We start from the raw sequence: 57,671 nt of genomic DNA, 5'->3' as shown, positions 1-57,671 counted from the left end.
GAGTCCGTACATTTGGCTTACTACCCAGAGGTTGAGCACACGGCTATCGATGAGGATTTGGAAGAGCGCATGGCGCTGGCCCAGACCATTTCGTCGCTGGTGCACTCGCTGCGCAAGAAGCACTTCATCAAAGTGCGTCAGCCGCTGCAGCGTATCCTTATACCTGTGTTGAACGACAAGACCCGTCAACAGATACAGGCTGTAGAAGACCTGATCATGAGTGAGGTGAACATCAAGCATGTAGAGTACATCGACGATACGTCGGGCATATTGGTGAAGAAGATCAAGCCGAACTTCAAGAAGCTGGGTCAGGTATTCGGTCCGAAGATGAAACTGGTGGCCGCAGCCGTGCAGCAAATGAACCAGGAGGATATCGCTACGCTAGAGCGTGAAGGCGGAATCGAGCTGCAGATAAGCGACGAGGAAACCGCCGTGCTGACGCCTGAGGACGTGGAAATCTCTTCGGAGGACATCCCGGGCTGGTTGGTAGCCAGCGAGGGCAAACTGACTGTGGCGCTCGACGTGACCATCACGGAAGAGCTGAAGCAGGAAGGCATTGCCCGCGAACTGGTGAACCGTATCCAGAACCTGCGCAAAGACAGCAACTTGGAGGTGCAGGACAAGATACACATCGTGCTACAGGCCTCGGTGCCTGAGGTAAATGCCGCTGTGGAAAACTTCCGCGACTACATACAGGCCGAGACACAAGCCTTGAGCCTTGAACTGGCTGACCATGTGGTAGATGGCACTATCCTTGAAGTGGACGATTACCAAGTGAACATCCACATCCGCACCGAAGCGGTAGTAGCATAAATTGCAAGCCCCGGCTCTATGAAATGGCCGGGGCTATACCTTATACCTTTATCCTGCAGCGGCGCAACAGAGCTCCTGCAGCCTAATTGACGAAACATGAAATATTGGAAGTACTACCTGGTGGCCCTGATCGTCATCATCATCGACCAAGCTGTGAAGCTTATCGTGCATTACAACATGGAAATGGGTATGCCAGGCGAGATCGTGCTCCTGGGCGACTGGTTGAAGCTGCACTATACCCTCAACCCGGGTATGGCCTTTGGTGTGCAGCTCGGCTCTGATTACGGCAAGCTGATTCTGTCTTTGTTCCGACTAGTGGCGGTGTTCGGTATTGCCTATTACATCTACCATTTGGTAAAAACGAAAGCACCGAAAGGCTTGATCTGGTGCATCGGCCTGATACTGGGCGGCGCTATCGGCAACCTGATCGACAGTACTTTCTACGGTGTGTTGTTCGACAACCATCCTTATGGCTCTCCAACCCCATGGTTCCATGGGCAGGTAATCGATATGTTCTATTTTGATATTTGGGAAGGTATCGTTCCGAATTGGGTGCCTATTTTAGGCGGCAAACCTATGTCCTTATGGCCAATTTTTAATGTAGCAGACTCAGCTATCTTCATTGGTGTACTGATCATCCTCTTTAATCAGAAGCGCTTCTTCGCACATTATGATGAGCCAGCTAAGCAACCAGCGGCTGAGCAACAGGGATTCTAAGGTATAGGTATAAGTAAACAGAGAGGCGGCTGCTCCACATGGAGCAGCCGCCTCTTTTATTGCTACCTTCAGAAGGTCTTATAAGATACCCAAGCGCTCCAACCTCACCCTCAAGTCCTCAGGAGAAGTAAAATGAATCGATTCTATACCTAATTGCTCGGCAGCTTTTATATTGCGCAGGTTGTCATCAATGAAAAGTGCTTCGGCAGGCTGCAGCTTATACCTGTTGAGCAAGGTATGGTAAAAACTGTGATTGGGCTTGCGGTCTTTTTCAGTACCCGAAACAACAATCCCATCGAACCAGCTGAGAAAATCATAACGCTCCAGCGCAATTGGGAAGAGCTCTGCTGACCAGTTGGTGAGAGCATATAACTTATGTTCGCCACGGTTCTTCATCTCCCTGAAGATCTCGACAGTGCCCTCAATCGGGCCACCCAGCATTTCTTCCCAACGACCGTAGTAGGCTTTGATATGCTCTTCGTGCTCGGGATGCTTTGCGATCAGGTATTCATTGGCTTCTTGTATCGTGCGGCCGCCATCCTGTTCCTCGTTCCACTCAAATGTGCAGACATTCTCCAGGAAGTGCAGCATCTGTGCTTCGTCATCAAAGATCTTACGGTAAAGATGATGAGGGTTCCAATCGATCAGTACAGCGCCAAGATCCCAAATGATGGTGCTTTTAGTATTTGTTTTGGTAGAGGTACTGTTGCTTGTCAGCGTGTTTTCAGAAGTGTTTTCCATATGTTTTAGCGTCGATCTTAAATGTACTGCGAAAAACGAAAACAAGAAAGATATCGCAATCATTCAAAAAAGCTTATTTTTACCAGAAGCACCTTATTCCTATACCTTTGTCTATACCTACGCCTATACTGCAGGTCACGGATCTGAAAACTACTTTCACTACACGCCAAGGGATAGTGCATGCGGTGGAGGGAGTTTCTTTTACAGTATATGCAGGAGAGGCAGTGGCGATTGTTGGTGAATCGGGATCAGGAAAGACAGTGACGGCATTGTCGCTGATGCAACTGCTTGACACGAATGCGCAGGTAGGAGGGAAGGCGGTCTTTCAGTCGCAGTGCCTTGGGGAAGTAGACCTGCTACAGCTAAAGGAGAAGCAATTGCAACAGATTCGTGGGCAGGAAATGGGGATGATTTTTCAAGACCCAATGTCCTCGCTCAACCCTGTCTATACCTGTGGACAACAGGTGGCGGAGGTGCTCCTGTGGCACCTGGAAATTTCTAAAAAAGAGGCAAAGGAACGTGTATTGCATCTTTTTGAGCAAGCCAAGCTTCCACGACCGGAGCTAATTTACGACAGTTATCCACACCAGATTTCAGGCGGGCAAAAGCAGCGGGTGATGATTGCGATGGCCATGGCCTGCGAGCCCGCTATCTTGATTGCCGATGAACCCACCACCGCTTTGGACGTGACGGTGCAGGCCCGCATGCTGTCGCTGATCGACGAACTGCGGGTGAAGCAAAACATGGCCGTGCTGTTTATTTCTCACGATTTAGGAGTGGTGGCCGAGGTAGCCGACCGCGTGCTGGTGATGTACAAAGGCCGCATCGTGGAGCAAGGTAAAGTGCTCGATATTTTCACCAATCCGCAGCACCCCTATACCAAAGGCCTGCTGGCCTGCCGCCCCACATTGAGCATTAAGTCGCAAGCCAAACTGCCGACGGTGGCTGATTTCATGGAGGAAGATGCACAAGGCAACGTTCACGAGAAGCGGCCACAGGTATGTGAGCCCTCTTTGGTGGATGTGGTGAATGCCTATGTAGGCACAGTCGCAGGTATAAAACAGCAGCGCGACAACAGCCAGAAACCTCCATTGCTGCAGGTGGAGGACCTACAGGTGCATTTTCCGATAAAGAAAGGAATCTTTTCCCGCACCACAGGTCATGTGAAAGCCGTGGACGGGGTAAGCTTTGATGTGAAGCACGGGGAAACAATTGCGCTGGTAGGAGAGTCGGGAAGTGGCAAGACAACGCTAGGTCGGGCTATACTGCGACTGGTGGAGCCTACGGCAGGGAGCGTACTGTTTGAGGGAGCGGATATCGGCAGCATGGATGCGGCGACCCTGCGCCAAAACCGCCGCTACTTTCAGATGATTTTCCAGGACCCCTATACCTCACTTAACCCCATGCATACCGTAGGCGGAGCTATCCTGGAGCCTATGCGTGTGCATAAACTGCACGGAAGCGACAAGGAACGCCTTTTGAAGATGACGGAACTGCTTGAGAAGGTAGGACTTACGACAGAGCATGCGCAGCGTTATCCACAGGCCTTTTCAGGAGGGCAGCGGCAGCGCATCGCCATTGCACGGGCCCTGGCACTGCAACCCAAGCTGTTGATCTGCGACGAATCAGTGTCGGCACTGGATGTGTCTGTGCAGGCGCAGGTGCTCAATTTGCTCAACGAACTCAAGCGAGATTTCAACATGACCTATATCTTCATCACCCACGACCTGGCTGTGGCCAAGCACATGGCCGACCGCATAATAGTCATGCACGAAGGAAGGATTGTGGAACAGGGTATACCTGCACAACTCTTCCAGAACCCACAGCACGATTATACCCGAGCCTTACTGCGGGCTATCCCCAGTGGTGAGCCCGAGGCCATTATGGCGGCACAGGAGAAGCGAGCAACTCTGCAATCAGGTATAGCGCACTATCAGGCATAGACCCTATTGCCGTCAATTAAAGAGAAATAATATCTTAACTGTCATCTCGACAGGATGGAGAGATCTGGTTGATCTCAAGAACCTGGCTACATTTCAGATTTCTCACTAATAGAGGGCCCTTACCCCCGGTTCGAAATGACAGGCACTTGCTTTAGTGACGGCATTGGCTATAGGCCCCTATCATTATTAATAAACCCATCCACATAGCCCATATATAGACTTTTCTCTATAAATTCACCTGAAATTAAGTTGGCTTTAACCTTAGTCTGCCTTGTGGGCGTATAGAGGCTAAACTATTACAACCAATGATTGCCATGGCCTGAAGTGCTGTATACCTGCACCGGCCAATAGAAAGAAGATACATGAGAAGTAAAAGACCAAGCAAAAGCGGCAGAGATAAAGACAGCCGCAACGAAAAAGGCGGCTCCCGCAGAGGCGAGTCTTCCAGAAGAGAACCATCGGCCAGAAGCAGTTCACGCAGAGGCGACGACCGCAGAGGTGGCGGTAAAGATAAATCGGCCAAAGGCATCGTGCTGGAGATGTTCTCCAACAGCCCCGACACAGTGTTCACGCAGCGCCAGATTACCCGCAAGCTAGGCATCGTCGACAAAAAAGGCCGCGACCAGTTGCAAAGCATATTGGTGAACCTGATACGTGAAAATAAGTTGTTGCTGATAGACGGCGACAAGTACCAACTTAACCTGCGTGTGAACATTATCACAGGCCGTGTGGATCTGGCTAACAGCAAATATGCCTACATCGTGTCGGAAGAGACAGAAGACGATGTACGCGTGTTCCGCGAGCACCTAAAGTATGCCATGGACGGCGACCTAGTGAAAGTGGAAGTATTGCCGACCATGCAGGGAGGCCGTGCCGAAGGCATTGTGGTGGAAGTGCTTGAGCGCTCCCGCACCGAACTGGTGGGCATCATGGAGCTTTCCAAAAACTTCGGTTTCGTAGTGCCTGATTTCAAAAAGCTTTACTTTGACGTATTTGTAGGCGAACGCAACCTGAACGGGGCTGAAGCTGGCGATAAGGTACTCGTGAAGATAGTAGAATGGCCGAAGGAGCCAGGCAAGAACCCAACCGGTGAGGTAATTCGTGTGTTTGGTCCTGCCGGAGAGCACGAGGCTGAGATTCACTCCATTATGGCCGAGTTCGGACTACCGTTTGAGTTTCCGGAAGCTGTGGAAGAAGAAGCCAATCAGATCTCAGACAAGATACCGGCTGGCGAAATAGCCAAGCGTCGCGACATGCGCGACGTCACCACTTTCACGATTGACCCTGCTGACGCCAAAGACTTCGACGATGCCCTCTCGATACAGAAACTCGAGAATGGCAATTGGGAAATAGGCGTACACATTGCCGATGTGACCCATTACGTGCACCCGCGTAGCTTACTCGAGAAGGAAGCATTCCACAGAGCCACTTCGGTATACCTGGTGGATAGGACCATCCCAATGCTGCCTGAGAGGCTCTCAAACGGCCTTTGCTCACTCAGACCAAACGAAGAGAAATTCACGTTTTCAGTAGTGTTTGAGATCGACGACAACGGTAAACTATACGATACCTGGTATGGCCGCACGGTAACTTACTCCGACCGCCGCTTTGCTTACGAAGAGGCGCAGGAACGCATTGAAACAGGCGAGGGAGACTTTGCTGAAGAGATCAATGTCCTGAACAACATTGCCAAGAAACTACAGGCCAAGCGCTTTAAAAACGGCGCCATCAGCTTCGAAACCACGGAGGTGAAGTTCAAACTGGACGAAAATGGCAAGCCGCTTTCCATCTATGTGAAAGAGCGCAAAGACGCGCACAAGCTGATTGAAGAATTCATGCTGTTGGCAAACAAAAAGGTGGCCGAGTTTGTCTACAACAAAGGCAAAGGCAAGAAGCGCCCGACCATGGTATACCGTACGCACGGCTCACCAGACCCCGACAAACTGAATACTTTCTCTGTTTTCGCCCGCAAATTCGGGTATAAGGTGGATCCAGACGGCGACATTTCGGAAGAGCTGAACAACCTGACACACGAAATCGAGGGCAAGCCGGAGCAAAGCGTACTGCAGAACCTTGCGATCCGTACGATGGCCAAGGCCAAGTACAGCACCGAGCCCGAGGGGCACTTCGGTCTGGCGTTTGACCACTACTCACACTTCACGTCGCCGATTCGCCGCTACCCCGACATGATGGCCCATCGCCTATTGCAGCACTACCTGGATGGTGGTCAGTCAGAAGACAAAGAGGCCTACGAGGAGCGTTGCCGCCATTCATCCGAGATGGAGAAACGAGCCGCAGACGCCGAGCGTGCTTCCATTAAGTACAAGCAGGTGGAGTTCATGAAGGACACCATCGGCAACCAATACAAAGGAATTGTGTCTGGTGTAACAGAATGGGGTATATTTGTGGAGATTGAAGAGAACAAGTGCGAAGGTATGGTGCGCCTGTCGAGTCTGAACGACGACTATTACGAGCTGGACGCGAACAACTACCGCATCATTGGTCGTCAGTCGAAGCGCATTATCTCGTTTGGTGACGAAGTAATGGTCGAGATTGTGAGCGCCAACATGGCCGAGCGCACCATCGACATGGAACTGGTAGAAACCCTTAAAACACATTAACACCCCTGTGGATATCACGCAGCTTTCAACCCAGCTTAACCAAACCCTGAATACCCTCCGCTATGGCGAACAGCCTGCGGAATTGTACGAGCCCATCCGCTATATTATGTCCTTGGGCGGAAAGCGAATAAGGCCTTTACTGGTGCTTCTGGCTGCAAAAATGTATGATGATGATGTGGAAAACGTGCTATTGCCCGCTGCGGCCGTAGAGGTTTTCCACAACTTCACGCTCATGCACGACGATATCATGGACAAGGCCCCACTGCGCCGCGGCAACCCCACCGTGCACGAAAAGTGGGATGCCAACACCGCTATCCTGAGTGGTGACGTGATGCTGGTACGCGCCTACGAAATGATGCTAGGTATAGCCCCCGACAAACTGGGCAAGGTGCTGCAGCTCTTCAGCAAGACAGCCGCCGAGGTATGTGAGGGCCAGCAACTCGACATGAACTTTGAGCGCCGCCAGCAGGTGAGCATTGAGGAGTACATCCAGATGATCACGCTCAAGACGGCGGTACTTTTAGGCTTTAGTCTGGAACTGGGAGCCATTCTGCAGGGAGCCCCTGACAGCGACGCCGAGCACCTGAAGCAATTCGGCGACAATGTAGGTATAGCCTTCCAACTACGCGACGACTTGCTCGATGTATATGGCGACAAAGACAAATTTGGTAAGCAGGTAGGCGGTGATATCCTCTCAGACAAAAAGACCTTCCTGATGCTGACTGCACTGGAGCAAGCCAACAACGAGCAACTGCAAACCATCCTCGACTGGCGTGACAAAACCGATGCTGATACGGCCGAGGAAAAGGTACAGGCCATCACCGCCGTGTACGACCAGCTCAACATCCGCAAACAAACCGAACAGCAAATCGATTACTACTTCCAGCAGGCACTGTACCACTTAGAGGCCGTGCAGGTACCAATCGAGCGTAAAGCCACCATACATGGCTTAGCACTACAATTGATGGAGCGGGATAGCTAGAATTGCTGATTGTATTAGCCCTAACAGCATTACAGTATAACGCCGCTACAATTCAGTTACCTAAACTCTTAAAATCACAAACTCCTAAATTCTCAAACTCTATATAAATGAGCGTTACCGTCATCCTGATCATCATTACAGTAGGCATTTCGTGGTATGCCTGGAAAAATCACGAGCTCATGCAGAACTGGATCTTTCATCCTTATTCTGTTGCGCGTGACAATTCCTGGCATCGTTTCCTGACTTCGGGTTTCCTGCACGCCGACTATACCCACCTGTTCTTCAACATGTTCACACTGTTTTTCTTCGGAAATGCTGTTGAAATGACGTTTAGCGCTATTTTCGGGGATGTAACGGGTATCCTGATCTACATGCTGATCTACCTGGGCGGTATTATCGTGTCTGATATACCTACCTTTCTGAAACATCGCGATGATCCTTCTTACCGTGCCCTAGGTGCTTCCGGTGGCGTTGCTTCTGTTGTATTTTCGAGCATTCTCTTTTACCCGACGCAGGATATCTGCCTTTATGCTATTCTTTGTATACCTGGCTTCATCCTGGGCATTCTATACCTGATGTACTCTTACTTCCAAGGTAAGCGCATGGGTGATAACATCAACCACGATGCCCACTTTTATGGTGCAGTGTATGGTATGGTCATAAGCTTAGCTTTAGTACCGAAGGCAGGCCCTTTGTTTATTGAGCAAATCAGCAACTGGCGTTTGCCTTTTTTATAGGGGAAGTATAATTGCACTTTATTGGCCTGATTCTTCTTTCTTAAAATCAGGCTGATAGGTCGTGAATTCCGTATAAATGCAAAAGACAAGCATTTGTACGAATGAAATCGAAACTATATTATATATACCTTGGAGTAGTACTTATTCTAGCCTTTCTTCTGGTTAGTAAGCCAGCCGCTGCCCAGAATATCAGCCTGGAGCGGACCACTATAATGGAGTATGTCATCAACGAGCGGCCCTTGCTGGCCGAGCTACTGACCACTGCTGGTATGGCGCCTGCTCTCTCTGGTAGCTCCTCTTATACCTTATTGATGCCCCCAGAAGCACGTTTGCAAGAACTGAAAGGCCAATCTGTAGAGAAGATACGCTCCATGATGGCCGCGCACCTGGTCAAAGGAGCTCTAACAGGTGCAGACTTTAAAGAAGGGAGCTACCTGCAGACCTATGGAGGAGAAAAACTGTATGTGTGCCGCAAGAGGGAGAACACCCTGCTGAACGGTGTGAAGCTGCGCACGACAGACATTACCTTGCGAAATGGTATGGTGCACGAACTGGAAGGAATGTTACAACCTTAAAAACAGAAGATATCCTGTCCGAATTCTGAATTGCACCATTTTGCCCTTTATCAGCCTATTCATCCTTGAATAGGTATAATGCGTTTGGCAACCAATTGCGTATGCTATACGAGAACCTCCCATGGATAGTAAAACGCACCATAACGACGCAACCACCAGGCAGTATGTAGCACGGAATAAGTGCTACGAGATAGGCTATGACGGAGTCAGGAACAGAATTTACTACAGTATATTGGGCTTTTGGAAGAGCGCAGACAGCGTACCTGATTTCCTGAATGATTGGGACAAGGCATTGCAACTGGTCTCTTCAGGCTTTACTCTTCTCGTCGATATGCGTACCATGATCACCCACCCGCAGCCACTCAATAGTCTGCACGAAGAATCGCAGCGCAGAATGAAAGCAGTCGGAGTGAGCCGGATTGCCAATGTCATGCCTGTTGACAAAATAGCCAATTTGCAGGTAAGCGAAATAGCATCTCGCAGCCATTTACCACTCCATACCTTCGAAACCTGCGAAGCCGCAGAGCAGTGGCTAAACGAATCCATGGTATAACACCGTAGCTCCCCTCTATTTTCTTTTTGTTCAGCTATTTTTTTCCTATCCGCTTATCCCTATCTTTTGTAACCGTTTAGGTATAAATGTAGTTATAGCTACCAATTGTCCCGTTTCGGTCAGGGTAGTATAGCCTATACCTTCTGCCTGGCAGCACATGCGGCCAGTCCTGTTCTTAACTTTTCTAGCATGACGTACGAGATTGGCGTAGTTCTGTCTGTGATAGCGGTAGCTGTAGTGCTTTTCGTCAGCGAGAAGCTCTCTATCGACACGACGGCCATTCTGGTTATGTCTCTTTTCATGGTGCTTGGCATACTCACGCCTGCCGAAGGCCTTGCTGGTTTCAGCAATCCAGCCACCATCACCGTTGCCTGCATGTTCGTTATCAGTACGGCCATCTTTAAATCGGGCGCACTAAGCAGCGTAGGGGTGCTCCTCACGCGGGTAGGTCGTCGTAATTATCTGCTTTGTTTGCTGGCCGTTATGTTGGTGGCAGGTCTGCTTTCCGCATTTATCAACGACACCGCTGTAGTAGCCCTGTTGATGCCCGTAGTGATACAAGTAGCCCGTGACACACGCATCAGCCCGGCCAAATTGCTCATGCCGCTCTCTTTTGGAGCACTGCTGGGGGGCGTATGCACGCTTATCGGTACCTCCACTAACATCCTGGTGAGTGGTATAGCCGAGGCGCAGGGTGAGGCCCCTATCGGTATGTTTGAGCTCACTGCAGCTGGCGTCTGGTTCCTGATTATTGGGGTGCTGTACATGCTGCTGGCGGGTCGTTTTTTACTGCCTAGCCGCAAGTTGGCTGATGACCTGACCGATGATTTTAATATGGGTGACTATCTGACTGAGATTGTTATCCAGCCTGAGTCTCCGTCGGCAGGTATGCCACTCAGCAGCTCCAGCCTGGTGCAGAACCTGGACATAGACGTGCTGCAGATCACCCGCGACAAGTATTTGCTGAATGCCACACCCTACACCATGCTGCGTGTAGGCGATGTGCTGAAGGTGCGCTGCGACGTGGAGAAGCTCAAAAAGATGAAAGAGGAGAAGGGGATCAAGCTGAAATCAGAGCGGAAGCTAAAAGAAGAAGACCTGAACAATACTTCCACAAAGCTTTACGAAGCGATTGTGACGCCTAACTCCTACATGGTAGATAAGTCCTTGAAGCAGCTTGATTTCAGAGCACACAACCATGGCGCCACAGTGGTGGCAATACGACATCGTGACGAAATTCTGCACGAAAAGCTTACCCATACCCGTCTGTCGGCCGGTGACGTACTTTTGATTGCCGCCGACAAAGACCAGGCCCTGAACCTTCGCAACAATGAGGACATTCTGCTAATTTCTGAGACGGAGCGAAGCCAATACGATTACAGTAAGATCATACCGGTACTGCTGATAGGAGCTGGCGTTGTGTTTACAGCCGCTACCGGGCTGGCGCACATTGTGCTGAGCGCCCTGGTGGGTGTGGTGCTATTGGTGCTGACCAAGTGTATACGACTCGACGAACTCTACAAAGCCATTGAGTGGAAGGTGATCTTTATGTTGGCTGGAGTGCTCTCGATGGGTACTGCGCTGGAAAAGACAGGAGCCGCCGGTCTGCTTTCAGGTTTTCTGGTGGACTCTATCGGTAGTTATGGGCCGCATGCTTTGCTATCAGCTTTTTTCTTTATCACGTTCATGTCCACCAACTTCATGTCGAACAATGCTACGGCGGCCTTGCTAGCACCAATCGCTATAGTGGCGGCTAAGGAAATGGGCGTAAGCGTTCGGCCATTTTTAGTGGCGGTTACCTTCGCAGCCTCACTAAGCTTCATGACGCCTATGGGTTACCAGACCAATACCATGATTTACGGGCCGGGCAATTATAAATTTGTAGATTACCTTCGGGTAGGCACGCCCCTGAACATTCTTTTTTGGTTATTGGCTTCGCTTATCATCCCGTTCTTCTTTCCGTTTTAATACTGTTCCACGTGGGACAGAAGAGCAGGCTAATCGTATACATACTGTTTATACCATACCTTCGTAACTATGGGAGAAGACCTGTTCCTGATTTTTCTGGCGATTCTGAGTCTGGCCTGTGTGATACTGGTGTGGCACTTCATGGCGGAAGAAGAATAATCTAACACTTTGCCCATCCTTACGCTCTATATGGCCTCACGCGTTTTATTCCTGGTTATTCTCCTGTTGTCGGTGGGTGCATACGCCATGGCCCAGCCTAGTCAGCGGCAGGTAACCCAGCAGCAGTTGATCTGGTACTCTTATAATAACACACTCTTATTAAATTCCAAATGGTCATTTGGCACAGAATTGCATGAGCGACGGTTCTTCAATCCTGACAGGCATCATCAGTTTTTGGTACGCAACAGCATTCGCCGGAAAGTAGGGGAGGGCTGGGAAGCATCTGCAGGTTTTACGTATTTCCTCCAAAGTCCGAATGAGCCGGATGCCCTGGTGCGTCTTACCATCCCGGAACTCCGGCCACACCTTCAACTTAACTATAACCAACCCCTAAGCAACCTGACCATTGCGCACCGATACAGGGCAGAAAAGCGCTATTTCCGAAATGCCTCTGACGACAGGCTGACAAATGGCTATAATAGCAATTACAGGTTTAGGTATAGGGTAGGGATAGAGTATAAGCTGACAGCGATTCGCGAACAGCCGCTCAAGCTGAAAGTGAACAATGAACTCCTTGTCAACGCAGGGAAGAGGATACTGTATAACAGATTCGATCAAAACCGTGTCTATGCTGGCCTAAACTATGCTATCCTGGATAATCTGGAGTTTGAGGCAGCTTATCAGCATTGGTACCAGCAGCGCAGATCCGGATATCAGTTCTACAGCAGGCACATCATCAATCTGGCCATCTATCACAGAATCGATCTGAGCAAAAACAGTGTTAAAGAAGCGCAGTAGCTATACCTATTGCAGATTGGAAGTAGCTACTCACACGGTTTTCCTATACCTTACAGATAACCCTTTGCTTGCAGTGTGAAGAGTTCTGCGTATTTACCATTCTGCGCCAAGAGTTCTTCATGCGAACCCAGCTCTTTCAGTTGCCCTTGCTCCAAAAACAAAATGCGGTCGGCCATGCGTACCGTCGAGAAACGGTGAGAGATGAGCACGGCGGTTTTGCCGGCAATCAGTTCGGAGAAGCGCAGGAACACCTCGTGTTCGGCACGGGCATCAAGGGCGGAGGTAGGCTCGTCGAGTATGAGCAGCTGTGCGTCGCGCATGTAGGCCCTGGCCAGCGCCACCTTTTGCCATTCTCCGCCCGATAGCTCTACGCCTTTGTTGAAGCGCTTGCCCAACACCTGTTCGTAGCCGTCAGGCAGTCGCTGAATGACAGGGTCGGCCAGGCTTTTCTGTGCGGAGCCCTGTATGCGGTCGCGGTCACTGATGTTGCTGATCTGGCCGATGGCAATGTTGTCAGAGGCGGTCATCTGAAAGCGCACATAATCCTGAAAGATGATGCCCACCTGGTGGCGCAGGTCGTTCAGGTCATACTCGCGCAAGTCTATACCATCGAGCAGGATGCGGCCCTCAGTGGGTTCGTAGAGTCGGGCCAACAGCTTGACCAGGGTGGTTTTGCCTGCTCCATTCTCGCCCACCAATGCCAGTTTCTCGCCGGCCCGCAGGTGAAAGGAGAGGTGCCGCACGGCCCATTTTTCGCTGTTGTGGTACTTAAAACCAACATCCTCAAAGGTGAAACCCTCTTGTATAGGACGAGGTATTTGCAAAGGATTGACAGGCGGCGTAATCTGCGGCTTGAGCTCCAGAAAATCAAAGAGGTCCTGCAGGTATAGCGCACTCTCAGCGATCTGTGAAAAGCGAGTCATGATACCCTGCAACAGGCCGCGCATGTTACTAAACGAACCCGCCAGAAAGGTCAGTGTACCCACTGTAATAGCTCCTGCCACCGTTTGGAATAGGATGAAAATGTAGGCTCCGTAATATGCTAATGTGCCCAAAGAGGAGAGGGCGCTGCCCCATACCGCCCTCCGCACGATCAGGCTTTTGTTCAGGGCATAGTAGCGGTCCGAGAGCTCTTTGAAGCGACTGGCCAGAAACCCTGACAAGTTAAAGGTCTTGATCTCTTTAGCGGTTTCGTCGGAGGCCCCGATGTAGCGCAGGTAGTCAAGTTCGCGGCGCTCGGGTGTCCAGGAGCGGGAGAGGGAGTAGGTGCGCTCGTTAAAGTGCGTTTCGCCCAGAAAAGAAGGTATAACAGCCACCAGCAAGATCAGGATGAGCCATGGATTGAACGCAATCAGACCTACCGCCAGAAAGCCGATCGTCACCATATCCTGCAGCTGCGAGAGCACCTGCGACATCAGTACCACCCGCGTGATGGTCTGCCGCCGGGCCCGTTCAAGTTTGTCATAGAAAGTAGCGTCCTCAAACTGCGCCAGGTCCAGCCGGGCAGCGTGTTCGATGAGTTGCACGGAGGTTCTGTTGGAGAAGAGGTCTCCGAGCAAACTGTCGAGCAGCGTAATGCCCCGGTTAATGATATCCGAAAGCACCGCCAAGCCCAGTTCCGCTGCAACCAGCATCCAGAGAAAGCTCAGGTCGCGCTCGCCTGACACATCGATCAGCCCAATCACCTCGTCAATGATCAGCTTGCCCACATAGAGCATGGCGAGCGGTATAGCCGATTTGACAAGGCGCAGCAGCAGGTTTCCGATGGTCATGCTGCGGCTCGTCTCCCAGATCAGGCGGAAAAATTTGGGCAGGTTCTTCAAGGCGCCTACCTGCTCGCGAAAGCTTTTCTTGTCCTGATTTGCTCTGCTGGAGGCTGCTCTTGCTCCTTTTTGGGGGGTGTTCATGTATTTTATTTCAAATTATATTTTTGGTTACAGTCGCTCATCATATACCTGTGGCATCACTTAATGTTCTGGCTTCCTTCTGCAAAATATATGCGAACGGCTGGTTTTTGCCTGATCATATTTTAAGAAATAGTTCTATATTTAGCTGAATATTCTTTTTGCGTATGGCTCACTTTTACAAACAAACTTTCCGTACACTTTGTCTGTCCGCCATCTTCCTGTTTTGCCAACTGGCGGCTAGTGCGGCTCCTAAAACAATCTCAACGGCTCCTATACCTTCCTGGACGAAGCAAATACCACTACGTTTGCAGACAAACGTTGCTCCCGAAGATGTGAACGATGGGTACCATTACCTGCAACGCTCCATTCAGTGGGAAGTGGCGCGGGAGGAAGCCTATTTTCACAACACCTATAAGATTACGACAGAAGAAGGCGTGCAGAACAGCTCTGAACTGCAACTTTCCTTCGACCCTAACCATGAAAAGCTATACCTGCACAAGGTAACAGTTTGGCGTAATGGAAAGCCCATCGACAAGCTGGACCTAAGCAAAGTGAAGGTCATTCAGCGGGAGCAGGGACTAGAGCAGCGCATTTTTGATGAAAGCCTTACCGCCCTTCTTGTTTTGGAGGATATTCGGGTAGGTGACCTGGTGGAGTATGCCTGGAGCACTAAAGGGCGTAACCCGGTTTTTGAAGGCAAATTCTTTGCCTCCTTTTATCTGCAGTTTTACGACCCGGTAGATGAGCTGCTGGTGCACATTCTGATGCCTGAGCAGCGCAAGTTGCACTACAAACTTCATAAGACGGAACATAAACCAACTGTTGTTACGGCTAACGGTAACACCAGCTATACCTGGCATTTGACAAACCTGCCAGCCACCACCGTAGACAGCGACGTGCCTGGCTGGTATGATCCCTATCCGAGCGCCATGGTCTCAGAATACAATTCCTGGAAAGAAGTAGTGGATTGGGCGCTACCCATGTACGAATTGAACGAGACGCCGTCTAAAGCACTCCAAGCTGTGATTGACAGCATCAGAACGACAGCCAGAACGAAGGAGGAGTGGCTGGTATCTGCTTTGCGCTTTGTGCAGGACGATGTGCGCTATCTGGGTATGGAAGCCGGTATAGGCGGGTATAAACCACGATCTCCCTCCCAGGTATTTGCGCAGCGTTTCGGTGACTGCAAAGACAAGTCGCTGCTGTTGGCCACCATGCTCAAACACCTTGGCATTGAGGCCTACCCGGCTCTGGTAAACTCCAGTTCCAAAGGGCAGGTCAAAAACGGCTTGCCATCGCCCTATGCTTTTAACCATTGCATTGTGCAGGTCAATCTGCGAGGCTCCAGGCTCTGGTACGATCCTACCATCAGCAAGCAGCGCGGCACTTCCCACTCCAACTACATACCCGACTACCAACAGGCGCTTGTGCTCAGCCCTTCCTCAAAGGGCCTGACAGAAGTGATACCGCCGATTGCGAACAATGGCGGTATAAAAGTGCTGGAAACCTTCCTGTTTGATGATGTGGGTGGGGCCGTCACGCTGCAGGTGAAGACAGAATACACTGGGTGGGAAGCGGACATGCAGCGCAGCCGTTTTGCGACTACCAGCCTAAAGGAGATCCAAAAGGCTTATCTGAACTTTTACGCCAACAATTTTCCGGATATCGAAATGACCCAACCCGTAGATTTTATTGACTACGAGCAGGGTAATAAGTTCACGATACTGGAAGAGTACAGCATTGATAATCTTTGGGAGGAACTGGAGGGTATAAATGGGCAGGTACGGGCGACCTTCTTTCCAAAAGTGTTGCGTGATTATATTAACACGCCACGTACCAGCAAGCGCACCATGCCCATGGGCTTGTCCTACCCGGTAAACGTGGAACACGAGATACAGCTGTTCCTGCCGGAGCCCTGGCCGGTGAACCCAGAGGTCAAAGAAGTAAAAGACGATGCCTTTACTTACAAAAGTGTCGTTTCCTATGCCAGCACGGGCAACTTGCTTACACTCCACTATACCTACAGCATACTGCAGGACCATGTATTGCCAGAGAATATGAGTGCTTTCATGCGCAACCAGAAGCTCATGCTGGATGACATGGGCTACAGCCTGAACTATAATACCGGCACGGCAGCCGGAAACGGCACCGGGTTCAGTTGGATCATGCTGGTAGTGGCGCTACTGGCATTGGGAGCGGCAATTTATGGGGGCTATAGGCTATACTATTACGACCCTAATCCGGCACCGGGTTTTAGCTTAGGGGAGGCGGAAACTATTGGCGGCTGGCTGCTCGTGCCGCTTATCGTTCTTTTCGTAACGCCACTGGGAGGTATAATAACAGTACTGCGCAGCAACTATTTCAACCAAACTATGTGGGAGAAACTGGTTCTGCCCTCCTCACAGACGTTCGCTCCCGAGTTGGCCGGCCTTATACTGGTTGAGCTGATTCTGAACATAGGTTTTGTGGTGTTCAGTATCCTGTTGCTAATCCTCTTTCTGAAGAAGCGCAGTAGTGTACCTGAACTGATGAAAGCATTCTATGTTGCGAATGCCTTGTTCGTAATAGGTGAATACGTGGCGCTTGAATCCATGCATTTGCCATTTGAGATGGATAAAACCAGTCCTTCCCAAGCTGTTCGTGCTGTTATACTGGCGGCAATCTGGGTGCCCTACTTCCACTTGTCCCATCGCGTGAAAGACACCTTCGTAAAAATGCTGCAACCACCTTTGGAAGAGGAGTTTGATCAACCAGTGGTAGAAATAGCGAACGAGGTAGAAGTGAGTAATAATAATATGGTTTAGGCTTTTGCAAGGGTGATAGCTTTATAAGCAGCATCCTCTTAATATAAATTTTTACTATATTTTTTTAGTACAGGCATATCCTGCACAAATACAGCACGATGTTTGAGCAGAATAAGGTTAGAACATTAAGTCAAAACCTATGAAAAAAACTGTACTAGTAGCACTGGCCTGGAGCACCTTTTCACTTGTCGGTTGCACATCATCCCTGTATCCTGAAATAGACGAGCGACTAACCACCATTCCAACACAGCCGCACAACAACGAGATAGAAGTATTGTTCAGGGGAGAGTGGCCACAGGAAGAGTACATTAAATTGGCAGCAATTGAGGTGCACGGAGGTGAAAATACGGCCTATATTGATCTGGTTAGGGGGCTGCAGATGAAAGCCAGGCGCTATGGAGCCGATGCGGTAATGGTACAGGAGAATAATCTTACCGGGGATGTGTACTCTAACAGAGTAGGTAATATAGAGACTGCCAGGTGGTCTATATTATCAGCTATAGCCATTAAGTATAGGAAGAACCTGGATACAGGCCTGATGCCCAAACACCAGCAGGTAGAGGTATACGATCCGGCTACAAATACATTCCAGCCGGTGCTTACGCTCGCTTTTACTCCTAATGGAGAAATACAGGAAAAGGAAGAACTGCACGAGAATGCAGCCGCCATGTATAACAACTACATTGGCAAGTACACCATGCAAAACCTGCGTCAGTCCGGGGCTGGCTGGTCGCATCGTATGCAGGAAGGTTATGTGGTAGAGCGGCAACTCCACAGAGATGGTATGCTACAAAAGAGTATGGAGTTCGACTACGATACATTCAGACGCCTGAAGCGAATCCGTATCAAAAGCCTGAAAGACATGTCGGAAGAGATAAACTATGCTTATGACGAAGAAGGCAGGCTAAGCCAGCGTACCATCCTACGAAGCGACAGACCTTACATACAGGAGGAATATATTTATGATACTAGCGGCAAAGCCAATCAGGTACTAATCTACAATATCAACTTGTACGAGAAGCTACCGCTTTTGCGAAGTACCTATACCTATTATACCTTGGAGGAAATCTGAAAGCCGGCTTCTGCAGTATAGTAGCCTATGACGCGCTACTTGCTGCTTTTCCTGACGGGCTTTGCCCATGCACTGCTAATCCTGCTTTACACAGATCTGACAGGAGACGAAGCCCTGTTTTACAGGAAAATGGGGTTAATGGCGGCGGTTCCGTTATTTGCTTTCTCATCGTGGCTCACACTTTTTAGTATGCGACTGGGGGCACTGGTGTCTTTGCCTTCGTTACTGGTGCTTATTTACTGGAACCTCCGTACTGCCGAGCATAGCATGGGCCAGGATACGGTTTTTGATTCAGCGATCGCCATTACGCACTTGGTCGCTGGGCTGCTGGCCATGGTGACCCTGATGACAAGCCTGCGCTACGTTTTCAAGTCTAAGATACCATGGGGGAGAGGCACCTCCTCGCCAGGGCTGGTGCTAAAACTGTTGCTGGCAGCTATACCTGTAACCCTGGGCGCGGCTTATGTGCTGTATGCCTAGTGGTAATGCTATAATTGGGAGCGAATAGAGAGGATGAAAAGGGATTTGAGTCAGAAAGGTACAGGGTTAAAATGAGAAAAGCCCCGTCAAAATGACCGGGGCCTTCTCTCACCTTAAAACAAACTAATCTAAACTTTAACTAACCTTATCTTTATACCTGCCTTGGCAGATTGTATATCATTTTTTCAAAACTATGCTGGACACAGCTAATAAAATTCAAAAAAATCAGAGTGAGATTTGTGATTTTGGAAATTGCTTTACATATTAGCTTTCCGGTTATGTATCTCTCTCAAATCGGGTGCAAAATTATGATTTTGTTTTTCTAAAAAAAAGCAAAACGTATAAATATTTTTGCACTTTATGTATGTGTCTGACTGTCAGACGTATAATTTTTTAATTCTCCTCGATTTTCTTTCCCGTCACCCTTTAGCAGTAGCTCGTTGTAACCTAGGCGTTGGTCTGGGTATGCTCTTTCACTAACCATGAAATGCTTGAAGCAGGCGTAAAATATCTGCTGCGCTTTGCCAAATCCTTTGCATAAAAAAGGCAGGCAAAGATACAGCTGCTGACGCCGCTCTTTTGCCTGCCTTTTACTCTGCCCTGGCTCAACTCTAAATCATAGCGACCGTCTTATTGTCGATCTGGGTGCCGTAGGTGTTTTTGTAGTGCACCTTGCGTTCTATTGCCTCAATAATAGGGGTAGAGAAGTCAACGCCTTCCAGTTCGCTTACATCGGAAAGGCCTCCGGGGCTGAATACATTTATTTCCATCAGTTTATTGCCCACTATATCAAGGCCCACCATGAACATGCCATCCTGAATCAGTTTAGGGCGCACCAGTTCTACGAGGTCCAGCATAGTCTGGTCTACTTTCACCGACTGCGCCGAACCTCCTGCATGCAGGTTGCTTCGTATGTCATCTTTGGCGCCCACACGGCGCAGGGCGCAGTATTTTCCTTTGTGCTGCAATGCCTCGCCGTTTACCACAAACAGGCGCACATCGCCTTCAGTGGCCTGTGGCAGGTACTCCTGCGCAATCACGTAACCGTCGCGACTGATAGCTTCCACAATCTGGTTCAGGTTAGTAGAATCGTTCTTCTTTACCATAAACACACCTGAGCCGCCTGAACCTTGTAGCGGCTTCAGGATGATGTTGTTTTTCTGCTCTTGGAAGAATTGCTTTATTTCCTCTTTGTCGCGGGTGATCAGGGTGCGGGGACGTACAGCCTCCGGGAAATGCTGGAAGTACATCTTATTCACCGCATCGGAGAGCGAGGTGGGGTCGTTGAGCACGATTACACCATGGCGTAGGGCCAACTGCCCGAAAATAATACCCGCATTCTGTGCCCAGGCTCTGCCTTCTCCTTCAGCAGAAGGGTCGTTGCGCAGCATCAGCGCATCCAGGTCTGGAGCTGTGACACGTACCTGAATGGCCTTCTCGCCCTGTATGGCATCCAGGTAAGTGGCAGGTGATTTATACTTATGCTTTGGGTCGGCCTGCACGGCAGTGGCCCCCATGTAGCCATCAGGGTAGTAGGCGAGGTCTCCCACACCCATCAAAAACACAGTATGGCCCAGATTATGCATTCGCTGGGCTAAAAATATGGTGGCATAGCCCGGTCTTTCTGTATGTATATCGTTAACTACGAATCCTATTGTCATGTCTATATATAAGTATTTGTTGGGATTAATTTTCCAGTAAGTTAAATACTGATATCCCTGCTTTTAGTTTTTGCAATTTGGGCTGCGCGGCCGGATCGGTGAGGTAGCGGGGCCGTATGGGAACGGGGCGCAGCACCTGGCGGTAGATCAGTTCCTGCACAATGGGAATATACTCCTGCCGGATCTTGCCGATCAGGAGCGGCTCCAGCTCGTGGCCTTCTTTGAGGTACTGCAAAAGGTGCACGAGCCCGCGCAGGTACACGGCATCTTTGGTGAGCCCTCCGCCCCGATGCACCCGCATGGTTACGTTAAAGGCCGTTTCCTCATCAAAGTTATATTCCTCTTTGAGCCGGCAGAAGTTGTCGGTGAAGCTGCAGCCTTTGGTGAGGTGATGCACGGCCACTACCCGGGCGGCCAGTATTCGAAGCCGGTCCTGGTCGAGGCCGCCCACCAGATACTCACTTAGCACAGCCAGTCCTTCCTGCAGCTCCTCGTAGCCCGGCACGCCCACATAGAGCTGCTGCAGTGGCTGTGCCTTTCCGTTGAAGTAGGTGAGGATGTGCGTACCGACTTCGTGCTGAATCAGCGCCCGCGCCCTGTGCCTGGGGATTTTGGCATCAGTGCCGATGTTGAGCCTCCCTTTGGAAACGATCAACCCCACAATGTCTTTGCGAATGTCCACCCCTGAATCAAGCGCCGGATACTGACCCTTCAGAAAGGCTATCTCCTGCTCAGCCAGTGTGGCAAACTCGTCTACAGGTATAAGCGGCACGTCCTGTTCCCGCATCGGCTCAGGTATAGCGGCCAGTATACCTTCGGCCACTTTGAGCAGCTGCTCGTCCACGCCGCCAAACAACTGCAGACTACTGTACAGGAAGTCAGGGGTATTGCGGTCGGCGAGCATGGTCAGGGTCTTGTCTAACTCGTGGCGCTTGTCGCGAAACAGGAAAGCCAACGTCGGGTCCTCCACCTTCTCGATCGGTATATTGTAGAGTTTGCGCTTGAGCAGGTCGGCATCCATGGGCATAAGGCGGTAATGGAAGTTAGGCGCCTGCTTAAACTTCTTCTGGCGGAACTCCTCCCAGGCCTCATCAGCGTTGACAGGTGTGACGAGCAACAGAAACCGGAACTGATCGCTGATGGAAGTGAGCTGCTTGTCGATGCGCCAGACGGCAGGTACCACCGCTTGTCGGCCCAGTGCCTGAAAATGCTTGGGCTGATGCGTCGTCTGCACCCGCACAAAGTCGAACACGGCCTTTTTGATAGCACTCGACACATGGCCGCGGAGTGTGCGCTGCAGCATGGGGTATACCTGCCCGGAATTAGCCTGGCGATAGATTGGTTTTAGTTCCAGCCCCAGCATTAGGGTACTGTGCTGCTTCAGCTCTTCTTCGCTCATCAGGCTGTTGGAGCCTTCCAGCAAAGCCTGGTTAGAGGCTGTGGCTACTGTAACAGGTAGGCCGCTGATCTTGATGCTGGCCAATTCAGTTTTGAGTGTGCGGATGGTGGCTGGCAGCGCCTGTTCCGGCCCGAGCACTCTGAAAGTCGGGCTGTCAGCGGCACTTATATCCGGTGCGGCAAAGAGTTCGAGCACCATGAAAGCGCCAAACTCATCGGCCATGGCTTTGGCAATAGCCTGCACCAGTTGTCGCAGTTCGGGTGTCTGCTCTTCGCGAGCGATGATGTAGGCGGCTTCGGCCTTCACAAAGTCAGCGGTAGCATGGTCGGGCTGGCCTGCCGGGTGGCGGTAAAGCACCAGAAAGGGCAGTGGTCTGTCGATGTGCAGCAAGCCGCCCTCAGGCAGCCGGCGTCGCACCCGGCTACCCCGCTTCAAAGTCCGAACGATGCCTTTTATGAATATGTCAGAGATCGTGTCGGGCATCTTTATAGGGTTTTGCATACCTGCTCCCGCGCCTGAAGGACAGGTTCAGTCGTACTTTGCAGTGCGCTTTTGATTTCCTGCAATTGTGCCTCGTCAGGCTTGCCGGTCCACTCGTCCATAAAGAACTTCTTGAACTCGATGGAGATGACACAGGCACGGTCCGGGAAGGTATCGTGAATCCAGCGCATGAAGTGTCCTCCCTCAAATTTCACGTTCTCACGCACATCCAGGTGACGACCCTGATAGTCGTATTGCTGCAGGCTTTGGGTGAAGGCATCTACGACTGGAGCCCAGAGCTGGCGGTTCATGTTGCCGGTGCCGAGGTTTACTTCCGGGTTTTCCTGCGGGTCGGCCTCTGGGCCATCGGCTCCTTCGCGGCGGTGGTTGTAGGTATGTAAGTCGTAAACCACAAAGCAGCCATGCCGGTCGGCTATACCTTGCAGCATCTGCTTCACATCGGCATAAAACCGGTCATAGCGGGCCAGCGACTCCTGCGCCAGTTCCTCAGGCAGCTCGTCTTTCCAGACAGTGAGCCCCCAGGCGTCCTCAGGTTTGCGGTAGATGGCTTTGTCGCGGGAGCGGTTCAGGTCCATCTCGAAGCGCGAGTTTAAACCAATAATCTGGTTGTCTGTTATACCTACCCAGCCCTCCGTAAAAGGGTCTTCCTCGCGAAGTCGTTCATCGGAGTTGAGCGAAAAAAGGCTTTGGATATTTTCGCGCACCCGGTGCCCATCGTGTATGGCTGTGGCAATGAGAGGGCTACGCCCGGTAGTGATAGAATAATATGATTGTGCTTGTGTAGGGTCAGGCATAAAATCTTTTTGAAAACTTTTACCCGATATGAATCTCTAAGGTTATTGGATAGACTTATTTGTTTAAACCTTGATATTCAGTCACGAACAAATCATAGTTATCATGTAAAAGCTTAGTGTGATATAGTTGGCAGATTGACTTGAAATGAATAGATTTAAAAGACTATAACAAATTAAGATATTACAAAGTATAGCTATATACCAATTGTTTCACCATAAATCAGAGGTGCCTATGCGTCAGATTTACAAGAATACGCTATTAGCTATTGTGATTTTCTTACTGATCCTGCTGATGCAGAGCCTTAGGAATAGTGGACTATACCTGGCAGAAACACTGCCACTGGGTTTATGGTATGCCATTGGGCTGACCGGCGCTTTGGTGACGGGCAGGGTAATGCTTGCCTATACCCGTTAGCTTTTCCGGCTTGTATAATACGTCTGCTGCCTTATCTTTACAGAAAGAGAATAAGGTTTGCAGATGGAAAACAGCTATGCAGCAGTGGCCTCCGAAAAAGGGGACAGTCAACTGCTGGAAATACTAGGGGAACGTGCAGCGTATGAGCCGGAAGCGATACTGGCTGTAATCGCTGAGATTGAAAGAAGAAGCATAGCGGCTCCAGACCTGGAGCAGATAAAGCAGGAAACTCTGCAAGCACTGGAGTTGCGCGAAAAACAAGTCAATCCAAACCCCGCCGCACCAACTTCCTTCACAGATAAGCTCAAAGACTTCTGGACACTCTTCGTGCCACAGCGGCACTACTTTGTCACGCCCATCCTGATCAATACCAATATCCTTATTTTCGTGCTGCTGGCGCTGGCAGGTATGCACGTGCTCTCACCTGAAGGGGAAGACCTAGTGAATGCAGGAGCCAACTTTGGGCCTTATACCCTGACGGGCGAACCATGGCGCCTGTTTACGTCCATGTTTTTGCACATTGGCATCATACACCTGCTCGTGAACATGTATGCGCTGGCTAGTATAGGTGGTGCGCTGGAGCCGCTGGTGGGCCGCAGGCAGTTTATCATAGCCTATGTGCTTTGTGGGCTGGCGGGCAGTCTGGCAAGCCTTTGGTGGGACCAGCAGCGCATCAGTGCCGGAGCATCCGGAGCCATCTTTGGCATGTTCGGTATGTTCATGACCATGGTACTGCTGGAGCGGCAGATGAGTTGGACTGAGAAGAAAGGCATGGTGCTCAATTTGCTTGGTGTGATTGTAGTGAACCTGCTTTTCGGCCTGAAAGGCGGTATAGACAATGCAGCGCACACAGGCGGATTGGTGCTGGGTACCGCTTACGGTGCTGTGTTAATGCTGCGCTCCGGCAGGTTTTTTACGCAACACTACGATTTGAGGGGTAGTATCGTAACGGTGGCGCTGGTGTTGGGCGGTTTTGTGGGCCTATACCTTCAGGTACCTACAGAGAATGCTAAATATTTGACCATGCTGGACCGCTTTGGTGAGCGGGAAACCGCGGCAATGGCTGTGATGCAGGAAATGGAGCAGAATACCAGTCTGATCAATGGCGGCAAATACCTGGAGGGTCTGGAGCAAGGTATAATTTTGTGGGACGAGAGTATCCAAGAACTGATGGCGCTTCAGGAATTACCTGATCTGGGCGAACAGCAGGCAAAGGAGGTAGAGATACTGCTCAGCTATACGCAACTGCGCAAAACATCCTATACCATGATGCGCGACGACATCCGCGACAACCGCCCCTGGATGCACCAGGAGCAGCAACGGGTGCTATGGGCCATCGGCACGTTTGTGCAGGACCTAAACAACCTGCGCGAAGGTAAACCTGCTACGTCGCACGGAAACCTGAACGAGATGCCACTGCCCGATGCGCTGGAAGAAGCCACAGGTCTTGACCTGGAGACAAAGCCACTCATTGTGCTCGACGGCGAGGTGCTGGAAGGTATAGCTCCTGATGATATAGAAGATCATGTGGACCCTAACGATATTGAGGCGGTGTCGGTGCTGAAAGGAGAGGAGGCCGTAGCCATGTATGGCGAGAAAGCCCAAAACGGGGTAATTTTGATCGTAACAAAGCAACAGTAGCCTGGCTGATAACCCAACAGGCTCATATCAGGTACTTATAAGGGCGCGCTTCCACTTGACCATTAACTCAAAAAGCTACTGTCGTGCCTTACAAAGACATTCCCGAAGACAACATGATCATCTGCCCCCACTGCGGGCAGGAAGTGCCGCATAAAAACCGCTGCCCCAACTGCGGACAGTATCTGCCCAGGCGCGAAAAGAAGAAGTGGAAAATTCCGAAAATGACCCCGACGGAGATTTTCCTGGCCATCCTTGGCTCTATTATGCTGATGGTAGGTTTGGTAGCCTTTTAGCAGGTCATGCGCACGCTTCTGCATCCGGTCTTTCTGGTTTGTGTGCTGCTTTTTGTCGGTAACCAGGTGCTGGAACTGGCTGGCTTTTACTTTCCCCTACTCTTCAGCTACCTCGACGATCTGCTTGCCATGCCCATTGTGCTCACCATCATACTGGCTGCTGAGCGAAGCTACTTTCAGAATGACAAGTTTGTGTTGCCACTTGCCTGGTTGGTGATGGCGGTCGTGGCTTTCAGCATCTTCTTTGAGCTTCTGCTCCCGCCCATCTCCTCAAAACACACTGCCGACTGGGTCGATGTACTGGCCTATACCTTGGGTGCGCTGGTTTTTCAATTTACTATTAACAAACCTTTATCGCGTACCTCTCACAGGTGCTAGCCTATACCTGCTCATGGCCTTTTTTGCAGGACATTATCAAAAAGTATGGTTTTTTTATGGAACTCAAGCAACCTTTTGTAAATCTGTGCATCTATTAGGCAGTGAGGAGCTTCAGGAGAGGTATAGCCTGCTGCTGAACTGACAAACTCTTAACCGGAAATCATCAAACGAAATAAAACTATGAACACCATCAACATCTACAGAACGTTTGCCTCTATTCTTGTAATGGCCTTTATGCTGACAAGCCTGACAGCAGCGGCGCAAAACCGCCGTAACCTGAAGGGCGAAGGCGAACCCGTATCGCAGAACAGAACGGCCTCAGGGTTTAAAGGTATCAACGTGAGCGGCGGATTTGCAGTGGAGCTGACACAGGGTAGCAAGGAAGGCGTGCGCATCGAGGCGCAGGAAAACCTGCTTAACAGTATTCGGACAGAAGTAAAAAATGGTGTGCTCCACATTTATACTTCCGACAACATCAGTACAACCAAAGGTCTGAAAGCTTATGTGTCAATCAAAGAGTTAAACATGATTGATATAAGCGGCGGCGTGAAAGTAATGGGTAACTCTACTTTTAAATCCGATGCATTTAGTATGGACCTGAGCGGCGGCTCCAAAGTAATACTGGCACTCAACACTAAGAAGCTGACAGCCAACATGAGCGGCGCCAGTAAAGTAGAGCTAAGAGGACGTGCCGATGAAATGCGCATGGACATGTCAGGAGCATCCAAGATAGACGCATCTGAGCTGGAGGCGAAGAATGTGCATGTGGAAGCAAGCGGTGCCAGCAATGTGAAAGTGTTTGCACAGAACAAGCTGAACGTGAATGCTTCAGGTGCTACTAAAGTCGCTTACAAAGGCGACCCTAGCGTGTCGTCCAATGTATCGGCCGCAGCCAAAATTTCTAAAATGTAAGAGAATACATCGCATATAAAGCAGAAAAGGGCAGCCCGCTGGGTTGCCCTTTTCTTTTGCGTTATTCTATACCTATTGGCGTACTGGAACCGGCAGCACTGGCAGACTGGTGTGACCCAACTCGTCAGCTGCCTGTACGGCAAAGAAGTAATTGTCTTTCGAATAAGGCAGCGTCACTTTCGTGTCTTTTACAAAAAACTTCTTGTCCCAGGTCTGGCTGCTGGTTTCGCGCATCAGGATATAGTATCCAGCTGGTTTCTTGCCTTTGGCAGGAGCGTCCCATTTCAGGTCTGTCTTGTTGGTGAGGTTGGCGGTGAGCACGCCCACTTTCTCAGGAGCATGCGGTGCCCGGCCCAGATTCGCCATGGTGGCCAGGTTCACGGCCGTGTTCTTGCGCAGGTACTCAAAGTCCATGAACTCTGTCAGGTCGCCGTACTGCTTGCCGTTTTCTTTGCGCACATCCTGGTGCTGGTGGTCAAAGTCCTCGTTCATTTCGCTCATACGCACCGCTGCGTAGCCCTGCTGGTTAAACGGCGTATGGTCACCACCGCGCAGGAAACGGTCCGGGCGGTAGCCGAGCACTACCTCGATCTGGTCTACATACGTCTCGCCGGTCATTTTCATGTAGCGGGCCAGGTTGCGGCTCGGGCCGTCGTTCTCGGAGCCCAGTGTGCGGCGCAGCCTCGCCTGCTCTTCTGTTTCGTTGGAAGGAGTGGCTTCGCTGAACACACGCACGCGGGTGTTGTCGTGGATGCCCATCTCGGCAGAATATGAGTTGCCCACGATGTCGTTGTTGAGCACAGCCACCAGGTTCCAACCCTCTTTCTTTACACGCTCCGCCATGTGGCGGGAGCCGTACAGGCCTTGTTCCTCGCCCTGGAATGCTACAAACACAAGTGTTGCCGGGAACTGGCGCGAAGCCATCACACGGGCCATCTCCATCACAATGGCCACACCGGAGGCGTCATCGTTGGCACCGGGCGCTTTGCTTTTGGCGTCCATCACGTCGGTCGCGCGGGAGTCGAGGTGGCCTGCCACAATGATCACACGGTCATCTTTAGGGTCAGTGCCTTTGAGCGTAGCAACTACGTTAGCCATTTCTACATCCTGCGGAATGCGGCGGCCGTCACCCTTTACGGTATAGCGGTCCATGTCCACGGTCATGCGGCCGTTAGAGGCCTTGGCATATTTCTCGAATTCTGATTTTACCCATTCGCGGGCTGCGCCTATACCTCTTTTTTTGTCGGTGGTGGAGCTCAGGGAGTGGCGTGTTTCAAAGGACACCATTTTCTCCACGAGTGTCCGCAGGTTATCTGCCGAAACTTCGTTTACCATTTTCTGGATTTCTTCGTCGTGCGTAGCGGGTGCTTGTGCTGCCACTGTTTGGCTAAGGTATAGCCCTGCCAGCATGCAAAGCGCCAGTAGTCGGGTGAACTTCGTTTTGTAAGTCATTTGTGTAAGGTGAGATCGGTAAAGTGCTTGTTCGTTTATATTTAGATTCTAAATATAAGCAGCTTCAGGAAAGAATGAAAAGAATAGCCGTGCCAAAGCCTAAGTGAGCACAGGTATAGCAGAAAAGTGAAAGTCTCTCCAGCTAGTCTACAGTGTATAAGCCAGCTGACAACGTTCTCCCTCCAGCTTGTACAGTTCTGCTTCGACAGCGATTCCATGTTTGGCCTCTGCCAACTCTGTCTGGTAGCGCTGCGCCAGTTCGCGGCGCTTGATGGCCTCCAGAAACCGGCGGGCATCCTCGTGGTTTTCCAGTGTGAGGCCGGGTACTTGGGTGGGCTTATCGTCGTCACCTTTGGCCACCATGGTGAAGTATGAGGTGTTGGTATGCTTGACTATACCTGTCTTCACGTTTTCAGCGATTACTTTTATACCTACCATCAGCGAGGTGTTGCCCACATAGTTTACAGAAGCCAGCAACGATACCAGTTCACCTACCTCTACGGGCTGCAGAAAATGCACGCCGTCTACTGTTACGGTTACGCAGTAGTTGCCGGCATGTTTGGCAGAACAGGCATAGGCCACTTTGTCCATGAGGGAGAGCAGAATGCCACCATGAATCTTGCCACCGAAGTTGGCATAGCTCGGGATCATGAGCTCAGTAAGAGTAGTGCGGGAGTAGGAAACAGGTCGGAATGCAGGTATAGCCATAGGTATGCGCAATAGGTTTTGGCAGGTATACGGGGCTATGCCTTAAAAAGGATGTGGAGACTGCACCAAGGGAGGTATAACCAGGAGGTAAGAGGCTTATAAAAACACCACTTCTTTTACCACTTCATCGCCCATGGCGCGATTGAGCAGTTCCACAACCTTGCTTTTCGACATATTGAGCTCGTGCTTGAGTGGGGCAGAGGTGAGGCGCACAAAAAGCTTCTGGTCTTTAAAGTATAGCTCCTTTGTTTTGAGTGCGATTGGTTTCCCCATGATTTCCTCCCAGCGCTGTACCAGGTCCACTTCATTTAGTTTGCCTTGCAGCCGGTAAGCCTTCAGCAACCCTTTGATGCTGTCGCCGATGGTTTGCACGTCAGCCTTTCGCTTCGCAATCTCCTCTTTCTTCTTGTAGTAGCGCACGGGTGGTTGGTTTTTGAATGATTGGTAGAGTGAATGAGTGAATCACAGATGCAAAATTAAGCAATCAACTTCACCGTTCCTTCCTTTACATCAAATCTACAGATACTTTCTGACAGGTTCTCGAGTATTTTGTCAGTACGCTCCAGATGCGTATCAGTCAGGAAGATCTGGCCGAAGGTATGAGCGGCGACCATTTGCATGAGTTTGGTGATGCGCTTCTCGTCGAGACGGTCGAAGATGTCATCGAGGAGAAGGAGGGGCTTGTGATGCTGGCGTTCGTCCATGACCTCGAAGTGCGCTAGCTTGAGGGCGATGACGTAGCTCTTCTGCTGGCCCTGTGAGCCGAAGCTTTTCACCGGGTTACCGTCCATCAGGAACACGAAGTCGTCTTTGTGCGTGCCCACGGTGGTGCGCTGCAGGGCGCGGTCCTTCTGTTCGGCCTGCTCCAGCAGTTGCGCGAAGTTGGCACCGGGTAGCTGACTTTTATAAGTGAGCGTCACGGTTTCGCTGCTGTCAGAGATGTGGCGGTAGTGCTTCTGAAAAACCGGCTCAAAGGTCTCCAGGAAAGCCATACGCTCCTGCGCCAGCTGCTCACCCAACGGCACCAGTTGCTCGTTGAGGATGTGCAGGTAGTCGCGATCGAAGTAACGGCGCTCGGCAAACTGCTTGAGCAAAGAGTTGCGCTGCTTGAGTATGTAGTTGTACTGGATCAACTGCTCCAGATAACTATGGTTGAGCTGCGAGATGAGGCTGTCGAAGTACTTGCGGCGCTCCTCGCTACCCTCTCGGATCAGGTCCGTATCGTAGGGCGAGATGAGCACCACCGGAAAGCGGCCGATATGGTCACTCATCTTCTCATAGGCCACCTTGTTGTGTACCACCGTCTTTTTCTGGCCCTGCTTCAGGCTGCAGGTCACGGTGTGCTTCTCTTTATCGATCTTAAAGCGGCCCTTCACCATAAAATACTCCTCGCCCTGCTTGATATTAAGGGCGTCGGAGCTGTTGAAAGCACTGCGCGTCATGGAGAGGTAATGGATGGCGTCGAGCAGGTTGGTCTTGCCGCTGCCATTGTCGCCGATAAAGCAATTGATGTGCGGCGAGAAACTAATGTTAGCTTCGTCGTAGTTCTTGAAAAACAGCAGACTTAGATTTTCGAGGAGCATTAGTTTCTTCTTTGATTACTTTTTCCTTAATTTCGCATGCTAAAACCCGACAGTAACCTGATTTGCCGCCAATTGAGGCCCGAATCTCGCTAAAAAAGCTGTACGGACAACAATAACGATACACAAATACCCATGGCTGATACGAAAGAAAAGGCAAAAGCGAAGTCGCAGAAAGCAAAGGTACAGGCTGAACCAACATTTTCAAAAGAGACTTACATGTGGTGGTACGAGTCGATGAAACTCATCCGCCGCTTCGAAGAAAAAACAGGCCAGCTCTATGGCCAGCAGAAAATCAAAGGCTTTTGCCACCTTTACATCGGCCAGGAAGCCTGTGTGGCAGGTGCCGTAACAGCCCTGGAGAAAGGCGATAAGTGGATTACTGCTTACCGTGACCACGCACACCCACTGGCCCTCGGCACATCGCCAGGCGCTGTAATGGCTGAAATGTTTGCCAAGTCTACCGGTTGCTCTAAAGGCAAAGGCGGATCGATGCACATGTTCGACAAAGAAGTAAATTTCGTTGGCGGTCACGGTATCGTAGGCGGCCAGGTGCCACTGGGCGCAGGACTTGCCTTCGCTGAGAAGTATAACAAGACCGGCAAGCTGTGCATTTGCTACATGGGTGACGGTGCGGTGCGCCAGGGTGCGTTCCACGAGGCCCTGAACATGGCCATGACCTGGAAGCTACCTGTGATCTTTGTGATTGAGAACAACGGCTACGCGATGGGTACTTCAGTAACGCGTACCTCTAACGTAAACGACCTGTACAAACTGGGTCACGCTTACGAAATGCCATCGGAGCCAGTAGAGGCCATGAGCGTGGAGAACGTGCACAATGCTGTAGCGAAAGCTGCTGAGCGTGCCCGTGCCGGTGAAGGACCTACTTTGCTCGAGTTCAAGACTTACCGCTACAAAGGTCACTCTATGTCGGATCCTGCCAAGTACAGAACCAAAGAAGAACTGGAGGACTACAAAGGCCGTGACTCTATCGAATCTGTGAAAGCGACTATCCTGAAGAACGGCTGGGCGACAGAAGAGGAGCTGGACGAGATCGACGAGAAGCAGAAGCAGATCGTGGCCGAGGCGGTGAAGTTTGCCGAGGAGTCTCCATATCCGGATCCATCTGAGCTATACACCGACATTTATGTGGAGCCGGACTATCCATATATAATGGACTAAATTCTAAATATTTAAGGATTAGGAATTAAAAAACATAAATTTGATGTTCTGATCTTATATGAGATTTGGAACGAATCGCTTTTAATTTCTATTTTTGAGTTCTTATTTCAATAAACTAATGGCAAAAGAGACAGTACAGAAGCACAGCGAGTTTGAGGAGCTGGTAGAAAATCCGGATGCGTTGGCAGAGCGCCTGACAACAGGATCTGAGGATTTCGTGAAGAAAAACAAAACCAAGCTGCTCGGTGTGTTTGCCGCCATTGCCGCTATCATTGTTGCAGGTTTCCTGTATTACAACCACCGCACTACCCAGAACCAGGAAGCGCACGAAGCTATGTTCCAGGCAGTGTATTATTTCGAAGCAGACTCTTTGAACAAAGCACTGAACGGCGATGGTCAGTACGATGGTTTGTTGAGTATTGTAGACGAGTACAGTGGAACTGAAGCAGGTAATCTGGCTAAATTCTATGCTGGTGTTGCTTTGCTGAAGCAGGGTAACTTCGCTGAGGCGCAGTCTCACCTGGAGGACTTCAAGTCTGATGACTACCTGATGCAGGCGCGCGCTTACAGCCTGACAGGCGATGCACTTTCTGAGCAAGGCAAGTATAAGGAAGCGGCTGACCTGTATAACAAAGCCGCTAACCACAACAGCAACCCGTACTTCTCGCCACAGTACCTGATGAAGGCTGCCGTAGCTTACGAAGCTGCCAACGACTTCCAGGCCGCTGCTAACACGTATGACAAGATCATCAAGGATTTTGTAACATCAGCTGAAGTAACAGATGCCAAGAAGTTTAAAGCACGCGCTGAGGCAATGTCTGGCGCAGCTGCCAACTAAGATCTGACAGGCTAATGCCTAGTTATAAAAAGCGCTTTTGTCTCTCCGGCAGAAGCGCTTCTTTTTTTAAGTTCATGGGCTAGTGCAGAGCGCTATAAAGGTGTATGAAACGGTGCTATACCTAATTTATACCTAATAACTTGTGTCTGCAGGCTCAACAATCAACCATTTAACCATCAAAAATAATCATATGGCTACTTCTCTCAAAAACCTGAACGATTACAAGAAAGAGGGCTTCGGCGACATATCTGATAAGAAGTTCGGCATTGTAGTGGCTGACTGGCACAGCGAGATCACGGATGTATTGTGTGCTGGTGCTATCGAAACTCTGCTGCAGCATGGTGCTAAGAAGGAGAACATTTTCCGGAATACAGTGCCTGGCAGTTTCGAGCTAACTTTAGGTGCGCAGTTCCTGGCCTTGCAGGAGGAGATCGATGCTGTGATCTGTATCGGTGTGGTTATCAAAGGCGACACGAAGCACGATGACTATATTAATCATGCCGTGGCCAATGGCCTGACCAATGTTTCGCTTAAGTTTAACAAGCCGGTTTCGTTTGGTCTGGTTACAACCAATAACCTGGAGCAAGCGCTGGACAGAGCCGGCGGCAAGCATGGTAACAAAGGTATAGAGGCAGCAGCAGCAGTTATTCAAATGCTGAGCTTCTAATGGCTCGGGTATAGTTATAAAAAACGGGTCCCTGCTCAGCTGAGCAGGGACCCGTTTTTTATTTGATTGAGTGGGTATAGGTATAGGCAGGCCTAGAAATTATACCCTAAGGTTATACCTGGCCGAACGCTGAAACCTCCTCCCAAAATCATATCGCCGATGATACCTGTGTCGAAGTCCTCTTCGGTGCCAACATTCACCTTCAGGTTGCCCCCGTTGTAGCCGGCGCCCAAAAACACATCAAACGTAAAGCCGCTGTTAAACACCCATTGATTACCGATAGCCACGCCGGCACCTACCGGGTTGTAAGTAGCGCTGTAGTCACGGCCTTCTTCATCCTGCTTCTCTACTGTCAGCTTAAAACTCCTGATACGACCATAGCCCGCCACATAAGGGCCCATAGGTGCCACTTTGTTTTCAGAGAAATAATAGCGCACTTCGGGTGTAAAACCGTAACCTTTGAACTTGATATTTGAAATAGAGACACCTGTAACAGAGGCTCCAAGCTGTGCACTCAGGTTGTCCGTGATGGCATACTCCAGGAACCCAGAACCTGTCAGCGCAAAGGCGCTCAGTGGATTTACCTTAATAACTGCCCTCTTTGGCTGTTGTGCTTGAGCATAAGCTTGTTGCGTAGGTATAAAAAAAAGAGCCGCAGCGGCAAAGGCGAGTATTATTTTGTTTTTCATATATTAAAGTGAGTAATCCAAAACTTAATTAGCCTGGGTGTATTTCAGGCTGCCTGCAAGTTCCATTCCAGTATTGGAGTAAATCAAATAAAAGAGCGGAAAGACAAAATTATAATTAAAATAAAGAAGGCAGGTAGCAAATTATAGATATAACTTCTATTTTTGCACGAAATTTAGCTTAAATAATAACCTGAACATCAGAGTGGTTCGGTTTTTGGGCTTAAAATTTAAGCTTTAAACTTAATCATCCTTGTTGCTGTTGATAAGCACGAGAGCGTTGCTCTTAACAGGAAGAGGTTTTTTAGCTTACCAGACAAGAAACTACAACCTAGTTCTAAGATAGTATAATGAATACAAACGAAGAGAAACAGCGGTATTCCCGTGAGGAATTGGCAGAGTTTGAAGCAATCATTCTTGAGAAGCTAACCAATGCGCGTAAGGAAGTAACGTTTATCAAAGAGACCCTGAGCCGTCGTAACGACTCCGGCACCGATAACACGGCATCTCCAACCAAAGTATTGGAAGATGGTGCAGACACAGCGGAGAAGGAAAGCCTGAACCAGCTGGCCTCACGTCAGATGAAGTTCATCCAGCAGTTGGAGAATGCGCTTATCCGCATCAAAAACGGCACATACGGTGTTTGCATCGTGACAGGCAAGCTGATCCCGAAAGAGAGACTTCGCGCCGTGCCACATACACAGCATACCATCGAAGCCAAGCTTCAGCGTAACGACTAGTACACTTATACCTTGAATATACTGCAAAACCACATTCAGGCACTGGTTTTCTGTGCCCAATCGCCAATAAGCATCGAAGAGATACAGCGCTGCCTTACGGAGTCGCTGCAAATGGAGGTGCTGGTGAGCGACGTGCTGGAAGCCGTTGAGAACATCAATGAGCAGCTGACCGATGCAGGTTTTGCCTTTCAGATATACGCTATCGGGGGCGGGTACCAGTTTCTGACGAAGCCGGAGTACCAGGAAACGGTGAGCACCTACCTGAAACATAAGTCAAAAAAGAAATTGTCAGCGTCTTCTCTGGAGACGCTGGCAATTATTGCCTACAAGCAGCCGATTACCCGCTCGGCCGTAGAGCAGATTCGTGGCGTGGGCTGTGACTACGCCATCCACAAACTATTAGAGAAAGAGCTTATCGAGATCAAGGGTAAAGCCGATACCATAGGGAGACCCGTACTATACGGCACGTCTCAAAAATTCATGGACTACTTCGGTATTAACCACATCAAGGACCTTCCGCAGCTAAAGGATTTCGCCTCAGAAGAAAACATGATTGGCGAAATAGCCGATTAGCGAACCCCCATCATTCATTAGAGTATACTATTCTTACATATACTGCACACACAGGTACAGTAGCGATACTGCATCGATAATAATTATACAATGGCAACAGAAAACGAAAGACCATCCCGCAACGACGGAGAAGGCAGAAGATCGTCTGACAGAAACGAGTCAGGCCGGCCGTACAATGATCGCGGCGAAAAGAAAATCTTTAACAGAAGAGATAAAGGCGAAGGAAGAGATGGCGGTGAGCGTCGCTCTTACGGAAACGATAGAAGAGAAGACCGCGGAGATCGCAAACCATACGGTGACCGCCGTGAAGGCGGCGAGCGCCGCAGCTTTGGAGGCGACAGAGAGCGCCGCGAAGGTGGTGACCGCAAGCCATACGGAGATCGCAGAGAAGGCGGAGAAAGACGCTCTTTCGGCGGTGACCGCGAGCGTAAGCCATACGGCGACAGAAGAGAGGGTGGCGAACGTCGCTCTTTTGGAGGAGACCGGGAGCGCAAGCCATACAGTGACCGCAACGAGGGTGGCGAACGCAAATCATACGGCGATCGTCGTGAAGGTGGAGAAGGCGGAGAACGTCGCTTTGATTCGGAGCGTGGTGAGAGGAAGTCCTTTGGCCGCGACAACAGAGAGGAGAGAGGCGAACGCCGTTCATTTGGTGAGAACCGCGAGGAAAGAGGCGAACGCCGTTCTTATGGCAACGACCGTAGAGAAGGCGGTGAGCGTCGTTCATTCGGAGGTGATCGCGAGCGCAAGCCATACGGTGACCGCAAAGAAGGCGGAGAAAGAGAAGAGCGTGGTGACCGCCGTAGCTTCGGTGACCGCCGCGAAGGGGGTGATCGCAGAGAAGGCGGTGAGCGTCGCAGCTTTGGTGATCGACGTGAAGGCGGCGAACGCAGATCATTCGACCGTAAAGACAAATTCAGTAAAGGGGACGGAGAGCGCCGTGGCCGCAGCTTTGACCGTAACTCGGATTCAGAGCACAACCCGGAGACGCCAAACTACGACCTGCGTCGCTACAAAGACAACCCACGTATCAAGAAAACCAACCGCAAAGGTGAGGATGAAGACGGAAGCATCCGTTTGAACCGCTATATCGCCAATGCCGGGGTGTGTTCTCGTCGCGAGGCAGATGAACTGATCCTGTCAGGTGAAATCAAAGTGAATGGTGAAGTAGTGACGGAAATGGGCTTCAAAGTACAGCCTTCTGATACCGTGATGTACGGCAAGAAAGTGCTGAACCGTGAGAAGATGGTGTACGTGCTGCTCAACAAGCCGAAAGACTTTATCACGACGACTGAAGACCCTGAAGGTCGCAAGACCGTGATGAGCCTGGTGGAGAAAGCATCTAAGGAGCGTATCTTCCCGGTAGGTCGCCTGGACCGTAACACAACCGGTCTGTTGCTGTTCACCAACGACGGAGAGTTGGCCCAGAAGCTGACGCACCCTTCTAACGAGATCAAGAAGATATACCAGGTAGAGTTGGATAAGCCGATCACCAAAGACGACTTCCAGAAAGTAGTGGAAGGTGTGGAGCTGGAAGACGGCAAAGCGATGGTAGACGATGTGGCCATGCTGGGAGACTCCAAGAAGTTCCTGGGGCTGGAAATCCACATCGGCCGTAACCGCATCGTGCGCCGCATATTTGAGCACCTGGGCTACGAAGTGGTAACACTGGACCGCGTGCAGTATGCCGGCTTGACCAAAAAGGACCTGCCACGCAGCGAGTGGCGTTACCTCACCGAAAAAGAAGTGATTCGTCTGAAGTACTTCATGTAATATATGCGCAGCATCGCCATTGATATCGGTAATACGGGAGGCAAATACGGCATTTTTGAAGATGATGCCCTTGTCTCACAAGGGTATTTCAAAGAGCAGGAAGGGCTGCCACAAGAAGTAGTATCCCAGGCCTTTGACCATGCCATTATTGCCTCGGTGAGTGGCGGCGCAGTAGAGCAAATAAAGACAGGGCTGTCAGTGTCCGGAAGCATCGTATTGCTTTCGGCGCAGACAGCCCTGCCTGTTTCTAATGATTACAAAACTCCAGGTACACTTGGGGCAGACCGTATTGCAGCGGCTGTGGCGGCAAATTATTTCTTCCCGGGCCGCAATTGCCTGACTATTGATGCGGGTACGGCGATCACGTACGACTTCATCGATGAGCGCGGCCATTACCAGGGCGGAGGTATAGCGCCCGGCATTCAAATGAAATTCAAGGCACTGCATAATTTTACAGGCCGCCTTCCGTTAGTACAAGGAATCCATGAAAATTTTCCTTTGATCGGACAGACCACGCAGGAGTCACTGGAGAGCGGTGTGTTGGGCGGAACGGTGGCGGAAGTAGAGGGTATAATCAGCGCATATCGCCAAAAATCAGATAAACTGGTGGTTATACTTTGTGGAGGAGACGCAGGATTTTTTGAAAGTACCATAAAACACCCCATCTTTGTAATTCCTGAACTGGTCCTGATTGGGCTTCAAAGAATATTAAGACATAATGTATAAAACGCTCCGTTTACTTATTTGCGCATCCGTGCTGTGCCTGGCGCAGGGCGTGCAGGCGCAAAGCATCGGTAACTCGCCTTATTCCCGTTACGGACTGGGAGAACTCAACACAAACTTAGGTAACTTAAGAACGGCAGGCATGGGCGATGTGGGCGTAAGCACAGGCAACAGCTTCCATTCCAACACCGCCAACCCGGCACTGCTATACTACAACAGCATTACCGTATTCGATGTCGGTGTAACCGGCAGGTATAAAACCCTCAGAAACGCGACCCAGTCACAGCGGGATGGCGATGGCAACTTATCTTACCTGACACTGGGTGTGCCTATTACCAAGCGCTGGAGCTCAGCCGTTAGCCTGAGACCCTACAGCTCAGTTGACTATAACATCAGAAACATGGGCTCGCTGCCTAACCGGCAGGAAGCAGTTGTGATAAACGAGTACAGCGGCGAAGGCGGAATTTCAGAGATCTACTTCGGGCATGGTTTCCGGATCACGAATGGACTGACAATCGGAGCAAGCGCCTCTTACCTGTTTGGTACTGTTTCTCAGGAATCTTCTTCTATCGTAGCCGATACCTCTATTAGCAACACCTCGCTGGAGCGGGTTGCCTATGTAGAGCGTACCCGTTATACTGATTTCCTTTTCAGAGCTGGAGCCAACTACCGTAAGAAAGTCGCCGATAAGGCTTTTCTGAGCGCGGGTGCAGTTTATACCCTGGGCGTAGACATGAATGCGAAGCGGATGTCTGCTTACGAGCGCCGTGACCTGGGAGATGCTCTCAAGGGAAGTCCTATGCTGCCTGACAGTGTAGAAGCCTCCGTGAATGTTCCACCTAGTCTGAACGCTTCCATCAGCTACGACAATGGATCTAACCTGACCATCGGTACGGAGTTTATGATGCAGGACTGGTCCGACTACCGCAACCTGGATGGGGAGCAGAGAATGGGCAACAGCTATAAAATCGGCCTGGGTGCAGAGTATACGCCTAACCCTACCGCCATTGACAGTTACCTGAAGCGCGTAACTTACCGTGCCGGTCTTCGCTATGGCCAAAGCCCGTATGTCATTAACGGAGAAAACATCAAGGACATGGCTGTTACAGGTGGTCTGACGCTCCCGATCGGGCGAGGTAATTATTTCGAACCGCCTTACCAGTTCAACATTATGATGGGCTACGGCAAGAGAGGCACAACAGACAACGGCCTGATCGCTGAGGACTACTTTCAGTTCGGTGCGGGCGTGACAGTTAATACGCGCTGGTTCGTAAAACGCAGGATAGAGTAAACTATTCCGACCTTAAAAGCATTATTAAAACAGGCCGTTCTGACGACGGTCTTTTTTAATTTTTAGTATCTTCACTTTAGATAAGTAAAAAAGCATGCCGAGATCTATTTTTTCAGTGCTGGTCGCTTTGCTAGTCATGTTGACAGCTGCTTGCGGTACAGACCTGAGAGACCCGGACCAGGAAAAGAAATATGATGGCCCGTTTAGGGAGACAGCCAATGTGCTGACGCTCTACAGCGACTCAGCCAAGGTGCTCATCAGGCTGCAGGCACCCATGCAGGCAGACTACGAAAACGGCGATGTGATTTTTCCGGACGGAATTGATGTCGAGTTTCTGGAAAAGGGAGAAAGCGTGACCTCTACGCTGCGGGCCAACTACGGCAAGCAGGAGCGAAACAAAGACTTATACCTGGTGCGGGGCAATGTGATTGTACATAACCTGCAGAAGCAGGAAAAACTCGAGACAGAGGAGCTTTACTGGAACAAAGCCAAAGCCCAGATCTATACAGACAAGTTTGTTAAGATCACGACGCCTGAGGAAATTCTGATGGGTCACGGCCTGGAGGCAAACCAGGACTTTACAAATTATAGAATCAAAAAAGTGACGGGCGTATTTAGCCTGAAGGAATAATGAACCAAAAACTGGTTAATACTATTTTACTATCGTTAGCTTTTGTGGCCATGGTGATTGGCGTGCACAGAAGTATACAAGAGTCTGATATAGCAGGCAATTACTGGATTTACATGATCGGCTTTATGCTGTACATCGTGTACCATTACCGCAAGAAGAAACAGACCGAATAGTCTGTAGCATCTTATGATAGACCCCGACCAGATACTGTTGTTGTTTATTGCGCTGCTGGCCTGTGCTTTTTTCTCAGGTATAGAGATCGCTTTTACGGCTGCCAATAAACTGCAGATAGAGCTTGACGAGAAAAACAACGTGCTCTCCGGCCGTATCCTGACGCACCTGCTCCGGCATCCTGCCAGGCTAATGGGTACTACACTGATCGGCTATGTAATCTCACTGGTGCTTTATGGCTTTGTGATAGCGGGTATACTCTATACCTTGTTTCAGGCCTTTCTGCCAACTGCAATGCAACTGGCACCCCTTATACTGCTGCTACAAGTACTGGTAGCTTCGGTTATCGTGTTGCTTACAGCGGAATTTCTGCCGCGCAGCCTCTTTGCCATTAACCCAAACCGTATGCTGGATGTGCTGGCTATACCTATGCTGGTGCTGCACTATCTGCTATACCCTGTTGTGATTGTACTGGTAGGGTTAAGCAAATGGATTGCCGAGCGGATACTCAAGATAGAGTTTTCAGATGAGCACCCGGTGTTTGGGGTAACGGACCTGAACGCCTACATCAAGAACAGGCTGTACAATCCGGTAGAGGAAGGCGCTCCGGAGGTAAACCAGGAGATATTTCATAATGCGCTCGAGTTTAAGAAAGTGCGTGTGAAGGAATGTATGGTGCCCCGCACGGAGGTGGAAGCGGTCGAGGTAAACGAACCAGTGGAGTTGCTGCGCGATACCTTCATCAAAACGGGACATTCCAAGATACTGGTGTACGAGGACTCTATTGACAATATCATCGGATACTGCCACCAACTGGCCATGTTCCAGCAGCCACGCCAGATCCGTGAGATCCTGTCGCCGGTGAGCCTGGTGCCGGAGAGTATGCTGGCCAGCGAGTTGTTTCTGCGCTTTGGTACAGAGCATCGTACCGTGGCCGTGGTAGTGGACGAGTTTGGCGGCACGTCAGGCATCGTAACCGTGGAAGACGTGATCGAGGAGATAGTAGGCGAGATACAGGACGAGTACGACTACGAAGCCCTGCTTGAGCAGGTTTTCCCGGCGAAGCACCTGTACCTGCTAAGTGCCCGTCACGAGATCGATTACCTCAACGATAAATACGAGCTCAATCTGCCTGAAGGGGATTACGAAACCCTGGGCGGACTTATTTTTTCGGTACTGGGCGAAATACCGAAGCCGGGCGATGTGGTGGAGCTGCGGCCCTTCACGATCACTATCCTGTCGATGGATGATAACCGCATCAATGCAGTGAAGCTCTTCAAAGATCCAGACTTACAGGCAGATGGCGTATTTTAAACAGTTGCACACAAAATTTTGAATTTTTGCACGATTAACCTTATTTTGCACATCCTTTATCATTCGTATAACACATGGCATTAATTAACAAGATTAGAGAAAAGTCGGGTTGGGCTGTTGGCGCTATCGCCATTGGACTTGGCGTATTTGTAGTAGGCGGCGACCTATTAGGGCCAAACTCCAGACTTTTAGGTAATGATACGACTACCGTAGGCGAAATAGCAGGTGAGAAAATCGACTACCAGCGCTTCGATATGGTGTTCCAGCAGATCAAGGCCCAATACGAAGGACAGGTACAGCGTGCTGCCACCGAGAGCGAAATGGCCATGATGCGTGAGCAAGCCTGGAACCAGCTAATCTTCCAGATTGCCTTGCAGAAAGAGTACGATCGCCTGGGCATTCAGGTGTCGGAAGAAGAACTGGCCGATATGGTACAGGGTAACAACATCCACCCATCGGTTCGCCAGGCATTCACTAACCCACAGACAGGTGAGTTTGACCGTGCTCAGGTTGTTCAGTACCTGCAGAACCTGGACCAGACCGGTGGTCGTCCGATGTGGGTTAACTTTGAGCAGAGCATTCTCAACGACCGCATCCAGACGAAGTACAGCAACCTGCTGACCAAGTCAGTATACGTAACATCAGCTGAAGCGAAGAAGCACTTCGAGGCACAGAACACGATCGCCAATATGAAAGTGTTGTATGTTCCTTACTTCTCGATCGCTGACTCTGCTGTGCAGGTAACAGACGCGCAGCTGAAAGACTACTACGAGCGCAACAAAGAGCTTTATAAAGTAGAAGATGGCCGTACGCTGGAGTTTGTGACCATTCCGGTTGCCGCTTCTACCGAAGACATGAACTACTTCCAGGAGGAGCTGAAAGACCTGACGGAGCAGTTCGCCGCTTCGACCAACGACTCTGCTTTCGTAAATACGCACTCAGATCTGCCATACGACGGCACTTACCTGCACACAGCAGAGCTGCCTGAGCAACTGCACGAAATCGCGCCGCTGGAAGAAGGCAAGGTATACGGCCCTTACAATGATGGCGATACCTATGCGCTGTACAAGATTATGGACATCAGAGATGGTAGCGTGAACACTGCCCGTGCCAGCCACATCCTGATCAAGCCAGAGAACGATTCTCCTGAGGCCAAGCAGGCTGCTCTTGCCAAGGCAAAAGACATCCAGACACAGATCAAAAACGGTGCTGACTTTGCGGCTATGGCTGCACAGCACGGATCTGACGGTACAGCTGCAGTTGGTGGTGACCTGGGTTACTTCACTGAAGGCCGCATGGTACCAGCTTTTGAGAAGGCGGTGTTTGGTGCTACTACCGAAGGCTTGCTGCCAGCTCCTGTTGAGACAGAGTATGGCTACCACATCATTAAAATAACGGCTCCTAAGTCGAAGCGTACTTACAAAGTGGCTGCCGTACAGCGCTCACTTGACGCCAGCGACGCTACCCGTGACCAGGCTTATGCCATGGCTGACGAACTGGCTGGCACAAGCGGCTCAACGCAGGAGTTCAGAGAGAACGTGAAGAAAAACGAAGCCCTTTCTGTAGAAGAAGCTGCTAACGTAGGCAAAAACAACGTGCTGGTAGGTAACCTGAGCAACGCCAGAGAATTGGTGCGCTGGGCTTACTCAAAAGACACTTCAGTAGGTGATGTATCGCCTGTGTTCGAGATCAACGACCAGTACGTAATCGCTACTTTGACTGGCAAGCGCGAAAAAGGCTATGCTAAGATTGAGGATGTGAAAGAGGAGCTGACTGCCGCCGTTCGTAACGAGGTAAAAGCACAGCAGATCATGGCGAAGCTGAAAGGCGCGTCGGGTTCACTTGACCAGATTGCTGCTAACTACGGTCCGGATGCGATCATCAGAGAGGCTGAAGAAGTATCGCTTGCTTCTGGCGCTATACCTGGCCTTGGCCTGGAGCCAGTAGCAATCGGTAGAGCGTTTGGCTTGAAGCCAGGCAGCCGTACTGCTCCTATCGAAGGACAAGGTGGTGTAGTAGTAGTTGAGTTGATCAATGTGACTAATGCTCCGGATGCACAGGATCTTTCCGGCGTGAAGACGCAGCTGGTAAATACCCGCACATCGCGTGTAGAAACCAACGCGTTTGAAGCGATCAAAGAGAAAGCTGACATCAAAGATAACCGTGTAAGATTCTTCTAAGACCTGCACGATAGGTATAAGAAAAGGGCTGTTCCGACTGGAGCGGCCCTTTTCTGTTTATGGCCAAACGAAAATTATTGGCTATCTTCATTTTCAGGAGACAAGTCCATATCAAAAAGCCTGTACACACGTTGTAATAGATGATGCTTATACCTGTTCATACCTATTTGTCGCGCCTGCTGTTTGTGCTCCTGTTCATGGTGCTGGCAGTGCCCTTTTCTATGGCGCAGAACCAGGAGCTGGCACTGGCACGCGAGTACCTCAGCAAAGGGGAGTACCAGAAAGCCGAGACCATCTACAGCAAGCTGATCAACGACGAACGCCTGTTCCACACGGTATACCCCGACTACCTGAAAACCCTGCTGGCGCAGAACAACCACAAAGAAGCTGAGAAACTGGTGAAACGCACCATCAAGCGCTACCCGGGGCAGGTGAACTACAACATCGACTTAGGCATCGTATACCAGGCCGCTGGTGACAAAGCAGGAGCGGAGAAGCACTTCGACAAACTGATTGCCCAGCTGAAGCAGGAGGAGGTAATAGCCGCAGCCAGCGTTTTTGTGCAGCACGAGCTGTTTGACTACGCTGAGAGAGCCTACCTGCGTGGCCGTGAATTAAGTAAGAATCCATACGAGCACAACCGCTCTCTTATAGCGCTCTATACTTTCCGGCAGAAGCACGAGAATCTGATTGGAGAGGCGCTTAACCTGCTGCAGGAAAACGAAAGTGATCTGATCTATGTGCAGAATATGCTGCAGAATAGCATGCAGGACGAGAAGGCCTTTGATGCACTGGAGAAAGAGCTGATTACCCGGGTGCAGCAAAACCCCGATTTGCTGGCTTACAACGAACTGCTGATCTGGCTCTACATTCAGCGACGTGACTTCTACAGTGCTTTGCTGCAGGCCCGTTCTGTAGACAAGCGCACCCGCAGCGGCGGTACACGAGTGATGGAGCTGGGTGCAATCAGTGCCCGCAACAATGACTACCAGGGCGCCATTGAAGCCTATGAGTACATCATCAAAGAATATCCGGATGGTCCCTACTACCTAATCGCAAGGCAGCGGCTGATAAATGCCCGTGAAGAGCAGGTAGAAAATACTTTCCCGGTTGACCTGGACAAGATCAGGGCGCTGATATCAGACTACGAAGCGCTGCTGGCTGAAGTGGGGCGCAATGCCCAAACGGTAGAGGTGTTGCAGCACATGGCTAATCTGTATGCCTTTCATTTGGATGAAAAGGACAAAGCCATCGAGTTGTTGCAGGAGGCTGTTGCAACTCCCCGCGCCAAGCCCGATTTTGTGGCTGAGAGCAAACTCACGCTGGGCGATATATACCTGCTGAAAGGAGAGCCCTGGGAGTCGACCTTGCTGTACTCGCAGGTAGAGAAATCGCACAAGGAGACGCCGATCGGGCATGAGGCGAAGCTGCGCAACGCCCGGCTTAACTACTACAAAGGCGACTTCGAGCTGGCACAGGCTCACCTCGACATCCTGAAGCTGGCTACCAGCCGCGAGATAGCCAACGACGCCATGGACCTGAGCCTGCTGATCACCGACAACACGGGGCTGGACACCTCTACTGTGGCTATGGAAGAATATGCGGCAATCGAACTGCTCGTTTTCCAAAACAAGCTGGACGAGGCGCAAAACAGATTGAATGCCATGCTGCAGAAGTTCCCGGGGCATAGCCTGACAGATGAGATTTACTTCCGCAAAGCCAGCATCTACGAGCGCACCGGTGCGTTTGACAAAGCCATTGCCAGTCTGGAGAAAGTAGTCAATGCTCCCGCCGATATTCTGAGTGATGACGCTCTGTACAAAATGGCCTACATCTACGAAGAGAACCTGAAAGACACGCAGAAGGCACAGGAGCTATACAATGAATTTCTGGTGAAGCACCAGGGCAGCATTTATGTGGCTGAGGCCCGTAAGCGTTTCCGGAAGCTGCGCGGCGATGCGCCTATTGCAAACTGACAGGTATAGGACTCAGTCGTAAACGTAGTACTTCCAGTTATCAAGGCCGGTGTCGTACAAGGTGGTTAATTCCCCCTCCGCCTTATGTGAACCCGAAGGATCGTATACAACCACTTCAAAGTTGAAGCCAAGGATTACATTCTGTGTGAAGGACAAGGTATAGGCATGGTCGGTTTTAGAGTAATCGTAAGCCGGAATACCTATCACCCATGAAGAGGGCTGAGGTATCGTTAGCTCTTCCAGCGTTTCCGGATAGGCACCTTGTTCATGATAGTGCTTTTCTACCTGTTCGATTAGCACTGAGGCATTGGTCATAGCCAGGTTGCGACTTATATCGCGTGTGTGATTGGCAAGCCAGGTAGTAGAAACCAAAGCAGTAGCGGGCAAAGCCCAGCATAGAATAGCGAAAGCCTTGAACAGGCGTGGTTCTGGGTGTTTTATAAAAGTCCACACTGTCCATACAAGACCAATAGGGATCAGCAGAAAGCCGAGAATGCCAGCAAGCATACCCAGCGAAAAAAATAACTGAGCAGGATAATTCAGGATAGCAGGTCCCGGCAGAAAAGGAAGATTTGTTAGCAGAACAGTCAGCAAGCAGGTAAGGATTACGATCAGCCAGAGTCTACGGTTCATGCTATGAAATACTTGGTGGGAAGTATAAATGCTAAGAAAAGAAAAGGAACAGGATCAGGATGAAGATGAGGAAAAATCCATACATGATCAGGTCCAGCGAGTAGTTCTTATACTTCTCAAAAATTTCTCTGAGTTGTTTCATGATCAGGCGTATTGTGAAGCTGCAAATTACAAAAAATAGCGGAAAGGTGCTGTGTGGTGGGCGGCGGCGGGTCCAAATCCTGCGTAAATTGATTACCTTTGCTTCGGGTTTATTTGTGAAGCAGCATATGGAGAAAAGGTGGGTATACAATAAAAGCGTAGCGCCGGAGGTGATTAATCAACTGGCCGAAGCGCTCCGGATCAGCACCACACTGGCCGATGTACTGTGCCAGCGCTCTATCTGTACATTCGAGGAAGCGAAAGCCTTTTTCCGCCCCAGCCTGCTCGACCTGCACGACCCTTTCCTGATGAAGGACATGCAGCTTGCCGTCGACCGGATAGTTGAGGCACTGCATCGCTCCGAGCGCATACTGGTTTACGGCGACTACGACGTAGACGGCACCACCTCTGTGGCGCTTATGTACAGCTTTCTGCATTCACTTACCCAACCCGGCCAACTCGAATATTACATCCCCGACAGGTATAAAGAAGGTTACGGCGTATCCACGCAAGGTATAGACTATGCCGCTGAGCAGGGCTTTTCGCTTATCATCAGTCTCGACTGCGGCATTAAATCGGCAGACAAGGTAGCTTATGCCAGTTCATTAGGTATAGATTTCATCATCTGCGACCACCACCTGCCCGACGAGGATATCCCGCAGGCAGTGGCCGTACTGGATCCGAAACAGATTGACTGCCCATACCCTTACAAAGAACTCTCAGGCTGTGGCGTTGGCTTTAAACTGATCCAGGCTTTTTGCTTTCAGCAAGGTATACCGCAGGAAGAGGCTTTTAAGCTGCTCGACCTGCTGGTGGTGAGTATAGCGGCCGACATTGTGCCGATTACGGGTGAAAACCGCATCCTGGCTTACTTTGGTCTGCAGCTGATCAACGGACCAGGCCCCCTGCGTCCGGGCCTTGAGGCACTCAAGGAACTGGCAGGTATAACCGGCGAGATGGATATTACCAGTGTCGTGTTCGGCTTTGCGCCCCGCATCAATGCAGCAGGGCGTATGGGCGATGCGAAGCGCTCTGTGCGGATGCTACTGGCCCAGACCAAGGCAGAAGCCTTCGAGATGGCCGACATCATCAACGAATCCAACAAAGAGCGCCGCGACAAGGACTCGAACATCACCAAGGAAGCGCTGCAGATGATCGCCGAGGACGACTTTCTGCGCAATGCGAATTCTACGGTACTCTACAAGGAAAACTGGCACAAAGGTGTGATCGGAATTGTGGCTTCGCGCTGCATCGATCACTACTACCGCCCTACGATCATCCTGACGCAATCTAATGGCAAGGCTTCTGGCTCGGCCCGTTCGGTGCATGGTTTCAACGTGCACGACGCCATTGAGAGCTGCTCAGACCTGCTTGACCAGTTCGGTGGTCACATGTATGCAGCAGGCCTTACATTGCCTGTAGAGAATGTGCCAGCCTTCAGACAGCGCTTTGAGGAGGTTGTGTCCCGCACCATTACCGAAGACCAAAAAATTCCGCAGATAGAAGTAGATGCGAAGATCAGACTCAATCAGATCACCCAGAACTTCTACAACATAGTGAAGCAGATGGAGCCCTTTGGCCCGGGCAACATGAAGCCGGTATTTGTGTCGGAATGTGTGTACGATACAGGCGCGGTGCGTGTGGTTGGCGACAGCCACCTGAAACTGCGCCTGACGCAGGACGGTTTCTACGACATCGATGCCATCGGCTTCGGCTTTGGCGACTATTTCAAATTCATCTCGAAAGGTATACCCTTTGATGTGTGCTATACCATAGAAGAAAACGAGTTCAGGGGAAATGTGACGCTGCAGCTGCGCATCAAGGACATCCGGATGTTGAAGTAGTAAGGAGAGATTCGTGCCTGTCTCAGGTATAAAGAGAGGTTTAACCTGACTCTAAAATGCGTACCCATATAGAAGGATCAGACAAAGCGCGCACAGCCCTATACCTGATAACCCCAGCTTGACATATCGGCGCCTGAAAGCGAAATAGCCAAGTATAAGGCCTATTGCTTCCACTGCAAACAGCGACATTGCCATAGGGAAGCTCAGAGGGTAGCTTGTCACAGTGTGCTGTACATCACCTAGGTCCACCTGGCTCTCTTCAGCCTGATAGTAGAAATAGGTAATCAGGACCAGCCCAATCACGCCAATCAATACAGAAGAGATTCCTGTTTTCATTAACTCCAGTTACAAAAGACCTATAAAACTAAAAACGGGCACGGCAGTGTTATGGCAGCGCCCGTTTTATATGTTACGGTTCATCGATGTTGTTTGCCAGAAGCTTGACGGCAGGCAGTTGCTCAAGCTCGGCCAAAATCACCTTTTCGGGGTATGGCGTCAGTTTAGGAGGTACGCACATCAGGTTCAGGCTGTTCATATCGCCTGCAAAGTAGTTAAGATCAATAGCAGCATTTATACCTGCCAGCTTGCCTGTGTCGGTGTACTGCCAGAAAAGCCACTTGTCTTCGTGGTGAATGTCGGGCTCAATAGTATTGTATCGGGCAATCCAGAAATGATAGTCCTTGAAATGACCCTGCAGCCAGCGGCGGTAAAAATTCTGATTGGTATAGATGATGGGTTTTACACCATAGTGCGCTGTAACGGCCTCAAGCCAGATGCGCATGTTTTTTCGCATGTCGGCGGGAGAAGTGTGCTTCTCAATTACTTCCACATCCAGTACAGGAGGCAGGTCGCCTTCGTGCAGCTCCACTGTGTTGATGAACATCTCGATCTGGCCCTGCACCGGAGCGGCAGGTATAAAGAAATGATAAGCACCTCGTTTGATGCCCACACGCTTTGTTTCTTCCCAGTTGCGGGCAAAGTAAGGGTCCAGCCTGTAATCGTCCTGTGTTGCCTTTACAAATGCAAACGACACGCCTGCGTCCCGCACCTGGTCCCAGTCGACCTCTTTCTGCCACTTCGACACGTCTATACCCTTGAGGCTTGAAGAGGTGATCAGCGTGGTTTTAGTGGTAGCCCCTGTGCTTTTGGCTGTGGCACCGTTGTTTTTTGTATTATCGGAATTTCCAGAAGGAATACCGGTAAACAGCAACGAGAGTAATAAGCCAGAATAAGCCATCTTGTGGGCGGCCAGGTAAAGTAAAGAAAACATCATAAAGGCTGGTTAATCGGAATTCCAAACTAATAAGAAGACGCGACACTAACAACAGTGCACCCGGAATAATTTCATTTATAAAATTTGATTTTTTGAATATATCGGAAAGTGTATCTGCTGTTATACCTGCTCTGGACATGTATAAAACTTGGCAGGATTACTGCATTGCAGGACGGGTCAAGAATGCTTAAATTAGCCCGATGATATTAAGAGCCGAACATTTATTTAAAAAATATAAGTCGCGCATGGTCGTGAACGACGTGAGCGTGGAAGTGAACCAAGGTGAGATTGTGGGTTTGCTGGGGCCAAACGGTGCCGGTAAAACTACTTCGTTTTACATGATCGTGGGCCTGGTAAAGCCGAACGAGGGCCGCATATTCCTCGACAAAGAGGATATCACGGACCTGCCCATGTATCAACGGGCCAAACGTGGCGTGGGCTACCTGGCGCAGGAAGCCTCGGTGTTCCGGCAACTGACAGTAGAGGAGAATATCCTGGCCCCACTGGAGATGACCAATCGTCCTAAGAAAGAGCAACTGGAGAAGGTAGAGGAATTGCTGGAAGAGTTCTCGCTGACACACGTGCGCAAAAACAAAGGTATCGTATTGTCAGGCGGTGAACGCCGCCGCACCGAAATCGCCCGCGCCCTGGCCGTAGACCCTAAATTCGTGTTACTCGATGAGCCCTTCGCCGGCGTAGACCCAATTGCGGTAGAAGAAATCCAGAGTATCGTAGCCAAGCTTAAGAGCAAAAATATCGGTATCCTGATTACCGACCACAACGTAAACGAAACCCTTTCCATCACCGACCGCGCCTACCTACTCTTCGAGGGTAAAATCCTGAAGTCAGGCACCGCTGAAGAACTGGCTGCCGACGAGCAGGTACGCCGCGTATACCTGGGCAAACATTTTGAATTAAAACGCAAGATTTAGTCTACATTAGGTATATTACAAGGCTAATGTTTGCAAGTTTAGTGATAGGAAAAGCAGTTTAACAATTTAGCCATCAGCCTTTGGAAATCATAAACTCAATCGTGACGTGGGTGATGAAGAAGCGGATTCATGACATTGATCTGTTTCGGAAATACCCACATGAAGTGCAGAACGAACTGTTTCAGGACCTGATCAGCACGGCGAAGAACACGGAGTTTGGCAAGAAGTATGGCTTCGGCGATATGAAGTCGGTGAAGACCTTTCAGGAGCGGGTGCCGATTGCTACTTACGAAGACCTGTACCCTTACATAGAGCGGGTGATGAAAGGGGAACAGAATATCCTGTGGCCGAGCAAGATTGAGTGGTTCGCCAAGTCGTCGGGCACCACCAATGCCCGCAGCAAGTTTATACCTGTCAGCCCGGAGTCGCTGGAAGACTGCCACTACAAGGGCGGTAAAGACATGCTCTCGCTCTACGTCAACAATTACCCTAACACCAAGCTTTTCACAGGCAAAGGCCTCTCTATTGGCGGCAGCCACCACCCCAACGAATTCAACGCCAAGACATCCTGCGGTGACGTGTCGGCTGTGATTATGCAGAACCTGCCGATCTGGGCAGAGGCCATGCGCACGCCGCCGCTCAAAGTAGCCCTGATGGACAAGTGGGAGGAGAAGATCGAGAAGATGGTGGAAGTAACCGTGCCGGAGAACGTAACCAGCCTGAGCGGTGTGCCGACGTGGACTTATGTGCTCCTGAAGCGCATACTCGAGGTTACTGGCAAAAAGAACATCCTGGAGGTATGGCCGAATCTGGAGCTCTTCACACACGGTGCTGTGGCATTTGGGCCATACCGTCAGCTGTTCAGAGAGATCATCCCTTCCGCTCAGATGCACTACCTGGAGGTATACAATGCCTCCGAAGGCTTCTTTGGTATACAGGACCAGCGTGACACCGAAGACGAGATGTTGCTGATGCTGGACTATGGCGTGTACTACGAGTTCATCCCGATGGACCAGTTCGAGGAGGAAAACCCCAAAACACTGACGTTGGATCAGGTAGAACTGGGTAAGAACTATGCTATTGTTATCTCGACCAACGCCGGTCTGTGGCGCTATAAGATTGGCGATACTATACGCTTCACGAATCTGAGCCCATACCGCATCAAGATATCAGGCCGCACAAAGCACTTCATCAACGCCTTTGGCGAAGAAGTGATCGTGGAGAATGCTGAAGTGGCCATTACGAAGGCCTGCGAAGCCACTGGCGCCATTATCTCGAACTTCACAGCCGCACCTGTATACATGCAGAGCGGCAAGCGTGGCGGCCACGAATGGCTGATTGAGTTTGAGAAAGAACCGGATAGTCTGCCCCACTTCACCCAAGTGCTTGACCAGGCCCTGCGCGAAATCAATTCCGACTATGACGCCAAGCGCCAAAACGACATCGCCCTGCAGGAACCTATCGTACACGCCGCCCCAAAAGGCACCTTCATGAACTGGCTCAGCAAAAAAGGTAAACTTGGTGGCCAGCACAAAGTGCCGAGACTGAGCAATACCCGTGAGTATTTGGAGGAGATAATGGAAGTAAGTGGGCTGGCAAGAGTAAAGAATTAAACAAAGCTGTCATTTCGAACGCTAGTGAGAAATCTGAAGTGAATAGTAATGAATATCCCTCCAGATTTCTCACAACTACGCTGACTCTCTTCGGCTCGCGCCTAAAGAGTAGTCGAAATGACAATAAAAATGCCCGACAGTTTATACCTGCCGGGCATTTTTGCTTTTAAACTATACCTCAGGTATAGCAACTATCTGAATAAGCCGTAAATCGTTGCGGATACTGCGAAACCCAGGACTAACAGGAGCGCAACATTGAGATACACAGGTACCGTTTTGCCTTTCACTTTTTTGTAATCAAAGCCCTGCGCTGTTAGTACCATTAACAGAACGAGGTTGATAATGGTCAGAACACGGTTAAGGCCGTTCCAGGTATTCTTTATTTCTAAAGTCATTCTTCAGATTTATGGTTAAAGATAGCTATGCACTAGTAAATCTAATATTTAAATTGCCAACCTTCTGATATTCGTTATTGTCAACATACCCCCCATTACAAGCCCACTAAGTGAGAGCACCGAACCAACGGCTATCAGCTGTATAGCACTTTGATTGACTACTTCGAAATCACTGAATTCAGACAAGGTGGCCAGAAAAGCTATTAAACTGATTGCTATGGCCATTATGCCCAAACTAGCTCCTACCACTTTATGCTGCAATACTGCTTGAATAGTGAGAGCGACTATAACGCCCAAAGCGACAAAACTAAATTTTTGCATCGCAACTAAGTCTCCAAATAACCAAAAGCTGGCTAATCCGATGAAGTAGATGTATGGTAGTACCTGACTGCCATAACTTTTGGGTTGAGCATGTCCTTCCATTTATAGAGAGGCTTCAGGTGGATACTTATTTACTTAAATACGGCTAATTGATTATCAATTACTCCAGGAAACTACTCATAAATCCGCCTTCTTTCTTGGCGTTCTCACCGTGTGGCATCAGTGCTTCGATCAGTTTCTTTACAGGCATAGACTGCAACCATACTCGACCAGTGCCGCGTAGGGTGGCCAGAAAGATACCCTCACCACCGAAGATCATGGACTTGAGGCCGCCGGCCCGCTGAATGCTGAAGTCTATACCTTGCTCAAAAGCCACTACGCAGCCTGTGTCGACACGCAGGGTTTCGTTGTTGAGCTCTTTCTCTACGATGGTACCACCTGCATGCAGGAAGGCAAGTCCGTCACCGGATATCTTCTGTAGGATAAAACCCTCGCCACCAAACAGGCCGGAACCCAGCTTTTGATTGAAATGCATCGCGAGTTTTGTACCCAATGCCGCAGCCAGGAAGGCGTCTTTCTGTGCGATAAGTGTGTTACCATTGAACTGCTGCAGATCAAGAGGCAGAATAGTGCCGGGGTAGGGAGCTGAAAAAGCGACCCGACTCTTACCATAGCCACGGTGCGTAAAGTGCGTCATAAACAGCGACTCACCCGTGATCAGGCGACTGCCTGCTGAAACCAGTTTGCCCAGAAAGCCCTGGCTGGGGTTGGATCCATCTCCCATTTTGGTCTGGAAGTCGATGCCCTCTTCCATGTATACCATGGCGCCGGCCTCGGCAATCACCGTTTCGTTGGGATCAAGCTCGATCTCGAGTACCTGTATGTCGTTACCGAAAATGCGAAAGTCGATTTCGTGTGCGTTTCTCATAGTTTTTAGGACTTGATGTTCAGATAGACAAGATAGTAAAATATCTAATCCTCTTCATCGTCCTCGTCCTCATCACCACGACCTTTTTTTCTACGGGCCTTCGGCAGGTCTTTGTCATCCTCGTCGTCCGAAACGGAGCTGGTGCCTTTCACGAAATCCTCGTCGGTTTCCTCTACTTCCTCACCCTCCTCTATATGAAACTCTTCTTCCTCTTTTTTTGCTTTCTCAGCAGCATCCCGCTTTACCAGTTTTTTGTCCTCCACATTCTTGTTGAGGAATTCATTGATCTGGTCGATAGAGTAGTTCGACATGATCTCGCCCTGCTGGTTCACCTTGATCTCGAAACCCTCGAGGTCTTTGTGCACCCGCGTTTTCTTCTTGGAGCTTTTGTTCTCTTTTTTATTCTTAGCCATGGTCTGGTCCTTATTGTTCTCACTGAAGTATAAGGCGAAACGGACAAATAGTTACAGGCAGGTATAGCGGACAGGTATAAAAAAAGCGGCTACTCCTTTCGGAATAGCCGCCCTTGTACAGGTATAAGGTATAGCCTAAGCTGTTGCGTAATGGCTCAATGCGCTAATGGCAGCGTCGATGCGGTTCTGAGTTTCCTCGCGGCCAATCACCTCAATGATCTGCATCAGGTCAGGACCAGCCTCTGCACCGGTCACGGCCAGACGAAGCGCCTGCATCACCATGCCGATCTTCATGCCGTGGCGCTCCAGAATGCTTACCAGCAAATCCTTCACCGTATCGGCGTTGAAGTCGCTCAGTGTAGAGAGTTCGTTGCGGAAGTCGGTGAAAACGGCTACTGCCTGGCTGTTCCACTTCTTGGAAGCCACTTTCTCGCTGTACTCAGTCGGAGCTACGAAGAAATAAGCGGCCTCGCGCCAGAACTCCTGCGGGAAGCTTACACGCTCCTTCATCAGGCCGGCGATCTTCTCAGCCTTCTCAGACGAGCAAGTGATGCCATGCTCTTCCAGTGCCATCAACAGGTAACCTGCCAGTTCTGCGTCTGGTTTGGCGCGCAGGTACTGCTCGTTGAACCAGCGTGCTTTCTGTATATCGAAGCGGGTACCGGACTTGCCAATACGCTCGATCGTGAATTCATTTGCCAGCTCCTCCATAGAGAAGATCTCCTGCTGCGTACCCGGGTTCCAGCCCAGGAAGGCAAGGAAGTTAATGAACGCTTCCGGAATATAGCCTGCCTCACGGTAGCCAGAGGAGATTTCGCCTGAGAAAGGATCTTCCCAACGCAGCGGGAATACCGGGAAGCCCAGCTTGTCACCGTCGCGCTTGCTCAGCTTGCCGTTGCCATCGGGCTTTAGCAAAAGCGGCAGGTGCGCGAACTCCGGCATAGTGTCTTCCCAACCCAGGTAGCGGTATAGCAGCACGTGCAGCGGCGCCGATGGCAACCACTCCTCGCCACGGATCACATGCGTGATCTGCATCAGGTGATCATCCACAATGTTAGCCAGGTGGTAAGTTGGCATTCCGTCCGACTTCATCAGTACTTTATCGTCGATGGCAGAAGAATGTACCATTACCCAACCGCGGATCAGGTCTTTTAAGCGAACTTCCTCTTTGCGTGGCACTTTCAGACGGATCACATACGGGTCGCCTGACTCCAGACGGCGCTTTACTTCATCTTCCGGCAACGTGAGCGAGTTTTTCATCGTCATGCGGGTGATGGCGTTGTACTGTGGCGTGGCTACCTTGGCAGCCTTCAGACGCTCGCGCATTTCCTCCAGCTCCTCGGCCGTGTCGAAAGCGTAGTAAGCGTGTCCGCTCTCGATCAGCTGCATGGCATACTGCATGTACATCGGCTTGCGCTCTGACTGGCGGTAAGGCGCGTAAGGGCCACCGACCCATGGGCTCTCGTCCAGCTCAATGCCGCACCACTCCAGTGACTCGCGGATGTAATCTTCGGCACCGGGCACAAAACGGTTCTGGTCTGTGTCCTCGATGCGCAGGATCATTTTGCCGCCGGTTTTCTTGGCCAGCAAAAAGTTGTAAAGGGCCGTGCGAACACCGCCGATATGGAGAGGCCCTGTCGGGCTCGGGGCAAAGCGTACTCTAACTTCTCTTTCCATGTATGGTTATTTCAAAAAGGCATTGCAAATGATGCCACAAAGGTACAAAATAAATTCTCGTTTCGGTAAAGTGTTGCTTTCTCTGCCCTGTAGCTTTGATAGGAGCCTGCACAAACATAACATTTGATTTGCGTATCAGTTTAAGACAAGGCCAAACACGACTCCATGCCCCGCCAAACGCTCAAAAATATCTGGTGCCTGCTCAAGGAAACCAGCCTTGAGTTTATCGAGAACAACTCCTTCCAGAAGGGGGCTGCACTGGCTTATTACACCATCTTTGCGTTGCCGCCTATCCTGCTGATCATCATTAATGCCACCGGATACTTCTTTGGTGAACAGGCTGTTTCAGGGGAAATTTACTATCAGATCAGGGAGATGGTTGGCTCGGAGGCGGCTTTTGCGGTGCAGCGTATGGTAGAGAGTATCAACGACATCACCGATTTCAACCTCGCTACTGTTGTTATCGTTGTCACTCTTTTCATAGCGGCCACGGGCGTGTTTGTTTCGCTGCAGGACTCGCTCAACGAAGTATGGTATGTGCGACCAGCCCCCAAGCGCGGCTACGTCAAGCTGATCCTTGACCGCTTCCTATCCTTCGCCATGATTCTGGCTATTGCGATCCTGCTCATCGTATCGCTATTAGCCAATACCATACTGGTGGCCATCGGCGATTTTCTGGCGGCGAGGCTTGCAGGCTGGTTTGTATACGTGCTGCGGGGCGTCAATTTGGTGTCGGGCTTCCTGCTCATGACCTTTATGTTCGGCTGTATCTACCGCTTTCTGCCCGATGCCAAAATAAGGTGGCGCGATGTATGGGTAGGGGCGCTGGTTACCTCCTTGCTGTTTGCCATTGGTCGCGAAATCATCGGGCTATACCTTGGCACGAGCAATATCACCTCCATTTACGGGGCGGCGGGTTCGGTTATCGTAATCCTACTGTGGGTGTTCTATACCTCCCAGATCATCTTCTTCGGGGCTGTGTTCACGTTTGTGTACTCCCGCAAGTATGGCTTCAATATTTACCCAGCTGAGTATGCCGTGCGCTTCATCCGGCAGGAAATAGAAGTAGGCCACACGGCCGTGAATGCTGAGCCAGGTAAGTTTACGAAGGACATTTATGGGGAAGAGGAAGCGAAAGAAGCGGCTGAGTCGGATAAAAAAGACAAGTCTGCGGGGGAGGGAATTTAAGCAACTTTCATCTGCTTAAGTCTGTCGATAAGTTCCAGCCCAAAGTCCCATTTGCCAAACCCGGATTTACTTTCGATGTGCCCGGCTTCCTTAAGCGTTACTAACTCGCTTCCCCAGTTCCTGGCAAATAGCTGCGCCCTTTCAAAGTCTACTACATGATCATCTGTGCTTGCTACCACAATAGTGGGAAAAGGTAATTTGCTTGCAGGCATCGGGTTAAACCCTGTTATATAGGAAGGGTAGCCGGGGCTGTCCACATCGCTCGGTGCCACAAACAGGGCCCCTTTTATGGCGTGTCCATACATCTCAAACCACTTGATAATGGTCACACAGCCGACACTGTGGCCAATTAGAATTAACTGTTTATAGTCGAATTGCTTTAACTCTTCTTCCATTTTACTTATCCATTCCACGCAGTCAGGCTTTTCCCAGTCTGATTGTATTACCCTGTAAAATTTAGAAGGGTGGTCATTTTCCCATATCGTCTGCCAATGGTTTTCGTCAGAATTGTGCAGGCCGGGGATGTTTATGTTCATGTTGCTCTTTGTGTTTAGCCCGCTGAGAAGCGGAAGGTATAAAAACGAAACCTCCAGCCCCATTGTAAAAATTGGGCTGGAGGTATAAGCCTATTAGCTAAAGCGTTCTATAAGGCAGCAATACACGAAATCTCTACATTCACATCCTTCGGCAGGCGGCTTACCTCTACCGTCTCACGAGCAGGTGGGTTGGAGCTGAAGTAGCTGCCGTATACCTCGTTTATTTTGGCGAAATTGCCCAGGTCTTTCACGAAGATGGAGCACTTGAGCACGTTGTCGAAGCCCATGCCTGCCTCTTGCAGAATGGCGGATAGGTTTTTCATCACCTGGTGCGTTTCCTCCTCAATAGTGCCGCTCACCAGCTCACCGCTTTGCGGATCCAGTGGGATTTGGCCCGAAACGTACATAATCCCGTTGTGAAGTGTTGC

At 50.4% G+C, this 57,671-nt stretch carries 55 protein-coding genes (2 of these 55 only partly in view); 35 read left to right on the top strand and 20 right to left on the bottom strand.

What is annotated here, in order from left to right:
- Both ileS and BW972_RS04925 read left to right on the top strand, forming a co-directional pair.
- Positions 1-813, top strand: partial view of an isoleucine--tRNA ligase gene (ileS, locus tag BW972_RS04930; protein WP_076421318.1) — the 3' end only. 2,541 nt of this gene lie to the left of the window's left edge; 813 of the gene's 3,354 nt are visible here — the last part of the coding sequence; its start codon lies off the left edge, out of view; it ends in the stop codon at positions 811-813.
- A 96-nt stretch (positions 814-909) separates the two neighbouring features.
- Complete coding sequence (locus BW972_RS04925; protein WP_076421317.1) at positions 910-1,530, top strand: lipoprotein signal peptidase; 621 nt, start codon at positions 910-912, stop codon at positions 1,528-1,530.
- 78 nt (positions 1,531-1,608) lie between these two features.
- Here BW972_RS04925 and BW972_RS04920 read toward each other — a convergent pair whose 3' ends face one another.
- Positions 1,609-2,271, bottom strand: a complete 663-nt coding sequence (locus BW972_RS04920) for an HAD family hydrolase (protein WP_083674072.1) — start codon at positions 2,269-2,271, stop codon at positions 1,609-1,611.
- A 107-nt stretch (positions 2,272-2,378) separates the two neighbouring features.
- Here BW972_RS04920 and BW972_RS04915 point away from each other — a divergent pair, with 107 nt between their 5' ends.
- From BW972_RS04915 to BW972_RS04880, 8 genes are all read left to right on the top strand, one after another.
- Positions 2,379-4,214: an ABC transporter ATP-binding protein gene (locus BW972_RS04915; protein WP_076421316.1), complete on the top strand. Its 1,836-nt coding sequence runs from the start codon at positions 2,379-2,381 to the stop codon at positions 4,212-4,214.
- A gap of 362 nt (positions 4,215-4,576) precedes the next feature.
- Entirely contained in the window at positions 4,577-6,835 is a 2,259-nt protein-coding gene (rnr, locus tag BW972_RS04910) for a ribonuclease R (RefSeq protein WP_007657058.1), read from the top strand.
- Positions 6,836-6,842: 7 nt separating this feature from the next.
- Entirely contained in the window at positions 6,843-7,817 is a 975-nt protein-coding gene (locus tag BW972_RS04905) for a polyprenyl synthetase family protein (protein WP_007657060.1), read from the top strand.
- A gap of 107 nt (positions 7,818-7,924) precedes the next feature.
- Positions 7,925-8,554: a rhomboid family intramembrane serine protease gene (locus BW972_RS04900; protein ID WP_007657069.1), complete on the top strand. Its 630-nt coding sequence runs from the start codon at positions 7,925-7,927 to the stop codon at positions 8,552-8,554.
- Between the two features lie 101 nt (positions 8,555-8,655).
- Positions 8,656-9,129, top strand: coding sequence for a fasciclin domain-containing protein (locus BW972_RS04895; protein ID WP_007657071.1), 474 nt, complete (start codon positions 8,656-8,658; stop codon positions 9,127-9,129).
- 121 nt (positions 9,130-9,250) lie between these two features.
- Positions 9,251-9,682, top strand: coding sequence for a hypothetical protein (locus BW972_RS04890; protein ID WP_007657073.1), 432 nt, complete (start codon positions 9,251-9,253; stop codon positions 9,680-9,682).
- A gap of 189 nt (positions 9,683-9,871) precedes the next feature.
- Positions 9,872-11,650 (top strand): SLC13 family permease, encoded by a 1,779-nt coding sequence (locus BW972_RS04885; RefSeq protein WP_076421487.1) that lies wholly within the window; start codon positions 9,872-9,874, stop codon positions 11,648-11,650.
- Positions 11,651-11,818: 168 nt separating this feature from the next.
- Positions 11,819-12,607: a DUF2490 domain-containing protein gene (locus BW972_RS04880; RefSeq protein WP_143731857.1), complete on the top strand. Its 789-nt coding sequence runs from the start codon at positions 11,819-11,821 to the stop codon at positions 12,605-12,607.
- A gap of 50 nt (positions 12,608-12,657) precedes the next feature.
- Here BW972_RS04880 and BW972_RS04875 read toward each other — a convergent pair whose 3' ends face one another.
- Positions 12,658-14,514: an ABC transporter ATP-binding protein gene (locus tag BW972_RS04875; protein WP_076421314.1), complete on the bottom strand. Its 1,857-nt coding sequence runs from the start codon at positions 14,512-14,514 to the stop codon at positions 12,658-12,660.
- Positions 14,515-14,678: 164 nt separating this feature from the next.
- Between BW972_RS04875 and BW972_RS04870 the strand changes: the two genes are divergently transcribed.
- From BW972_RS04870 to BW972_RS04860, 3 genes are all read left to right on the top strand, one after another.
- A complete protein-coding gene (locus tag BW972_RS04870; protein ID WP_083674071.1) occupies positions 14,679-17,318 on the top strand; it encodes a DUF3857 domain-containing protein in 2,640 nt (879 codons plus the stop codon).
- Positions 17,319-17,457: 139 nt separating this feature from the next.
- On the top strand, positions 17,458-18,390 hold the full coding sequence (locus BW972_RS04865) for a hypothetical protein (protein WP_076421312.1): 933 nt from the start codon (positions 17,458-17,460) through the stop codon (positions 18,388-18,390).
- 27 nt (positions 18,391-18,417) lie between these two features.
- The gene (locus BW972_RS04860; RefSeq protein ID WP_007656793.1) at positions 18,418-18,870 is read left to right on the top strand and encodes a hypothetical protein; all 453 of its coding nucleotides are present in this window, start codon (positions 18,418-18,420) and stop codon (positions 18,868-18,870) included.
- A gap of 611 nt (positions 18,871-19,481) precedes the next feature.
- Here BW972_RS04860 and BW972_RS04855 read toward each other — a convergent pair.
- The 3 genes from BW972_RS04855 to BW972_RS04845 are packed head-to-tail and all read right to left on the bottom strand — an operon-like array spanning position 19,482 to position 23,225.
- Entirely contained in the window at positions 19,482-20,531 is a 1,050-nt protein-coding gene (locus tag BW972_RS04855) for a glutathione synthetase (protein ID WP_076421311.1), read from the bottom strand.
- A gap of 25 nt (positions 20,532-20,556) precedes the next feature.
- A complete protein-coding gene (locus tag BW972_RS04850) occupies positions 20,557-22,413 on the bottom strand; it encodes a peptidase MATCAP family protein (RefSeq protein ID WP_076421310.1) in 1,857 nt (618 codons plus the stop codon).
- Positions 22,414-22,415: 2 nt separating this feature from the next.
- On the bottom strand, positions 22,416-23,225 hold the full coding sequence (locus BW972_RS04845) for an N-formylglutamate amidohydrolase (RefSeq protein WP_007658314.1): 810 nt from the start codon (positions 23,223-23,225) through the stop codon (positions 22,416-22,418).
- Positions 23,226-23,457: 232 nt separating this feature from the next.
- On the opposite strand from BW972_RS04845, the gene BW972_RS04840 reads away from it, so the two are divergent.
- From BW972_RS04840 to BW972_RS04820, 5 genes are all read left to right on the top strand, one after another.
- Positions 23,458-23,640, top strand: coding sequence for a hypothetical protein (locus tag BW972_RS04840; protein WP_007658316.1), 183 nt, complete (start codon positions 23,458-23,460; stop codon positions 23,638-23,640).
- Between the two features lie 63 nt (positions 23,641-23,703).
- A complete protein-coding gene (locus BW972_RS04835) occupies positions 23,704-25,281 on the top strand; it encodes a rhomboid family intramembrane serine protease (RefSeq protein WP_234986297.1) in 1,578 nt (525 codons plus the stop codon).
- An 83-nt stretch (positions 25,282-25,364) separates the two neighbouring features.
- A complete protein-coding gene (locus tag BW972_RS04830) occupies positions 25,365-25,574 on the top strand; it encodes a hypothetical protein (protein WP_007658319.1) in 210 nt (69 codons plus the stop codon).
- 6 nt (positions 25,575-25,580) lie between these two features.
- Positions 25,581-25,952 (top strand): hypothetical protein, encoded by a 372-nt coding sequence (locus BW972_RS04825; RefSeq protein WP_076421309.1) that lies wholly within the window; start codon positions 25,581-25,583, stop codon positions 25,950-25,952.
- A gap of 180 nt (positions 25,953-26,132) precedes the next feature.
- A complete protein-coding gene (locus tag BW972_RS04820) occupies positions 26,133-26,864 on the top strand; it encodes a head GIN domain-containing protein (protein ID WP_076421308.1) in 732 nt (243 codons plus the stop codon).
- A gap of 72 nt (positions 26,865-26,936) precedes the next feature.
- On the opposite strand, the gene BW972_RS04815 is transcribed toward BW972_RS04820, so the two are convergent.
- The 4 genes from BW972_RS04815 to recF form a co-directional block, all read right to left on the bottom strand.
- Positions 26,937-28,316 carry a M28 family metallopeptidase gene (locus BW972_RS04815; RefSeq protein WP_076421307.1) on the bottom strand — a complete coding sequence of 460 codons (1,380 nt, stop codon included), beginning with the start codon at positions 28,314-28,316 and terminating at the stop codon, positions 26,937-26,939.
- Positions 28,317-28,463: 147 nt separating this feature from the next.
- Positions 28,464-29,024: an acyl-CoA thioesterase gene (locus BW972_RS04810; protein WP_076421306.1), complete on the bottom strand. Its 561-nt coding sequence runs from the start codon at positions 29,022-29,024 to the stop codon at positions 28,464-28,466.
- A gap of 96 nt (positions 29,025-29,120) precedes the next feature.
- Positions 29,121-29,444 carry a DciA family protein gene (locus BW972_RS04805; RefSeq protein WP_007658324.1) on the bottom strand — a complete coding sequence of 108 codons (324 nt, stop codon included), beginning with the start codon at positions 29,442-29,444 and terminating at the stop codon, positions 29,121-29,123.
- A gap of 56 nt (positions 29,445-29,500) precedes the next feature.
- Positions 29,501-30,607, bottom strand: coding sequence for a DNA replication/repair protein RecF (gene recF / locus BW972_RS04800; RefSeq protein WP_076421305.1), 1,107 nt, complete (start codon positions 30,605-30,607; stop codon positions 29,501-29,503).
- 132 nt (positions 30,608-30,739) lie between these two features.
- Between recF and pdhA the strand changes: the two genes are divergently transcribed.
- The 3 genes from pdhA to ribH all read left to right on the top strand — a co-directional run bounded on the left by pdhA (position 30,740) and on the right by ribH (position 33,291).
- Positions 30,740-31,786, top strand: a complete 1,047-nt coding sequence (pdhA, locus tag BW972_RS04795; RefSeq protein WP_007658325.1) for a pyruvate dehydrogenase (acetyl-transferring) E1 component subunit alpha — start codon at positions 30,740-30,742, stop codon at positions 31,784-31,786.
- Between the two features lie 118 nt (positions 31,787-31,904).
- The gene (locus tag BW972_RS04790) at positions 31,905-32,624 is read left to right on the top strand and encodes a tetratricopeptide repeat protein (RefSeq protein WP_007658326.1); all 720 of its coding nucleotides are present in this window, start codon (positions 31,905-31,907) and stop codon (positions 32,622-32,624) included.
- Positions 32,625-32,814: 190 nt separating this feature from the next.
- Positions 32,815-33,291, top strand: a complete 477-nt coding sequence (gene ribH, locus BW972_RS04785) for a 6,7-dimethyl-8-ribityllumazine synthase (RefSeq protein WP_007658328.1) — start codon at positions 32,815-32,817, stop codon at positions 33,289-33,291.
- 92 nt (positions 33,292-33,383) lie between these two features.
- Here the strand turns inward: ribH and BW972_RS04780 are convergent, their stop codons facing one another.
- Entirely contained in the window at positions 33,384-33,980 is a 597-nt protein-coding gene (locus BW972_RS04780) for a DUF3575 domain-containing protein (protein WP_007658329.1), read from the bottom strand.
- Positions 33,981-34,327: 347 nt separating this feature from the next.
- Between BW972_RS04780 and BW972_RS04775 the strand changes: the two genes are divergently transcribed.
- From BW972_RS04775 to BW972_RS04735, 10 genes are all read left to right on the top strand, one after another.
- Positions 34,328-34,717, top strand: coding sequence for a TraR/DksA family transcriptional regulator (locus tag BW972_RS04775; protein ID WP_007658330.1), 390 nt, complete (start codon positions 34,328-34,330; stop codon positions 34,715-34,717).
- A gap of 12 nt (positions 34,718-34,729) precedes the next feature.
- Positions 34,730-35,290: an SMC-Scp complex subunit ScpB gene (gene scpB / locus BW972_RS04770; RefSeq protein WP_007658331.1), complete on the top strand. Its 561-nt coding sequence runs from the start codon at positions 34,730-34,732 to the stop codon at positions 35,288-35,290.
- Between the two features lie 90 nt (positions 35,291-35,380).
- Complete coding sequence (locus tag BW972_RS04765) at positions 35,381-37,063, top strand: pseudouridine synthase (RefSeq protein ID WP_076421304.1); 1,683 nt, start codon at positions 35,381-35,383, stop codon at positions 37,061-37,063.
- Positions 37,064-37,066: 3 nt separating this feature from the next.
- On the top strand, positions 37,067-37,789 hold the full coding sequence (locus BW972_RS04760) for a type III pantothenate kinase (RefSeq protein ID WP_076421303.1): 723 nt from the start codon (positions 37,067-37,069) through the stop codon (positions 37,787-37,789).
- Positions 37,782-39,077: a BamG family beta-barrel-assembly machinery protein gene (locus tag BW972_RS04755; protein WP_007658334.1), complete on the top strand. Its 1,296-nt coding sequence runs from the start codon at positions 37,782-37,784 to the stop codon at positions 39,075-39,077. Before BW972_RS04760 ends, BW972_RS04755 begins: the two co-directional genes overlap by 8 nt.
- 94 nt (positions 39,078-39,171) lie before the next feature.
- Positions 39,172-39,708 carry an LPS export ABC transporter periplasmic protein LptC gene (lptC, locus tag BW972_RS04750; RefSeq protein WP_071530886.1) on the top strand — a complete coding sequence of 179 codons (537 nt, stop codon included), beginning with the start codon at positions 39,172-39,174 and terminating at the stop codon, positions 39,706-39,708.
- Positions 39,708-39,881 (top strand): hypothetical protein, encoded by a 174-nt coding sequence (locus BW972_RS19840; RefSeq protein WP_155800937.1) that lies wholly within the window; start codon positions 39,708-39,710, stop codon positions 39,879-39,881. The genes lptC and BW972_RS19840 overlap by 1 nt, the downstream gene beginning before the upstream one ends.
- A 13-nt stretch (positions 39,882-39,894) precedes the next feature.
- The gene (locus BW972_RS04745) at positions 39,895-41,193 is read left to right on the top strand and encodes a hemolysin family protein (RefSeq protein WP_076421302.1); all 1,299 of its coding nucleotides are present in this window, start codon (positions 39,895-39,897) and stop codon (positions 41,191-41,193) included.
- 74 nt (positions 41,194-41,267) lie between these two features.
- A complete protein-coding gene (locus tag BW972_RS04740; RefSeq protein WP_076421301.1) occupies positions 41,268-43,373 on the top strand; it encodes a peptidylprolyl isomerase in 2,106 nt (701 codons plus the stop codon).
- 140 nt (positions 43,374-43,513) lie between these two features.
- Positions 43,514-45,349: a tetratricopeptide repeat protein gene (locus BW972_RS04735; RefSeq protein WP_234986296.1), complete on the top strand. Its 1,836-nt coding sequence runs from the start codon at positions 43,514-43,516 to the stop codon at positions 45,347-45,349.
- A 12-nt stretch (positions 45,350-45,361) separates the two neighbouring features.
- Here the strand turns inward: BW972_RS04735 and BW972_RS04730 are convergent, their stop codons facing one another.
- Positions 45,362-45,982: a hypothetical protein gene (locus BW972_RS04730; RefSeq protein WP_076421300.1), complete on the bottom strand. Its 621-nt coding sequence runs from the start codon at positions 45,980-45,982 to the stop codon at positions 45,362-45,364.
- Between the two features lie 269 nt (positions 45,983-46,251).
- Between BW972_RS04730 and recJ the strand changes: the two genes are divergently transcribed.
- Entirely contained in the window at positions 46,252-47,967 is a 1,716-nt protein-coding gene (gene recJ / locus BW972_RS04725; RefSeq protein ID WP_076421484.1) for a single-stranded-DNA-specific exonuclease RecJ, read from the top strand.
- 51 nt (positions 47,968-48,018) lie between these two features.
- On the opposite strand, the gene BW972_RS04720 is transcribed toward recJ, so the two are convergent.
- Positions 48,019-48,303, bottom strand: a complete 285-nt coding sequence (locus BW972_RS04720; RefSeq protein ID WP_076421299.1) for a hypothetical protein — start codon at positions 48,301-48,303, stop codon at positions 48,019-48,021.
- Positions 48,304-48,376: 73 nt separating this feature from the next.
- Positions 48,377-49,240, bottom strand: a complete 864-nt coding sequence (locus BW972_RS04715; protein ID WP_007658370.1) for a glycoside hydrolase family 25 protein — start codon at positions 49,238-49,240, stop codon at positions 48,377-48,379.
- Between the two features lie 200 nt (positions 49,241-49,440).
- On the opposite strand from BW972_RS04715, the gene lptB reads away from it, so the two are divergent.
- Both lptB and BW972_RS04705 read left to right on the top strand, forming a co-directional pair.
- A complete protein-coding gene (gene lptB, locus BW972_RS04710; RefSeq protein ID WP_007658374.1) occupies positions 49,441-50,172 on the top strand; it encodes an LPS export ABC transporter ATP-binding protein in 732 nt (243 codons plus the stop codon).
- A 113-nt stretch (positions 50,173-50,285) separates the two neighbouring features.
- Positions 50,286-51,785: a GH3 auxin-responsive promoter family protein gene (locus tag BW972_RS04705; RefSeq protein ID WP_007658376.1), complete on the top strand. Its 1,500-nt coding sequence runs from the start codon at positions 50,286-50,288 to the stop codon at positions 51,783-51,785.
- Positions 51,786-51,976: 191 nt separating this feature from the next.
- Here BW972_RS04705 and BW972_RS04700 read toward each other — a convergent pair whose 3' ends face one another.
- The 5 genes from BW972_RS04700 to gltX form a co-directional block, all read right to left on the bottom strand.
- A complete protein-coding gene (locus tag BW972_RS04700; protein WP_007658379.1) occupies positions 51,977-52,180 on the bottom strand; it encodes a hypothetical protein in 204 nt (67 codons plus the stop codon).
- Between the two features lie 48 nt (positions 52,181-52,228).
- Positions 52,229-52,603 (bottom strand): hypothetical protein, encoded by a 375-nt coding sequence (locus BW972_RS04695; RefSeq protein ID WP_007658380.1) that lies wholly within the window; start codon positions 52,601-52,603, stop codon positions 52,229-52,231.
- A gap of 58 nt (positions 52,604-52,661) precedes the next feature.
- On the bottom strand, positions 52,662-53,429 hold the full coding sequence (locus BW972_RS04690) for a TIGR00266 family protein (RefSeq protein WP_076421298.1): 768 nt from the start codon (positions 53,427-53,429) through the stop codon (positions 52,662-52,664).
- A gap of 44 nt (positions 53,430-53,473) precedes the next feature.
- Entirely contained in the window at positions 53,474-53,842 is a 369-nt protein-coding gene (locus tag BW972_RS04685; RefSeq protein WP_007658382.1) for a hypothetical protein, read from the bottom strand.
- 135 nt (positions 53,843-53,977) lie between these two features.
- Entirely contained in the window at positions 53,978-55,519 is a 1,542-nt protein-coding gene (gltX, locus tag BW972_RS04680) for a glutamate--tRNA ligase (protein WP_076421297.1), read from the bottom strand.
- Positions 55,520-55,684: 165 nt separating this feature from the next.
- Here gltX and BW972_RS04675 point away from each other — a divergent pair, with 165 nt between their 5' ends.
- The gene (locus BW972_RS04675; RefSeq protein WP_076421296.1) at positions 55,685-56,707 is read left to right on the top strand and encodes a YihY/virulence factor BrkB family protein; all 1,023 of its coding nucleotides are present in this window, start codon (positions 55,685-55,687) and stop codon (positions 56,705-56,707) included.
- Here BW972_RS04675 and BW972_RS04670 read toward each other — a convergent pair.
- A complete protein-coding gene (locus BW972_RS04670; protein WP_076421483.1) occupies positions 56,704-57,243 on the bottom strand; it encodes an RBBP9/YdeN family alpha/beta hydrolase in 540 nt (179 codons plus the stop codon). The genes BW972_RS04675 and BW972_RS04670 overlap by 4 nt on opposite strands.
- A 107-nt stretch (positions 57,244-57,350) precedes the next feature.
- Positions 57,351-57,671, bottom strand: partial view of a RidA family protein gene (locus BW972_RS04665; protein WP_076421295.1) — the 3' portion only. It continues 60 nt past the right edge of the window; the window shows 321 of its 381 coding nt (coding positions 61-381); the start codon falls outside the window, past its right edge; it ends in the stop codon at positions 57,351-57,353.

The organism is Pontibacter lucknowensis, assembly GCF_900156415.1.
Taxonomy (GTDB): domain Bacteria; phylum Bacteroidota; class Bacteroidia; order Cytophagales; family Hymenobacteraceae; genus Pontibacter; species Pontibacter lucknowensis.
This window is presented reverse-complemented; position numbering and strand designations above follow the sequence as displayed.

Excerpts from the sequence above, each read along its gene's own strand:
- BW972_RS04925 (WP_076421317.1), top strand. The coding sequence starts at position 910 with ATGAAATATTGGAAGTACTACCTGGTGGCCCTGATCGTCATCATCATC.
- BW972_RS04920 (WP_083674072.1), bottom strand. The coding sequence starts at position 2,271 with ATGGAAAACACTTCTGAAAACACGCTGACAAGCAACAGTACCTCTACC.
- rnr (WP_007657058.1), top strand. The coding sequence starts at position 4,577 with ATGAGAAGTAAAAGACCAAGCAAAAGCGGCAGAGATAAAGACAGCCGC.
- BW972_RS04900 (WP_007657069.1), top strand. The coding sequence starts at position 7,925 with ATGAGCGTTACCGTCATCCTGATCATCATTACAGTAGGCATTTCGTGG.
- BW972_RS04895 (WP_007657071.1), top strand. The coding sequence starts at position 8,656 with ATGAAATCGAAACTATATTATATATACCTTGGAGTAGTACTTATTCTA.
- BW972_RS04890 (WP_007657073.1), top strand. The coding sequence starts at position 9,251 with ATGGATAGTAAAACGCACCATAACGACGCAACCACCAGGCAGTATGTA.
- BW972_RS04885 (WP_076421487.1), top strand. The coding sequence starts at position 9,872 with ATGACGTACGAGATTGGCGTAGTTCTGTCTGTGATAGCGGTAGCTGTA.
- BW972_RS04875 (WP_076421314.1), bottom strand. The coding sequence starts at position 14,514 with ATGAACACCCCCCAAAAAGGAGCAAGAGCAGCCTCCAGCAGAGCAAAT.
- BW972_RS04870 (WP_083674071.1), top strand. The coding sequence starts at position 14,679 with ATGGCTCACTTTTACAAACAAACTTTCCGTACACTTTGTCTGTCCGCC.
- BW972_RS04865 (WP_076421312.1), top strand. The coding sequence starts at position 17,458 with ATGAAAAAAACTGTACTAGTAGCACTGGCCTGGAGCACCTTTTCACTT.
- BW972_RS04860 (WP_007656793.1), top strand. The coding sequence starts at position 18,418 with ATGACGCGCTACTTGCTGCTTTTCCTGACGGGCTTTGCCCATGCACTG.
- BW972_RS04855 (WP_076421311.1), bottom strand. The coding sequence starts at position 20,531 with ATGACAATAGGATTCGTAGTTAACGATATACATACAGAAAGACCGGGC.
- BW972_RS04850 (WP_076421310.1), bottom strand. The coding sequence starts at position 22,413 with ATGCCCGACACGATCTCTGACATATTCATAAAAGGCATCGTTCGGACT.
- BW972_RS04845 (WP_007658314.1), bottom strand. The coding sequence starts at position 23,225 with ATGCCTGACCCTACACAAGCACAATCATATTATTCTATCACTACCGGG.
- BW972_RS04840 (WP_007658316.1), top strand. The coding sequence starts at position 23,458 with ATGCGTCAGATTTACAAGAATACGCTATTAGCTATTGTGATTTTCTTA.
- BW972_RS04835 (WP_234986297.1), top strand. The coding sequence starts at position 23,704 with ATGGAAAACAGCTATGCAGCAGTGGCCTCCGAAAAAGGGGACAGTCAA.
- BW972_RS04825 (WP_076421309.1), top strand. The coding sequence starts at position 25,581 with ATGCGCACGCTTCTGCATCCGGTCTTTCTGGTTTGTGTGCTGCTTTTT.
- BW972_RS04820 (WP_076421308.1), top strand. The coding sequence starts at position 26,133 with ATGAACACCATCAACATCTACAGAACGTTTGCCTCTATTCTTGTAATG.
- BW972_RS04815 (WP_076421307.1), bottom strand. The coding sequence starts at position 28,316 with ATGACTTACAAAACGAAGTTCACCCGACTACTGGCGCTTTGCATGCTG.
- BW972_RS04810 (WP_076421306.1), bottom strand. The coding sequence starts at position 29,024 with ATGGCTATACCTGCATTCCGACCTGTTTCCTACTCCCGCACTACTCTT.
- recF (WP_076421305.1), bottom strand. The coding sequence starts at position 30,607 with ATGCTCCTCGAAAATCTAAGTCTGCTGTTTTTCAAGAACTACGACGAA.
- pdhA (WP_007658325.1), top strand. The coding sequence starts at position 30,740 with ATGGCTGATACGAAAGAAAAGGCAAAAGCGAAGTCGCAGAAAGCAAAG.
- BW972_RS04790 (WP_007658326.1), top strand. The coding sequence starts at position 31,905 with ATGGCAAAAGAGACAGTACAGAAGCACAGCGAGTTTGAGGAGCTGGTA.
- ribH (WP_007658328.1), top strand. The coding sequence starts at position 32,815 with ATGGCTACTTCTCTCAAAAACCTGAACGATTACAAGAAAGAGGGCTTC.
- BW972_RS04780 (WP_007658329.1), bottom strand. The coding sequence starts at position 33,980 with ATGAAAAACAAAATAATACTCGCCTTTGCCGCTGCGGCTCTTTTTTTT.
- BW972_RS04775 (WP_007658330.1), top strand. The coding sequence starts at position 34,328 with ATGAATACAAACGAAGAGAAACAGCGGTATTCCCGTGAGGAATTGGCA.
- BW972_RS04765 (WP_076421304.1), top strand. The coding sequence starts at position 35,381 with ATGGCAACAGAAAACGAAAGACCATCCCGCAACGACGGAGAAGGCAGA.
- BW972_RS04760 (WP_076421303.1), top strand. The coding sequence starts at position 37,067 with ATGCGCAGCATCGCCATTGATATCGGTAATACGGGAGGCAAATACGGC.
- BW972_RS04755 (WP_007658334.1), top strand. The coding sequence starts at position 37,782 with ATGTATAAAACGCTCCGTTTACTTATTTGCGCATCCGTGCTGTGCCTG.
- lptC (WP_071530886.1), top strand. The coding sequence starts at position 39,172 with ATGCCGAGATCTATTTTTTCAGTGCTGGTCGCTTTGCTAGTCATGTTG.
- BW972_RS19840 (WP_155800937.1), top strand. The coding sequence starts at position 39,708 with ATGAACCAAAAACTGGTTAATACTATTTTACTATCGTTAGCTTTTGTG.
- BW972_RS04745 (WP_076421302.1), top strand. The coding sequence starts at position 39,895 with ATGATAGACCCCGACCAGATACTGTTGTTGTTTATTGCGCTGCTGGCC.
- BW972_RS04740 (WP_076421301.1), top strand. The coding sequence starts at position 41,268 with ATGGCATTAATTAACAAGATTAGAGAAAAGTCGGGTTGGGCTGTTGGC.
- BW972_RS04735 (WP_234986296.1), top strand. The coding sequence starts at position 43,514 with ATGATGCTTATACCTGTTCATACCTATTTGTCGCGCCTGCTGTTTGTG.
- BW972_RS04730 (WP_076421300.1), bottom strand. The coding sequence starts at position 45,982 with ATGAACCGTAGACTCTGGCTGATCGTAATCCTTACCTGCTTGCTGACT.
- recJ (WP_076421484.1), top strand. The coding sequence starts at position 46,252 with ATGGAGAAAAGGTGGGTATACAATAAAAGCGTAGCGCCGGAGGTGATT.
- BW972_RS04720 (WP_076421299.1), bottom strand. The coding sequence starts at position 48,303 with ATGAAAACAGGAATCTCTTCTGTATTGATTGGCGTGATTGGGCTGGTC.
- BW972_RS04715 (WP_007658370.1), bottom strand. The coding sequence starts at position 49,240 with ATGATGTTTTCTTTACTTTACCTGGCCGCCCACAAGATGGCTTATTCT.
- lptB (WP_007658374.1), top strand. The coding sequence starts at position 49,441 with ATGATATTAAGAGCCGAACATTTATTTAAAAAATATAAGTCGCGCATG.
- BW972_RS04705 (WP_007658376.1), top strand. The coding sequence starts at position 50,286 with ATGAAGAAGCGGATTCATGACATTGATCTGTTTCGGAAATACCCACAT.
- BW972_RS04700 (WP_007658379.1), bottom strand. The coding sequence starts at position 52,180 with ATGACTTTAGAAATAAAGAATACCTGGAACGGCCTTAACCGTGTTCTG.
- BW972_RS04695 (WP_007658380.1), bottom strand. The coding sequence starts at position 52,603 with ATGGAAGGACATGCTCAACCCAAAAGTTATGGCAGTCAGGTACTACCA.
- BW972_RS04690 (WP_076421298.1), bottom strand. The coding sequence starts at position 53,429 with ATGAGAAACGCACACGAAATCGACTTTCGCATTTTCGGTAACGACATA.
- BW972_RS04685 (WP_007658382.1), bottom strand. The coding sequence starts at position 53,842 with ATGGCTAAGAATAAAAAAGAGAACAAAAGCTCCAAGAAGAAAACGCGG.
- gltX (WP_076421297.1), bottom strand. The coding sequence starts at position 55,519 with ATGGAAAGAGAAGTTAGAGTACGCTTTGCCCCGAGCCCGACAGGGCCT.
- BW972_RS04675 (WP_076421296.1), top strand. The coding sequence starts at position 55,685 with ATGCCCCGCCAAACGCTCAAAAATATCTGGTGCCTGCTCAAGGAAACC.
- BW972_RS04670 (WP_076421483.1), bottom strand. The coding sequence starts at position 57,243 with ATGAACATAAACATCCCCGGCCTGCACAATTCTGACGAAAACCATTGG.